This is a genomic window from Streptomyces sp. NPDC030995 (assembly GCF_055571215.1).
The window spans coordinates 1-55,165 of the sequence record NZ_JBVIFS010000035.1; the positions used below are offsets into that span (position 1 = coordinate 1).

Here is a 55,165-nt window from a genome sequence, read left to right on the forward strand (position 1 = left end):
ACCCTGTGGGAGAGTAGGACGCCGCCGAACAATCATTGTGGGAAAGCCCCGCACCAGCCCTTATGGGTTCGGTGCGGGGCTTTTCTGCGTTCAGGCGCAATTGCTTCCGAAGTGTTGGAGTTAGGCGACGGTGAGTCGGAAGCCCGCGTGCCATTCGGTCGGGCAGGGGAGTTTGTCGGCCGCGGCCTCGATCTCCGTGTCCCGGTAGCTGGGGTCCAGTACGAGAGCGGCCACATCGCGATCGAGCAGGACCGGGGTGTGGACCTGTGCCTCGATGTAGTCGTCGAGGCGTCCTGGTCGTCGGCCTCCGCCAGGGGGACGAGGGACATGCGGGCCGCGACGCCGAAGGATTCGGGCTCGAGATAGCTGTCCGGTTAGCAGAAAGTGGTCCGGGGGAGGGCTTCTGGGGTGAGGCGGAAGTGGGCCGAGCCGAAGCGGGGAGCCGCGCCGGCGGGATTGTGGCGGAAGTTCAAGGCGCCGTAGACCGGGCGGGATTCGGGTGGGGCTTCGTCGTACGCGCCGCCGAATATTCGGCTCTCCCACTGCCAGCGTGCGCCACCGCGGTGGGCGGTGAGGCTGCCGGTGCCGGTGCCCGTGACGAACTGCGAGCGGTACGCGCCGTCTTCGGCCAGGGCCGTGAGGATCGGGCGGTCGCCGCAGACGCGGTCCGGGTGGAAGTTGAGGGTCACCGCCAGGGCCGGGTCCATGGGTGGGCCGAAGGAGCGTGCGGCGACGTGGCGCAGTGCCTCGACGTGCGGGTTCGGTGAATTCACGGGTGAAGTCTGCCTGTTCAACTCGTAGGATCGCGCCCATGAACGAGTTCCAGCATGTGATACGTCCGGTGCGCGGCGACGAGTGGGAGCAGGTCAAGGCGCTGCGGATCGCTGCGCTCCAGGATCCGGCCGCGCCGGTGGCCTTCCTGGAGACCGTCGAGCAGGCGGAGGCCCACCCCGATGAGTTCTGGCAGGGGCGGGCCCAGGGCGCGTCGCACGGGCGGTCGGCCCGGCAGTTCGTCGCCGTGGCTCCCGGCGGGCAGTGGGACGGGACGGTGACCGTGCTCGTCGAGGAGGGCGGGACCACCGACTTCTTCGACCAGGAGATCGAGCAGACGCAGGGGCATGCGGTCGGGGTGTTCGTGCGGACCGAGCAGCGGGGGACCGGGCTGACCGAGGCCCTGTTCGCGGCCGCGCTGGAGTGGGCCTGGTCGTTGGAGGAGCCCACGCTGGAACGCGTACGGCTGTTCGTGCACGAGGACAACGCGCGGGCCGGTGCCTTCTACCGGCGGTTCGGGTTCGTGCCGAGCGGCTCGATCGTGTCCAAGCCCGGGGACCCGACGGCGAAGGAACTGGAGTACGTCTTCCCCCGGCCTTAGGTCCGGCCCTAGCGGGATTCGTGCGGGGCCGGGTCGAAGGTGGACTCCGGCCAGCGGGCGCGGGCCTGTTCGCGGCTGCGGCACAGGGCCAGCAGGGGGAGCGAGTCGTCCTGGAGCAGCTCGGGAAGCCGGGGGATCGGGGCGACAGCCGCGATGTCCTCCAGGACCAGCGCGAGTGGTGGGTCGAGCCGACCGTGGGATGACCGTACGGCCATGCGGCGGCCGTGCTCGACCACGTGAGAGGCGAGTGCGGTCAGCAAGGGCATCGCACCCGGGTGGGTACGGGGGTCCTCCAGAGGTTCACCCACCACGTAGAGGGTGCCCCCTTCGGCGGCGAACGATGCGAGTGCGAGCGAATCCGTTCGGTTCGGGTTGCAGGCTTCGCGGATGTGGATCGAGGTCAGGCAGGAGAGGGCGCGGGCCGTCAGGCTCTGGGCGAGCTCGCGCCGTTCAGGGTGGGCGGTGAGGGCGCTCTCCAGCTCGCCGGCCGCGCCGGGGGCGGCCTGAGGGTGGGTGCGCAGGATGCGGACGGGGTCCTGGGCGCCGTTGCCCTGGGCCCAGCGGTGGAGTTGCTTGAACGGGCGGTCGTCGACGGCCGCGGCCTGGAGCCAGCTGCGCAGGAGCGTTTCCGCCGTGTCGGCGACGGCCGCGTCGAGGCGGGCCTGGGGGCGTACGGGGGCGAGCAGGGCGGTCGCGCGGGCGGCGGCGGTGTCCCGGTCGGCGCAGCCCTCGGCCGGGTTCCAGTGCATGCGGGCCGGGGTGTCGCACAGGTGGGAGGGGTCGTAGAGGAGCACCGGGCCGAGTTTGGCGCGGGCGTCCTTGGTCTCGGCCCAGAGGGCGGGGGAGGAGGTCACGATCAGTGCTGCTCCCTCCGTCTCGCTGATGCGGTGTGCTGCGGCGCGGAGGCGGTCGGTCGGGCTGGCGTAGGCCATGCGCGGCTGTGGGGCGGTGGTAGGGGGCGCCGGCCAGGCTTCGGTGCTGGGGCTCCGCCCCAGACCCCGCGCCTCAAACGCCGGCGGGGCTGGATTGGCCGGCGGGGCTGGATTGGCCGCCTGGTGCTGGGCAGGTGCCGGTGCCCGCGCCGGTGCCGGGTGTGGGTCGGCCTGCGGTACGGGGTCCAGGGCGGCCTGTTTGGCCAGGGCGCGGCGGGACTTGGTGCGGGCGATCACGCCGATCGCGAAGACGGTGAGCACGAACATCACCAGGAGCTGGCTGATGAACAGGCCCCAGAACAGGCCCCAGCCCGAGAGGGCGGACGGGGCGGTGTCCGGCCAGGCGGCGGCGATGTCGTGCGGCTCTGTTATCAGGGCGCGGACGGCCTCCGGAGTCCGGGTGAAGGTGACCGTGTCGGGCCAGGCGCCCTTCGCGAAGACGGCCGCCAGGCCGGTGGCCGACCAGACGAGTACGGCGAGGCCGAGGAGGAAGGCCAGCAGGCCGACCAGCAGGCCGTCGGGGATGCCGCCGCCGCTCGCGGGGGTCTCCGTAGGTCGTGCGTCGTGCATGGTCAGGCCACCGTGGTCGCGGAACCGGGGCCGCTGCTGCGGCGGCGTTCGATGGCCAGGGCGCGTTCCTCCGCCTCCAGTTCGGCGGCCAGCATGTCGTCGTGGAGGCGGGCGGGGGCCGAGGACTCGGTCATGGCGCGGTCGGTGAAGACCAGGGGCCGTTCGGCTTCGGTGATGAGGTGTTTGACCACCTGGACGTTGCCGTTGACGTCCCAGACCGCGATGCCGGGGGTCAGGGTCGGGATGATCTCGACCGCCCAGCGGGGGAGGCCGAGGACGCGGCCCGTGGCGCGGGCCTCGTCCGCCTTCTGGGCGTAGATGGTGCGGGTGGAGGCCATTTTGAGGATGGCCGCGGCCTCGCGGGCGGCCGCGCCGTCGACGACGTCGGAGAGGTGGTGGACGACGGCGACGAAGGACAGGCCGAGGCGGCGGCCGAACTTGAGCAGGCGCTGGAACAGCTGGGCCACGAAGGGGCTGTTGATGATGTGCCAGGCCTCTTCGACCAGGAAGATCCGCTTCTTGCGGTCGGGGCGGATCCAGGTGTGTTCCAGCCACACGCCGACGATCGCCATGAGGATGGGCATGGCGATGGAGTTGCGGTCGATGTGGGAGAGGTCGAAGACGATCAGGGGCGCGTCGAGGTCGATGCCGACGGTGGTGGGGCCGTCGAACATGCCGCGCAGGTCGCCGTCGACGAGGCGGTCGATGACGAGGGCGACGTCGAGGCCCCAGGCCCGGACATCGTCTATGTCGACGTTCATGGCGAGGGCCGATTCGGCTTCGGGGTGGCGCAGTTGCTCGACGATGTCGGTGAGGACGGGCTGGCGGTCGCGGATGGTGTCGACGACGTAGGCGTGCGCGACCTTGAGCGCGAAGCCGGCGCGCTCGTCGAGGCCGTGGCCCATGGCGACCTCGATGATGGTCCGGAGCAGCGCGAGCTGGCCGGTCGTGGTGATCGCCGGGTCGAGCGGGTTGAGGCGGATGCCGTCGTCGTTGGCGGCGATCGGATCCAGGCGGATGGGGGTTATTCCCAGCTGCTGGGCGATCAGGTTCCATTCGCCGACGCCGTCTTCGCCCTGGGCGTCGAGGACGACGACCTGGCGGTCCTTGAAGCGGAGCTGGCGCAGGACGTACGTCTTCTCCAGGGCGGACTTGCCGTTGCCGGATTCGCCGAGGACCAGCCAGTGGGGGGCCGGGAGCTGCTGGCCGTAGAGCTGGAAGGGGTCGTAGATGTAGCCCTTGCCGCTGTAGACCTCGCGGCCGATGATGACGCCGGAGTCGCCGAGTCCGGGGGCGGCGGTGGGCAGGTAGACGGCCTGCGCCTGCCCGGTGGAGGTGCGTACGGGCAGGCGCGTGGTCTCGACTTTGCCGAAGAGGAAGCTGGTGAAGGCGTCCGTCAGGGCGGACATGGGATCTCGCATGGGCGGCACTTCCCTCCAGCTAGCGTCGGATGCCGGTGGCGAACGGCAAGGTGTTGACGAAGGCGCGGTGGTGCTCGCGGTCGCACCATTCCAGCTTCAGGTAGGACTTGCCGGCGGAGGCGCGGATGGTGCGCTTGTCGCGGGCGAGGGCCTCCGGTGAACGCGAGGACACCGTGATGTACCCGACCAGGTTGACTCCCGCCGCACCGCTGGCGAGATCTTCACCTCTTTGGTCGAGGCGGCCGTGGGCGGCGATGTCGCGGGGGTCGACGGTGCGGTTCATCTTGGCGGCGCGGCTCGCGTCGGCCTCGTCGTTGGTCTTCTCGGTGAGCATGCGCTCGATGGCCACCTCGGTGGGCTCCAGGTCCATGGTGACGGCGACGGTACGGATCACGTCCGGGGTGTGGACGAGGAGCGGGGCGAGGAAGTTGACGCCGACCGGGGTCATCGGCCACTCCTTCACCCAGGCGGTGGCGTGGCACCAGGGGGCGCGGGTGGAGGACTCGCGGGTCTTGGCCTGGAGGAAGGTGGGCTCCACGGCGTCGAGCTCGGCGGGCCAGGCGTTGCGCTTGGTCATGGCCTGGATGTGGTCGATGGGGTGGTCCGGGTCGTACATGGAGTGCACGAGGGAGGAGAGGCGGCCCTGGCCCAGCGGCTGGCGGACGCGGATGTCGGCCTCGGCGAGGCGGGCGCAGATGTCGGTGAGCTCGCGGGCCATCACGATGGCGAGGCCCGCGTCGCGGTCGAGCTTGCGGCCCTTGTGGGGGGTGGCGGCGCGGGCGATGGTGTGGGCCTCGGCGGAGAGTTCGCGCGTGTAGTGCATGCAGGCGACGAGGTACGCGCGGTGCTGCTCGGAGGAGGTGGACACCATCGACTGGAGCTGGTCGTAGGACTCGCGCAGCCAGCCGGGGGCCTGGGTGTCGCCGCGCTGGGCCACGTCCTTGGCGTGCGCGTCCGGGTCGGCGGGCAGGGTGCGGGCGAGCATCTGGAGGCGGGTGACGAAGCCGTCGCCGTTGGCCACGTGCTTGAGCAGGGTGCCGAAGCGGTCGACGAGGGCTTCCTGGTCCTCGCTGTCGCGCAGGCCGACGCCGGGGCCCTCGATCTCGATGGCGGCGGTGACGGTGCGGCGGTCCGCGTGGAGGAGCACGGCGATCTCGTCGGGGCCGAAGGGGGCGGCGAGCCAGCTGATGCGGCCGATGCCGGGGGGCGGGCCGACCTCGACCTCGCGGCCGTCGGAGCCGCGGATGCCGGCTTCCATGGCGCCCGAGCGGTACGTCGTACCGCGCCGCAGGGTCCGCTTGTAACTGCGGCTGATCTCGAACCAGCGGTAGAAGGTGCGGCCCTTGTACGGGACGTACACGGCGGCGAGCGCGAGCATGGGGAAACCGGCGAGGCTGACGATGCGCAGGGTGAGGTCGGGGACGAGCAGTCCGCTCATCATGCCGAAGAACGCCCCGGCGATGATCAGGGCGATCTCGCCGGTCTCGCGGTTCTTGCCGACGATCGCGTTCGGCCGGGCCCGGCCGATGAGATACGTGCGGCGGGGCGCGACCGGGTGCAGCTGGTGGGACTGGGTCGTCAACGCCCGTCACCTCCTGTGTTCCTCGTACTCGAACTCGTGCTCGTGCGGGGCGGGGGTGCGGCGGAGGGGACGGATCCGCCGCCGGACCCGCCGCCGGAGGGGCGGCTGCTGTGGGCGGCCACGCCTCCGGAGATGGGGTTGGCGGGGCGGGGCGCGCTGTTGCCGCCGCCGTCGCCTCCGCGGTGGGCGCCGCGGCTGCTGTGGGTCTTGATGCCCTGCGAGACGAGGGAGGCCGGGGAGCTGATGACGGCGGCCGCCTGGGCGCCGTCGGTGGCCTTGCTGCGGTTGGAGCGGGCGGAGGCGATCTCGTCGCCGAAGCCGGGGACGAAGCGGTAGATCATCGCGGAGGCGAAGATCGCCAGGAGGATGATGGCGAGGCCGGTGACGACGGCGGAGAACGCGTTCGGGCCCTTTTCGCCGGTCAGGGCACCGGCGAGGCCGAGGACGATGACGATGACCGGCTTCACGAGGATGACGGCGATCATGATGCCGGCCCAGCGGCGGACGTGGCCCCAGAGGTTGCGGTCCACGAGCCCGGAGTAGACGACGACGCCGAGGAGGGCGCCGACGTAGAGGAGGGCGGCCCGGATGAACAGCTCCAGGAAGAGCACGCCGGCGGCGAGGACGGTGACGAGGGCGACGACGATCAGCATGATCGGGCCGCCGCCGATGTCGTCGCCCTTCTTGAGGGCTTCGGAGAAGGAGCCGAAGAAGACGTCGGTCTGGCTGCCGGTGGCGGAGGCGATGACCTCGGTGACGCCGTCGGTGGCGGAGACGACGGTGTAGAGGACGAGGGGGGTGAAGGCGGAGGCGAGGACGGTGAGCCAGAGGAAGCCGATGGCTTCGGACATGGCGGTGGTGAAGGGGACGCCGCGGACGGCTCGCTTGGCGACGGCGAAGAGCCAGAGGACGAGCGTGAGGATGGTGGAGGCGGCGAAGACGACGGAGTACTGCTTGAGGAAGGTCGGGTTGGTGAAGTCGACTTCGGCCGGGCCCTTGACTGCTTCGCTGAGCTTGGTGACGATCCAGGCGGCGGCGTCGGCGCAGCCCTTCGCCAGGGAGGCGAGCGGGTTGAGGGCGTCTCCGCCATCGCTGGGTGCCAGCCCGGTCCTTGGGGTGCCCCCGGACGTGCCCGTGCCACTCTCGCAGTACTGCTTGGAGGGGCCGTCGAGCAGGGCGCAGGGGTCGTTGCTGGCCTGCGGGGTGGGCGTGGGAGTGGGTGCGGGGGCCGCGTAGGCGCGGGTCGAGAGCGCCACGACGGCCAGGTGGGCGGAGGCGATCACGCCCAGCCGGGCGGGGAGCCGGAGGCTAGCGGGCATACGTGAATCCTCCGAATTCCTTGATGGCCTTGCTCATGTCGTCGGACGTCGACACGGGGACATCACCGGGAACCGGGGCGGGCCCGTCCTGCTGGGTGTCATCGACGACCTTCCAGTTCTCGCCGATCCAGCTCAGTTCGAAGGTCCAGGTCTTCCAGAGGGTCCGGACCGGATCGGTGGACTTGGCGCCGGACATGCCGATCAGGCCCGTGTACCAGACGGCGATCTTCGCGCTGGTCGGGCTGTAGCTCTCGACGCGGGTGCCGATCGGGACGGTACGGGTGACGAAGGTGCTGCCTTGCGGGGGGTTGCCGTTCGCGTCGAGGCCGAGCTTCGCCAGGAAGTCGGTGGAGTACGCCTCGTCCTGAGGGCCCTTCAGGCCGGCCGCCACACTTGGCGTGTAGATCCCGTCGACGAGGGCGTGGCGGGAGTTCTTCTTGAACATGCCGTCGGACCCGAGCGCGACCGCGTAGTTGGCGGCGGCCGACTGGGCGCCCTGCTCGTCGTGGGTGAAGCCTCTGGGGATGCCGGCGGCTTTGCCCGTGACGGGGGTGGTGCCCGTGGCCGTCGTGGAGGTGGCGGCCGGGGCGTTGTCCGCGGGTTTGTTTTCCGGGGTGTCGGGGGCCTGGTTCGCGAACGCGATGGCGGCGATGAGGAGGACCACCACGCCGACCACCGTGATCAGGCTGCGGGTGGGGCGGGGGGTGCGGCGGGTGGGGCCGTACGGGTCGGCGGGGGAGTCCGGGAGGCGGGTGCGGGTCTGGCCCGTGCCGCCGACCTCGCCGTGGCCGCCGCCGTACTGGTCGTCGTTGCTCATTCCGTGTCGGCCCCCTCCGCGTCGTACGACGGTAGCGCTGGTTCCCGCGTAGGCGCGGTGTGGTGAGTCCTCATCAGGTACGGCCGCGGTGGCCCGGCTAGACGGCCATTCCGTAGACGATGGTGAAGAGGGTGCCGAGGGAGCCGATGATGAAGACTCCGGTCAGCCCGGCCACGATCAGGCCCTTGCCCTGCTCCGCGCTGAACGTGTCGCGCAGGGCCGTCGCGCCGATGCGCTGTTTGGCCGCGCCCCAGATGGCGATGCCCAGGCAGAGGAGGATCGCCACGGCCATGACCACTTCGATCATGACCTTCGCTTCGTTGCCGAGACTGCCGAAAGGCCCCCAGTTCGGGGCGATTCCGCCGATGATGGTGGTGATGTCGCCCTTTTCGGCTGCCAGGATCATGTAACTCACCGCCCCTGCATGGGTAGTTCCGAAGGCCCCGGCCCGACGGCAGGGGTTACGCACTATCTTCGCTGATGAAACCGCCGCCGTCGTCGACTTGACGGGTCTCTTTACCCGATCTCGCGGCCCGCGCCCTGCCTGCGCGCTCTGACCAGCAAGAATGTGCGGTCACTCTGTGTATCACGGAGGGTGACGCCGGGCAATGATTGTCGTCTCGGCGTACGGGGGGTGGGGTGAGGGGCCGCCGTTCGGAGTAGCGGGGGCGCGTGGCGTTGGTCCGACTCGCCGATATATGTCCGATATTCAGTCAGTCGGTCGGCCAGTTGGTCGGTGAGTGAGTGGTCGGTCCGGCCGTGCGCGTGAGGGGCGTTGTCAGTGGGGTCCGGCAGGCTGGGTGGCATGACGACGACTCCGTGGACCCTTGCCGATATCGAGGCGGCCATCCGGGCGGGATGGTCGGCCGAGACCTCCGAGCCCGCGGGCATCTCGGGGATCTCCTGGACGGCCGAGAATCCGGCCTGGGGGCAGTGCGACATCACCGCCGTCGTGGTGCAGGACATCGTGGGCGGGGAGCTGGTGCTCGGAGAGGTGTTCGTCGACGGCCGGCAGGAGGGGTACCACTGGTGGAACCTGCTGCCCGGGGGGATACGGATCGACCTGACGCGGGAGCAGTTCCGGCGGGGCGAGACGGTGACGCCGGGCAGGGTCGTGAAGCGGCCGCCCGGGCGGCTGTCGAGGCGCTGGGAGGAGTACCAGCTGCTGCGGCAGCGGGTCATCGACAAGCTGGGGCCGTTGCCGGGATTGGTGCGGGTGCCGGACGGGCGGATGCCGGGCGGGCGGAAGCTGGCGTACACGGACTTCGGGGGACCGGGGGCGCCGCTGCTCGCGCTGCACGGGCACTTCGGGGAGGGGGCGGCCTTCGCGGACCTGGCGCGGGAGGTCGGTCCGGCGTGGCGGGTGATCGCCCTGGATCAGCGGGGGCACGGGGATTCCGACCGGGCGGGGGAGTACACGCGGGAGGGGTACGTCGCGGACGCGGCGGCCGTACTGGAGCACCTTGGGCTGGGTCCGGCGGTGGTGCTGGGGCATTCGCTGGGCGGGGTCAATGCGTACCAGCTCGCGGCGCGGCGGCCCGATCTGGTGCGGGCGGTGGTGGTCGAGGACATCGGGGCGGTGGTCGAGGACGACCTGTCCTTCACGCGGCAGTGGCCGAGGCGGGCCGCGACGCGGGCCGGGTTCCTGGCGGGGGTGGGGAGTGCGGCGCCGCATCTGGCGGGGTCCCTGCGGGAGTATGCGGACGGGTGGGGGACCGCGTTCGAGGTGGAGGACATGGTGGAGTCCCAGCGGGGGCTGAACGGGGACCACTGGGGGGACTGGCTGGAGGTGCGGAGGCCGACGCTGCTGGTGCGGGGGGATCGGAGCGGGGTGCTGTCGGCGGAGCATGCGCGGGAGATGACCGTGCGGAGGGCGGGGGTGCGGTTGGTTGAGTTGCCGGCGGGGCATGCGGTGCGGGTGGGGGATCCGGAGGGGTTTTTCGCCGCCGTGCGGGGGTTTTTGGCGCGGGTGTGAGGGTCCGGTCCCCGGGGGTGGTGGGGGCGGGGTGGGCGGAGCGGGTGCGGCGCCGTTGCTGGGGCTCCGCCCCCGACCCCGCGCCTCAAACGCCGGCGGGGCTGGACTTGGCCGGCGGGGCTGGAAGAGCGGGGCTCTGCCCCGGACCCCGCGCCTCAAACGCCGGCGGGGCTGGATTGTGCGGCGGTGGTGAAAGAGCGGGGCTCCGCCCCGGGCCCCGCGCCTCAAACGCCGGCGAGGCTGGACTTGGCCGGTGGGGCTGGACTTGGCCGGTGGGGGCTGGGTTGTGCCGCGGTGTGGGTTAGGTCCAGTGGGTGGGGAGGGTGAGGGTGGGGGGGATTTGGGTGGTGGGGGCGCCCTGGGCTGCGTTGAGTTGGGGCTGGGTGAGGAAGATGGCGCCTCGGAGGTCCGCGCCGCGGAGGTTGGCGTCGCGGAGGTCCGCGCCGATCAGGTCGGCCGTGCGCAGGTCGGCGTTGCTGAGATCGGCGGCGATCAGGTAGGCGCCGCGGAGGTTCGCGCCGCGGAGGTTGGCGGCGGAGAGGCGGGCGCCCATCAGGTCGGCGCCGCGGTGGTTCTTCTTGCGGCCCGGCACCTTGGCCCGTACGAGCTCGCTGGTTTTCAGGAGCAGGGTGTTGATCTCCTGGCGGAGGGTGGCCACGTCCAGGTCCGCCAGGGCGGCCGCGTCGGCGCGCGTCCACTTCTCCGTGTCGGCCAGGGCGCGGCGGAGCTGCGGGTGGACCGCGGAGGCGTCCGGGAGGGTCAGGGCCTCGCTGATGTAGAAGAGCAGCTCGTGCAGCTGCCGCATCACCGGGAAGACGTCGAACATCGGGCGGGTGGTGTCGGGGTGGGTCCGCCAGTCGCGGCCGCCGAAGGTGACCTGGGAGACCTGCTGGCCCGCGCCGAAGCAGTCGAAGACGGTGCAGCCCTGGAAGCCCTTGTCGCGCAGCCGGGTGTGGATTCCGCAGCGGAAGTCCTGCTGGAGGTTCTTGCAGGGGGTTCCGGCGGGCTTGTTCACGGCGAAGTCGTTGGACTTGGCGAAGGGGAGGGCCACACAGCAGAGCGCGAAGCAGTTCGCGCAGTCGGCTTGGAGGACGGGCAGCGCGGCAGGGGTGGCAGGGGCCGCAGGGGTGGCGGGGGTGGCGGGGGTGGCAGGGGTACTCGGCACTTGTCCATTGTTACCCGTCGGTGGAGGTCAGTCGTATCTCGAGGCCGCGGGCGCAGCAGTGCGGCGTCCTCGGCGGGGCGGTGGAGGGGCATTTCGTAGGTATGGGCAGGCGTGGGCAATCGCCGGACGGTAAGTGGGTTGATCCGGGAGGGGGGTGCGGTGAGCATCGGCCCATGACAGAAGTGATCGCAGTCGCCGTTATTACTCTCCTCGCCGTGATCAGTCCCGGCGCCGACTTCGCCATGGTGGTCCGCAACAGCTACCTCTACGGGCGGCCCACCGGGCTGTTCGCCGCCGCCGGGGTCGCGGCCGGCGTGCTGGTCCACGTCTCGTACACGATGCTCGGGGTCGGTCTGCTGATCGCCTCCTCCACCGCGCTGTTCACCGCGATCAAGCTGGCGGGTGCGGCCTATCTGGTGTGGATCGGGATACGGACCTTCCGGGCGCGGGCCGAGGTGACCGTGGACCTGGAGTCGAAGCCGGGGCTGACCGGGCCGGGGGCGATGCGGTCGGGGTTCCTGACCAATGTGCTCAACCCGAAGACCACGCTGTTCGTCGTCTCGACCTTCACGCAGGTGGTCGACCCGGGCACGCCGGTGTGGCAGCAGGCCGGCTACGGGCTGTTCATGTCGGTGGCGCACCTGGGCTGGTTCGGGGCGGTGGCGCTGTTCTTCTCGGACTCCCGGCTGCGCGACCGGATGCTGAAGGCGCAGAAGACGCTGAACCGGGCCATCGGGTCGGTGCTCGTGGGGCTGGGGGTGGGGCTGGGGTTCGCCCGCTGAGCTGCCGGCGCGGGGCTGGTATCGCCGGTTACCTGTCGGTAGCGTGCGGGGTATGGGCGCTGTCGAGGGGTTCTTCGAACGAGTTGATGCCGGGCGGTTCACCGCCACCGAGTACACGCGCGGCCCCTGGGACCCGGGCTCCCAGCACGCCGGGCCGCCGGCCGCGCTGCTCGGGCGGGCCGTCGAGGAGCGGCCGGGTGCGCGCGCGGACATGCGGATCGCCCGGATCACGTACGAGATCCTGCGCCCGGTGCCGATCGGCGCGCTGGAGATCACCACCAGCGTGGTCCGGGCCGGGCGCAGCACCGAGGTGGTCGAGGCCGCCCTCGCCCCGGCGGGGGCCGCGCCCGTGATGCTGGCGCGGGCCCTGCGGATCAGGGTCGCGGAGGAGGCCGTGCCGGCCGTGGCTCCGGGGCCGCAGCTGCCGCCGCCCGGGGAGGTGGAGGTGACGCCGTTCTTCCCGGTGCCGTGGGAGCAGGGCTACCACTCGGCCATGGAGACCCGGTTCACGGAGGGCGCGTTCGTCGAGCTGGGGCCCGGCACCTGCTGGATGCGGATGAAGGTGCCGCTCGTCGCCGGGGAGGAGACCAGGCCGCTGGACCGGGTGCTGATCGCCGCCGACTCGGGCAACGGCATCAGCTCGGTGATGGACTTCGGACGCTACGTCTTCATCAACAGCGACCTGACCGTCCATCTGCACCGCCATCCGGTGGGCGAATGGGCCTGCGTGGAAGCCCGTACGAGCGTGGACGCGGCCGGGATCGGGCTGGCCGACGCGCAGCTGCACGACGAGAAGGGGCCCATCGGGCGCAGTGCGCAGAGCCTCTTCGTCGCTCCCCGGACCTAGGCCGTCTCTTTCGGATCTTGCCGGTACGGGCCCGCCGGCCCGTACCGCGGGCGTCAACCCACCTTCGTCGCACGGAAGTCGGTGTGGCAGGCTCGGTCGGATGGAGGCGCTCAGCACGACCGACCCGGCCCACATCGGGGCCCACGCACTGCTCACCCGGCTCGGCGCCGGCGGAATGGGGCAGGTGTACCTCGGGCGTTCGCCCGGCGGGCGCCTGGTGGCCGTCAAGGTGATCCGGGACGAGATCACCGGCCACCCGGAGGCGCTGGCGCGCTTTCGCCGGGAGGCCGAGACGGTGCGTGCGGTGCGGTCGGCGTACACGGCGAACCTGATCGACGCCTCGCTGGCGGCGCCCCCGTTCTGGATCGCGACCGAGTACGTGGCCGGTCCGACTCTCGCTCATGCCGTCGGGGAGCGCGGTGCGTTGCCCGCCGCCACCTGCCGCCGGCTGGGCGCGGCGCTCGCGGAGGGCCTGGCGAGCGTCCACGCGTACGGGGTCACGCACCGGGACCTCAAGCCGCAGAACGTGATCCTGGGCGCGCAGGGTCCCCAGCTCATCGACTTCGGCATCGCGCGCGGGGTGGGTGACACGGCCCTCACCCAGGACGGGCAGGCGCCGGGCACTCCGGGGTACACCGCGCCCGAGGTGCTGCTGGGCGGGGAGGCGGGGGCGGCCGCGGACGTCTTCGCGCTCGGGGCGACGCTCGCGTACGCGGCGACCGGGCGGCCGCCGTTCGGTACGGGCGTGGCGGCGACGGTGGGCTACCGCGCGGTGCACGAGCCGATCGACGTGGCCGGGGTGGAGCCGGATCTGGCGGCGCTGATCGGGGCCTGCGTGGCGAAGGATCCGGCGGCCCGGCCGGCTCCGGCCGAGGTCATCAGCCGGTGCGGGGTGCGGGACGCGCTGGTGGACGACCCGGTGTACGTCGGGCTGGGGGCGCTCGGGGAGCCGGTGCCCGTGCACGAGATGCGGACCGAGGGGCCCGGGTACCCGTACGTCCCCACGCAGCAGGCACAGCAGGCACAGCAGGCACAGCCGGCGCGCTGGTCGGGGCTGCGGCCCGGGGCCCGGGCCGGCGCCGGGGTGGCCGTGGCGGTGGCGCTCGCCCTGGCGGCGTGGAAGCTGATCCCGTTCGACGGGAGCGGGAGCGGGAGCGGGAGCGGGGGCGCGAGCGGGGGCGAGGCCGCCGCGGGCGGTGCCACGCGTACGCCGCCCGCGGCGGCGCCCGGCGGGCAGACGCCCGGAGCCACCGCCCCCAACGGCGGCGCCAAGCCGCCGGCCGAGTACATCGAGAGCAACCGGATCTCGCGCTATCTGTGGACGGCCTCCCCCGATCCGGCCAAGGCCGCCGAGGGGGTCGGCCAGTGCAACCAGCCCGCCGAGGTGAAGGCGCCGGGCGCCGACTTCCAGTACGCGGTGTCGACCACCGGCCCCGGTGCGGCGCCGGGCAAGTCCGTGCGCATCAGCATGCGGATCAAGTACGCGGAGATGGCGCAGTCCGCGCCGGATCCGTACTACGTGTCCGTGGCGGTCAAGTCCCCGCACGACATCTCGCCGGACACCGGCAAGCCCTTCCCCATGGACAACAGGGCCGTCGGTTACACCAGCAAGCCCGCCGACATCTACACCCACTGGAAGTCGGGCGGCGACGTGACGCTGACGTATCCGGACGACTTCACCCTGCACGGCGCGGGCAGGACCTGGCCCGCCGTGCCCCTCGGCAACGACCCGGGGGACTGGACGGTTGTCTTCTACCACGTCGAGGATGACCCTACGAAGTACGACAGCATCGCCTGCACCGGCTTCCAAGTGGGGTAGTAGGACATGCGACACGGCCGAATCGCACGTTGAAGTGACGTGGATGGGGGAGGGTTGACGGGTGCGCAGATTCTGGATGGCCGGCGGGATCGGGATCGGGCTGTGTCTGACCTTCGTGGCCCTGCTCGTCGTGGGGACGTACTCGGCCGCCGCGGGCCTGGTGGGGGCGTCGGGCGCGGGCGGCCGCGCCGTGGGCCTGACCAAGGGGGCGGTGCCCGCCAAATACCAGGCGCTGGTGGAGAAGTGGGGCAGCCTCTGCCCGTCCATCAGCCCGCCGCTGCTCGCCGCTCAGCTGTACTCCGAGAGCGGCTGGAACCCGAGCGCCGTGAGCCCGGCGGACGCGCGCGGCATCGCGCAGTTCATCCCGGGTACGTGGGCGGGCCACGGCATCGACGGGGACGGCGACGGGGACCGGGACATCTGGGACCCGAATGACGCGATCCCCTCGGCCGCTTCCTACGACTGCGAGCTGGCCCGGGACGTGGCGAGCGTGCGCGGGGACGCGACGTCGAACATGCTGGCCGCGTACAACGCGGGTGCCTACGCGGTCATCAAGTACGGGGGTGTGCCGCCGTACAAGGAGACCCAGGGCTACGTGAAGGCCATCACGACCCTGGCGAAGAGCTTCGAGCGGCCCGTGGGGCGGGTGGCGCCCTCGCAACAGGCCGCCGGGGCCATCTACTTCGCGCAGAAGCAGCTCGGCACGCCGTACCTGTGGGGCGGCAACGGAACGCCCGACCAGGACGGGCGGTTCGACTGCTCGGGGCTGACCAAGGCCGCGTACGAGACGGTGGGGATCCAGCTGCCGCGGGTCGCGAACGACCAGTACAACGCCGGGCCGCATCCTTCGCGCGATCAACTGCTGCCCGGTGACCTGGTGTTCTTCTCCGATGATCTGACGAACTCTCGGGAGATCCGGCACGTCGGGCTCTACGTGGGCGGCGGATACATGATCAACGCCCCGTACACCGGCGCCGTGATCCGCTTCGACAAGATCGACACGCCTGACTACTTCGGTGCGACGCGCGTGACCAAGGATGGTGCGGAGGCTCTTCCGGAGCGCTCCGCGCCTGGTCGGACGCCGTAGCAACTCTCCGTGAAGCAAAGGCCCTGAGCTGCGACGACGTGTCACTCTTCGATAACGTTGGAGTGATCATTCGGTGGAGAGTGGAACGTAGTTGCCAGAACGGGCGTTCCATGAACGCGGGGGTTGATCAAGTGGGGGGCGAAGGGGCGCACACAGGGGTGCGCCCGCAGGGGATCCACGGCAAGGGCAAGGGGCCGCATCACCATGGCTGGACTCACAACAGGTGGGCCGAACGTGGATGTCAGCCTGCTCTACCACGTCAACGGACATGCCCGGCAAGCCCCGGGTTGGCTGGACCGGGCCGTGAGCCTGGCCGGTGAGTACGGGATCCTGCTGGCCCTGGTGCTCCTGGTCCTGTGGTGCTGGCGCGGTGCCCGCCGGCAGGACGAGGCCGCGGCCGTCGAGTCCTTCGCCGCGCTGGTGTGGGCGCCGCTGGCCGCCGGGCTGGCCCTGCTCGTGAATGTGCCGCTGCGTGAATTCGTCGGCCGGCCGCGGCCGTTCCGCCAGCACGAGGGCCTCCAGGTGCTCGATCCCGGCTTCGGCGCGGAGATCGGCAACGCCGAGTTCTCCTTCGTCAGCGGCCACACCACCCTCGCGATGGCCCTGGGCGTGGGCCTGTTCATCGCGAACCGGAAGTTCGGGCTCCTGGGGATCGGGCTGGCCCTCGCCGAGGGCTTTTGCCGCGTGTACATGGGCGTCCACTACCCGACCGACGTGATCGGCGGCCTCGCGCTCGGCACCGCCGTCGTGCTGGTGCTCGCGCCGCTCGCGATGGCCCTGCTCACCCCGGCGGTGCGGGCGGTGGCGGCCTCCCGGCGCTTCGGGCGCCTCGTACGGGCCAAGGGCCGGGCGCTGCCCCGGCCGGTCGGCCTCCCGCAGGCACAGACCCCGCCCGCGGGGCAGCGTACGCACGAGAGCGACCTCGCCGCCTAGTGCGGTCACAGCACTAGGAAGTGTCCTGCCCGGGCGTACGGGGCTCACGTCTGCGCGTACGAGTCCCATACGGCGAGCAGTACGGCCGCCAGTAGGCACAGCCCCGCCGCCCCGAAGCACACGCGGACCGCCGGCGGGCGGGGGCGCGGCGTCACGGGCTGCCGCCGTCGGTGTCTCCCTCGCGGCGGTACCGGGAGCGCAGCCACAATCCGGTGGCCACGGCCGCGGTGGAGGTGAGCCCGATGGCCAGGGCCACGTCGGCCGGGCTGTCCGCCGAGCCCAAGGGTCTGGCCCAGGCCGCGGCGGCCGGGGCGGACACGATGAGCAGGGCCCAGAGGAGGGCCGCGACGCGGGTTGCGGATCCTGGCATGAGTCAAGGGCATCCGCTGCGGCGCGCCCCGGCCAGCCGGGCCGTCCGAACGGGCTAGTGCTGTGGCCGGAAAGGTTTGCCGGGGCGCGGCGTCCGGTGCGGGGCATCGCAAGGCGGAGGGCCGCGGCTCGTACTGGACGTACCGGCACGGTCCGACAACGCGGCGAGGTGCCGTGCCGGGGGCCGTGTCCCGGTGAACCTTTCCGGTCACAGCACTAGGCAAGATCCGGAAGGGCCGGCGCGCACCCGCGCCCGGCTACCCCGCCGGGTGGCGGGTGGCGTCCTTGCGGGCCAGGTCGCGGGAGCGGCGGGCCGGGCCGGTCCAGCCGCAAGTGCACACGGCCAGGCAGAAGGATCCTCTGTCGGCGGTGGACGTGGAGTGGCCGGCGGCGGGCGGATGTGGGTCGGCTCCCGGCCGCGGGAGTGGCACGGCGGCAAGCGGAGGGACCGAGGTCGCGTCGGTGTGCGGTTCCACGGCTCAACGGTACCCGGGGGGACAGCGGTCGGGGACCCCGCGGCCCGTGACGGGAAACCCCGGACCTCGTTAACCGGAGCGGGTGGGGGCCTCGGGCAAACAGCGGTCATGCGTTGGGGGTTGGCAGGCGATGGTGGTTCACCAGCACAAGCGTCGGCGCGGACGTGCGGGTGAGGCGGTGCTCCTCGCCGGCGTCACCCTGGCGGTCACCGCGATGAGCGGATGCGCGGGCGGCGGCGGCAGCGACGACCGGCCTCCGGCGGACGCGGCGGCGGTGGTCCGCGGGGCCGCCGACGCACTGGCGAAGACGGGGAGCGCCCGGGCCCGTACGGCCATGGAGATGGCCACGGGCGGCACCCGGGTCACGATCCGCGGCGAGGGCGGGGTCGACTTCAAGAACCGGATGGGCCAGCTCTTGGTGATGCTCCCCGCCGACGTGAAGGGCAAGGCCGAGCACCGGCCCATCACCGAGCTGCTCGTGCCGGGCGCGCTCTACATGAAGAACCGCGGTGCGGGCGTCCCCGCCGACAAGTGGGTGCGGATCGACACGACGGCCCTCGCCGACGGGAACCTGGTCACGGGCGGGGCCACCGATCCGCTGATCGCGGCCGAGCTGCTGCGCGGGGCGCTGGAGGTGACGTACGTCGGGGAGACCGAGGTGGCGGGCACCAAGGTGCGGCACTACCGGGGGACGACCGACATCGGGCGGGCCGCGGGGAGTGCCTCACCGGAGCTGCGGGGGGCGCTGGAGGCGGCGGCGAAAGGGTTCAGCACGGACTCGGTGCCGTTCGATGCCTACCTGGACGAGGAGGGGCGGTTGCGGAAGGTCCGGCACCGGTTCACCTACGTCAACAATGGCGTGATCGATGTCTCGTCGACCACGCTGCTGTACGGGTTCGGGACGCCGGTAACCGTCGTATTGCCCGCAAGCGGGGACATTTACGCGGGGAAGATCGCCGAGTAGTGGGGCGGGTGGGGCGATCGGGCCATGGGCTGGTATCCGGAAATGGTCCATCCGTGTCATGCGGCGGGAGGCGTTGCCTCCCTACGCTGAGGAGTCGGGCGCCGGCGAGTGCCGGTGGCCGGTGGCCGGTGGCAGATTGAGGTGGCACGCGTGACTCCCGCAGGCGGTACGACGGTGCAGGACCACGTGGCTCTCGCCGAGATCGAGCTGTGCGGTGAGCTGATCATCGCGGCTTCGGCCGCGGCGGAGGAGCGGCTCAGCCAGGACCGGATCGACGAGGTGCTGATGGGCATCTGGGCCGGCTGACGCGCCGTGTCCTGGGGCTCTGCCCCAGACCCCGCGCCTCAAACGCCGGCGGGGCTGGGTCAGGTGCGCAGGAGGCGGGCGATGGCCTTCGTGGCCTCCTCGACCTTGGCGTCGATCTCGGTGCCGCCCTTGACCGCGGCGTCGGCGACGCAGTGGCGCAGGTGTTCCTCCAGGAGCTGGAGCGCGAAGGACTGGAGCGCCTTCGTGCTCGCCGAGACCTGGGTGAGTATGTCGATGCAGTAGACGTCCTCGTCGACGAGCCGCTGGAGGCCGCGGATCTGGCCCTCGATCCGGCGCAGCCGCTTGAGGTGCTCGTCCTTCTGGTGGTGGTAGCCGTGGACGGCTCCGCCGTCGTGGGAACCCTCCGCCTCGATGGTCGTCATACGTCCTCCCGTGCTCCGGAACGAAGGGTGCATACCCCTCATGGGTATAGGGTACTGGGCCCCGGCCGAAGGGGCAGGGGTCCGTGGTCCTCACTCTGCCTGATGGAGGACACTGGGGAACCGCCGGTTAGCCGTGGCCGGGGGATGCGCCTAGCATCAGCCTGACCGAATCCAATGCACCCCGAGGACCTCACGTGCGATTTCGTCTGACCCCCAGGGAGACGAGCTTCTACGACATGTTCGCCGCATCCGCGGACAACATCGTCACGGGCTCCAAGCTCCTGATGGAACTGCTCGGAGCGGACTCCTCCGCCCGGGCCGAGATCGCGGAGCGGATGCGGGCAGCGGAGCACGCCGGAGACGACGCGACCCACGCGATCTTCCACCAGCTGAACTCCTCCTTCATCACGCCGTTCGACCGCGAGGACATCTACAAGCTCGCCTCGTCGCTCGACGACATCATGGACTTCATGGAGGAGGCCGTCGATCTCGTCGTCCTCTACAACGTGGAGGAGCTCCCCAAGGGTGTCGAGCAGCAGATCGAGGTACTGGCGCGCGCGGCCGAGCTGACCGCCGAGGCCATGCCGCACCTGCGGACGATGGACAACCTCACCGAGTACTGGATCGAGGTCAACCGTCTTGAGAACCAGGCCGACCAGATCCACCGCAAGCTGCTCGCGCAGCTCTTCAACGGCAAGTACGACGCCATCGAGGTGCTGAAGCTCAAGCAGATCGTCGACGTGCTCGAAGAGGCGGCCGACGCGTTCGAGCACGTTGCGAACACGGTGGAGACCATCGCGGTCAAGGAGTCCTGAACCTCGTGGACACCTTCGCTCTGGTCGTGACCATCGGTGTCGCGCTCGGCTTTACCTATACGAATGGTTTTCACGACTCCGCGAACGCGATCGCGACCTCCGTCTCGACGCGGGCACTGACGCCGCGCGCGGCGCTGGCCATGGCCGCCGTCATGAACCTCGCCGGTGCCTTCCTGGGCAGCGGGGTGGCCAAGACGGTCAGCAAGGGCCTGATCGAGACGCCCCACGGCAACCGGGGCATGTGGATCCTCTTCGCGGCGCTGGTCGGCGCGATCGTCTGGAACCTGATCACCTGGTACTTCGGCCTGCCCTCGTCCTCCTCGCACGCCCTGTTCGGCGGCATGGTGGGCGCGGCGCTGGCCGGCGGCATCGACGTCCTGTGGGACGGCGTGGTCGAGAAGGTCGTCATCCCGATGTTCGTCTCGCCGGTCGTCGGTCTGGTCGCCGGTTACCTGGTGATGGTGGTCATCCTGTGGATGTTCCGCCGGGCCAACCCGCACAAGGCGAAGCGCGGCTTCCGTATCGCGCAGACGGTCTCGGCGGCCGCGATGGCCCTCGGTCACGGCCTCCAGGACGCCCAGAAGACAATGGGCATCGTGGTGATGGCGCTGGTCATCGCCGATGTGCAGGCCGCCGATGCCGCGATCCCGATCTGGGTCAAGATCGTGTGCGCCGTGATGCTGTCGCTGGGTACGTACGCGGGTGGCTGGCGCATCATGCGTACGCTCGGCCGCAAGATCATCGAGCTGGACCCGCCGCAGGGCTTCGCGGCCGAGACCACCGGTGCCTCGATCATGTTCGGCTCGGCGTTCCTCTTCCACGCGCCGATCTCCACCACCCACGTGATCACCTCGGCGATCATGGGTGTGGGCGCGACCAAGCGGGTGAACGCGGTCCGCTGGGGCGTGGCCAAGAACATCATCCTGGGCTGGTTCATCACGATGCCGGCCGCGGCCCTGGTCGCCGCGGTGAGCTTCTGGATCGTGAACCTGGCGTTCGTCTAGCCGGAGCCGGCCTCCTGCTGGGGGTCCGGGGGTCATCCCCCGGGCGATGCAGTATCACGATGCCGGCCGTGGCCCTGGTCGCCGCGGTGAGCTTCTGGACCGTGAACCTGGCGTTCGTCTAGGCAGGTACGAAAGCGGGCCGGCTCCCCCCACCCAGGGGGAGCCGGCCCTTTTTCTTTCTTCCGCCGTGCGGTGGCACCGCCATGCAGCACCGCAGGACGTGTGGGTCACGCGGCGGAGCCGCGTGATGTCTCGTCCGGTTTAGCCGAAGCGGCCCGAGATGTAGTCCTCGGTCGCCTGCACGGACGGGTTCGAGAAGATCCGGTCCGTGTCGTCGAGCTCGATGAGCTTGCCGGGCTGGCCGACCGCGGAGAGGTTGAAGAAGGCGGTGCGGTCCGAGACGCGGGCCGCCTGCTGCATGTTGTGCGTCACGATGACGATCGTGAAGCGCTCCTTGAGCTCGCCGATCAGGTCCTCGATCGCGAGGGTGGAGATCGGGTCGAGCGCCGAGCAGGGCTCGTCCATGAGCAGGACCTGGGGCTCGACCGCGATGGCGCGGGCGATGCACAGACGCTGCTGCTGGCCGCCGGAGAGGCCGGAGCCGGGCTTGTTCAGGCGGTCCTTGACCTCGTTCCAGAGGTTGGCGCCCTGGAGGGACTTCTCCACGATGTCCGTGAGCTCGGACTTCTTGAAGCTGCCGTTCAGCCGCAGGCCCGCCGCCACGTTGTCGAAGATCGACATGGTGGGGAAGGGGTTCGGACGCTGGAAGACCATGCCGACCGTGCGGCGGACCGCGACGGGGTCCACGCCGGCGCCGTACAGGTTCTCGTCGTCCAGGAGCACCTTGCCCTCGACGCGGCCGCCGGGGGTGACCTCGTGCATGCGGTTCAGGGTGCGCAGGAAGGTGGACTTGCCGCAGCCGGACGGGCCGATGAAGGCGGTCACGGAGCGGGGCTCCACGGTCATCGAGATGTCATCGATGGCCTTGTGGTTGCCGTAGAAGGCGGACAGTCCGCTGACGTCGATTCGCTTCGCCATGAGGGGTCACTTCGCTTTCTGTAGTCGCGTCAGCGACCGGTCTTCGGGGCCTTCCAGCGGGCTATGCCGCGGGCCACCAGATTGAGGATCATGACGAAGGCGATCAGGACGAGGGCTGCGGCCCATGCCCGGTCGTAGGAGGCTTCACTGCCGACCTTGTACTGCTCCCAGATGTAGAGGGGGAGCGAGGACTGGGCGCCTTCGAAGGGGTTGCCGTTGATCAGCTGGGAGCCGAAGACCAGCAGCATGATCGGCGCGGTCTCACCGGTGATGCGGGCGACGGCCAGCATCACACCGGTGGAGATCCCGCCGATGGCGGTGGGGAGCACGACCTTGAGGATCATGCGCCACTTCGGCACACCGAGGGCCAGTGCGGCCTCGCGCAGCTCGTTCGGGACGAGCTTGAGCATCTCCTCGGTGGAGCGGACCACGACGGGCATCATCAGGATCGACAGGGCCATGGAGCCGGCGAAGCCGGAGGGGCCGAAGCCGAGCATCAGGTTCCAGGTCGTCAGGATGAACAGACCCGCGACGATGGAGGGGATGCCGGTCATGACGTCGACGAAGAAGGTCACGGCCTTGGCGAGCGAGCCCCGGCCGTACTCGACCAGGTAGACGGCGGTCAGCAGGCCGATGGGCGCCGCGATCAGGGTGGCCAGGCCGACCTGCTCGATGGTGCCGAGCAGGGCGTGGTAGACGCCGCCGCCCTGGTCGAAGCTGGTCACGCCGTTCATGGAGTGGCCGAGGAAGTTCCCGTCGAGGAGCTTCGCGCCACGGCTGACCGTGGTCCACATCAGCGAGAACAGCGGGATGACCGCGAGGACGAAGCAGACCCACACGACGGAGGTCGCGACGCGGTCCTTGGCCTGGCGGCGGTTCTCGATCACCGCGCTGGCGGTGTACGTGATGCCGACGAACAGCAGGGCTGCGAGGAGACCCCACTGGATCTTGCTGTGGAGGTCGAAGACGAGGCCGATGCCGCTGCCGAGGGCGGTCGAGAGGACCGCGATGCCGGCCGGGGCCCAGCGGGGCAGGCCGCCACGGGTGAGGCTGGCGGGGGCGGCGGACTTGCGGGCCCGCACGGGCCGCTGGTCCTGGAGTGCGTGGCTCATCAGGCGTTCGCCCCCGAGAAGTCCTTGCGGCGAGCGATGATCAGGCGAGCTGCACCGTTGACCAGCAGGGTGAGCAGGAAGAGGACCAGACCCGAGGCGATCAGCGCGTCCCGGCCGAACTCGTTGGCCTCGTCGAACTTCGCGGCGATGTTCTGCGCGAAGGTGCCGCCGCCCGGGTTCAGGACGTGGAACGAGATCAGGAAGCTCGGGGAGAGGACGGTCGCGACGGCCATGGTCTCGCCGAGGGCCCGGCCGAGGCCGAGCATCGAGGCGGAGATGACGCCGGAGCGGCCGAAGGGCAGCACCGACATCCGGATGACCTCCCAGCGGGTCGCGCCGAGGGCCAGGGCGGCCTCCTCGTTCATGCGCGGGACCTGGAGGAAGACCTCGCGGCTGACGCTGGTCACGATCGGCAGGATCATGATCGCGAGCAGGATGCCGACGGTGAAGAGCGAGCGGGCGACGCCGACCTGGGTCTTCTCGAAGACGTACGTCCAGCCCAGGTACTCGTCCAGCCAGAGGTTCAGGCCGTTCAGCTGCGGGACGAGGAAGAGCGCGCCCCAGATGCCGTAGATGATCGACGGCACGGCGGCCAGCAGGTCGACCACGTACGCGAGGGGCGCGGCCAGCTTGCGCGGCGCGTAGTGCGAGATGAAGAGGGCGATGCCGACAGCGATCGGAACCGCGATGGCCATCGCGATGATCGAGCTGACGACGGTGCCGAAGAGCAGGACGGCGATGCCGAAGACGGGCGGGTTGGCCGACGCGTTCCAGTCGAAGGTGGTGAGGAAGTTCCCCTCGTTCTTCGACAGGGCGATCGAGGCACGGTAGGTCAGGAAGGCGGCGATCGACGCCATGATGACCAGGAGCAGGATGCCGGATCCCTTGGAGAGCCCGGCGAAGATCTTGTCACCGGCGCGGCCGGTGGACCTTTCGCTCTTGGCGACAGGCGGAGCCGTGTCTATCTGGGTGGGTGTGGTGGAAGCCATGGTCTTTCCGGTCTGTGTGGGGGGCAGGCCCCCTGGCGGCGGTGCACCGGATTTCCCCCGGGTGGAGGGGAAGGGTCCCCGGGTGTCGGCTGCCCGGACGGGGGCGGCCGACACCTCGGGGGTCAGGATTTAGCCGAGGGTCTTGATGATGTCGCGGACCTTGGCGTTGATTTCGGCCGGAATCGGCGCGTAGCCGTTCTCGCCGAGGACCTTCTGGCCCGCGTCGGAGGCGGCGTAGTTCAGGAAGGACTTCACCGTCGGGAGCGTCTCGGCCTTGTTGCCCTTGTCGCAGACGACCTCGTACGTGACCAGGACGAGCGGGTAGGCGCCCTCGGCCTTGGTGGCGTAGTCGAGCTTCAGGGCCAGGTCGGAGCCGGTGCCGGAGATCTTGGCGGCGGCGATGGCCTTGGAGGCGTTCTCACCGGTGGCCTTGACCGGGGCGGCGGCGCCCGTGTTCAGGTCGACCGTCCTGATGCTCTGCGAGCTGGCGAAGGAGAGCTCGAAGTAGCCGATCGCACCGTCGACCTGCTTGACCTGGGCGGCGACCTGGGAGGAGCCGGAGGCGGACTGGCCGCCCGGGGCGGCCCACTTCTTCGCGGCCTCGTACGGCCAGGCGTCGGGCGCGGTGGCCTTGAGGTACTTGGTGACGTTCTCGGTGGTGCCCGAGTCGTCGGAGCGGTGGAAGGCCTGGATGGCGGTGGAGGGAAGCGTGACGCCCGGGTTCAGCTTCTTGATCGCCTCGTCGTCCCACTTCTTGATCTTGTCGTTGAAGATGTTGGCGACCGTGGCGGCGTCGAGGTTCAGCTTGTCCACGCCGGCGACGTTGAAGCCGAGGGCGATCGGGCCGCCGACCATCGGCAGGTCGATGGCCTGGCCACCGGTGCAGATCTTCTTCGACTCCTCGACCTGCTCCGGCTTCAGCGCCGAGTCGGAGCCGGCGAAACCGACGGTGCCCTGGTTGAAGGCGACGATGCCCTCACCGGAGGAGGAGGACTTGTAGTTCACCTCGACGCCGGAGCAGGCGGCCATGTAGTTCTTGATCCACAGCTCGACCGCGTTCTTCTGCGCGGAAGAGCCCGAGGCCAGGAGCTTGCCCTTGGCGTCGTCGCACTTGATGTCGCCGGCGGCGGCCGCGGAGGGCTTCGCCGTGCCGTCGGCGGTCTTCGTGTTGTCGTCCGAGCCGCACGCCGTGAGGACCAGGGCGCCGGACACGACGAGCGCCCCGAGGGCGGAGGCACGAAGCATGTTCTTGCGCTGAAGCTTCACTTTCGGGTGTTCCTTCCAGAAGCCGCCGGCCGCTTTCTGTATCGGGGCGGCGTGCGAAGAGGACTACGTCGTTTGCCGGGGAGGCCGCTCGTTCTGTCCGGCGACTCGCTCCGTGCACCACCGAAACTAGGCAGAACAGGTGAAGCAGCCGACCGGGGAGAGTGAACGGACGGTGAACCGTGGCGGACGACCCGGTGCGCTGCGACCGGTACGCCCACAGGCGTCATCATCCGTTATCCGGCCGTTACCGCGGTGTGACCGCGGGCTCGGGAAGCCAGATCTCCTGGAAGGCGCAGCGGGCCGCCTCGACCTCGTGGCGCTGGTCGGCGTGCAGGACGCCCAGGGCGTACGCCGTCGCCGGGGCGATGCGCGGGGTGCGGGCCGCCGTCGCCGAGGCCGCGGCCGCCTCGGCCGCGTCGCGGTGGCGGTCCAGGGCCCCGCCCGCGGCCGCCGGGCGGGTCACGTCCTCGCCGAGCGCCTCCTGGGCGTAGCGGTGGACCCGCAGGAGGCGGCGCACCTCGTGCCAGAGCCCGTCGTGGTCCGCGTTGTACGGGCTCGGCGCCGCCGCGCTGCCGCCGGTCGGCGGCAGCGCCGAGACCGCCGCCGACAGTCGGGTTTCGGCCACCGCTGCCAGCGGGACCAGGACCTCCGACACCCGCCCCCGGGCCGCGACCGCGTCCAGCGGGACCTCGGACGCCAGCACCGCCACCGCGTCCGCCACCGCGTGGAATCGGGCGGAGCCGAGCGCCTGGAGCGTGGCCGAGTGGGCGCGCGTACGGGCCAGGGTCAGCTGCCGCTCCAGCAGGGCGCCGGCCCGCGCCGAGCCCACCGTCAGCGCGCCGGCCGTGCCGCGCGGCGCCGGGAGCTCCGGGGACCCCGCCAGCCGGTGCAGCGCGTCCATCAGCCGGGCCAGCCGGGCGGCGTACGCGTGCTCGTCGGCCAGCGTCGAGGACAGCCACACCAGCTCGGTGCGCAGCCCGTCGGCCCAGGAGGACTCGGTCACCACCCGGAAGGTGGCCAGGGATCCGCTGATGCGGCGCGCAGCCCCCCGCAGGCTGCGCGCCGCGTCGCTGCCTTCGGCGGCGTCGGCCCCGCTCTCCTCGTGCAGGCGCAGGCCGCGCAGGAAAGCGGTGGCCTGGGAACGCAGGTACGCGCCGAGCACGTCACCTGCGTCCGCCGTCGCCGTAATCGGGTCATGGTTTGGCTGAGCCACGCCGGCGCCTCCGGGCGTCTATGAGCATCTCCTGTACGTGCCGCAGCGGCTGGCCTTCCGCGTCCGTGCTGTGCCGGGTCCACTCGCCGTCCGGGCCCAGGTGCCAGGAGGACGTGAGGTCGGACATTCCGGTTTCCAGCATCCGGTCCAGTGCCGCGCGGTGGGCCGGGTCGGCGACCCTGACCAGTGCCTCGATACGGCGGTCGAGGTTGCGGTGCATCATGTCGGCGCTGCCGATCCACACCTCGGGCTCGCCGCCGTTGCCGAAGGCGAAGACCCGGGAGTGTTCGAGGAAGCGGCCGAGGATCGAGCGGACCCGGATGTTCTCCGAGAACCCGGGGACCCCGGGGCGCACGGCGCAGATGCCGCGCACCCAGATGTCGACGGGCACGCCCGCCTGGGCGGCCCGGTAGAGCGAGTCGATGAGGGCCTCGTCGACGATCGAGTTCATCTTCAGGCGCACGTACGCGGGGCGGCCGGCCCGGTGGTGGTCGGCCTCCTTGTCGATGCGCGCGATCAGCCCGTCGCGCAGCGAGCGGGGCGCCACGATCAGCCGGCGGTAGGTCTCGCGGCGGGAGTAGCCGGAGAGCCGGTTGAAGAGGTCGGAGAGGTCCGCGCCGACCTGCGGGTCCGCGGTGAGCAGGCCGAGGTCCTCGTAGAGCCTGGCCGTCTTGGGGTGGTAGTTGCCGGTGCCCACGTGCGCGTAGCGGCGCAGTTGGTCGCCCTCCTGGCGGACGACGAGGGAGAGCTTGCAGTGGGTCTTGAGGCCGACGAGCCCGTACACGACGTGGCAGCCGGACTCCTCCAGCTTGCGCGCCCACTTGATGTTGGCCTGCTCGTCGAAGCGGGCCTTGATCTCGACGAGTACGAGGACCTGCTTGCCGGACTCGGCGGCGTCGATCAGGGCGTCCACGATCGGGGAGTCGCCGGAGGTGCGGTAGAGCGTCTGCTTGATGGCGAGGACGTCCGGGTCGGCCGCGGCCTGTTCCAGGAACCGCTGCACCGACGTGGAGAAGGAGTCGTACGGGTGGTGCAGCAGCACGTCCCGCTCGCGCAGGGCGGCGAAGATGTCGGGCGCGTGCGCGGACTCGACCTCGGCGAGGTCCCGGTGGGTGCCGGCGACGAACTTCGGGTACTTCAGCTCGGGCCGGTCCAGGGACGCGATGCCGAAGAGCGCCGTCAGGTCGAGCGGCCCGGGCAGCGGGTACACCTCGGAGGCGTTGACGTTCAGCTCCTGCACGAGGAGGTCCAGTACGCCCGGGTCGATGGACTCCTCGACCTCCAGGCGCACGGGCGGGCCGAAGCGGCGCCGCATGAGCTCCTTCTCCAGGGCCTGGAGGAGGTTCTCGGCGTCGTCCTCCTCCACCTCCAGGTCCTCGTTGCGGGTCACGCGGAACATGTGGTGCGCGAGCACCTCCATGCCGGGGAACAGCTCCTCCAGGTGCGCGGCGATGACGTCCTCCAGAGGGACGTAGCGCTGCGGGGAGGCCTCCAGGAAGCGGGAGAGGATCGGCGGGACCTTGACCCGGGCGAAGTGGCGGTGGCCGCTGGCCGGGTTGCGTACGACGACGGCCAGGTTGAGCGAGAGGCCGGAGATGTACGGGAAGGGGTGCGCGGGGTCCACGGCCAGCGGGGTCAGCACCGGGAAGATCTGGTTCCGGAACAGCGTGAAGAGGCGGGCCTGCTCCTTCTCGGTGAGGTCGGGCCAGCGGATCAGGTGGACGCCCTCCTCGGCGAGGGCCGGGGCGATGTCCTGCTGGAAGCAGGCGGCGTGCCGGGCCATGAGCTCGCGCGAGCGGGTCCAGATGAGGTCCAGCACCTCGCGGGGCTGGAGGCCGGAGGCCGAACGGGTGGCGACACCGGTCGCGATACGCCGTTTGAGGCCGGCCACGCGGACCATGAAGAACTCGTCGAGGTTGCTCGCGAAGATCGCCAGGAAGTTGGCGCGCTCCAGGAGCGGGGTCGTCGGGTCCTCGGCCAGCTCCAGCACCCGCTCGTTGAAGGCCAGCCAGCTGCGTTCCCGGTCGAGGAAGCGTCCCGGGGGGAGCTCGCCGCCGTCCTTGTCGTCGTACACGTCCAGGTCGGCGTCGAGGTCGGGCTCGAGGTCGACGTGGGGGCGGTGGGCGGCGATGGAGCCTATGCGGGGCGTCTGGGCGGCCGCCTGGCCGTTTGCCTCGGCCTCGGCCTTGGCCTGTGCCTTTGCCTGGGCCTTCGCCTCGGCCTTTGTCTGGGCCGATGCCTGGGCGGCGGCGGACGTGTGAGACGGGTGCTGGGCGGGGACCTCGGTGGGGCCTGCGCTGGGCTGGTGGCTCATGACTCCATTCTTCCGCGCACGCGGGAGGACAGGCGCGTCGGAAGTGTCGGCCGTCAGTCGGAGTCGGGGCTGCATTCAGCGACAGTCGCAAGGCCGTCTGAATGCCCGGTTAATGGCGTGTGGCTTCCCGGCTCTGCCTGGGGCACGAGTCGTGGGGGCAGCGCGGCGCCGTGGCCGGGGGCGCTGCCCCCGGACCCCCGCGCCTCAAACGCCGGCGGGGCTGGATTTGCCCGGCGGGGCTGAATCGTGCCCGGCCGGAACGGTCAGCTTTCCGTGCGGTACATCAGGTCCACCTCGTGGGTGGTGAAGCCGAGGCCCTCGTATACGGAGAGGGCCGCCGGGTTGTCGGCGTCCACGTAGAGCATGGCCGTCGGGAGGCCCTGGGCCGCCAGGTGGCGCAGGCCGATCGCGGTGAGGGCCTTGCCGAGGCCGCCGCCCTGGGCGCCCGGGCGGACGCCGAGGACGTAGACCTCGCCCAGCTGCTCCGCCGCGTGGACCTTCGTCCAGTGGTAGCCGATGAGCTCCCCGCCGCGCTCCGCGAGGAAGAAGCCCTTGGCGTCGAACCAGGGCTGCGCGATCCGGTCGTTGAGGTCCCGCTGGGTCAGCGAGCCCTGCTCGGGGTGGTGGGCGAAGGCGGCCGCGTTCGCCGCGAGCCAGGCCTCGTCGTCGGTGCCGGGCACGAAGGTCCGTACGGTCACGCCGGCCGGGAGCACCGGTTCCGGCAGCGGGTCGCCCTCGGCCAGCGGCCGGCGGAGCTGGCGCAGCTCGCGGAAGAGGGTCAGGCCGAGTACCTGCGCCAGGTGCCGGGCGGCCGATTTGCCGCCGTGGGCCCAGACCCGCAGCCGCTTGCCGGAGGCGGCCAGCAGGGCCATCCCCATCGCCCGCCCGTGCCCGCGTCCCCGCAGGGCCGGGTGTACGACGAGCTCGGCGGCCGGTGCCTCCACCGGGTCGGTGTCCTCCAGTTGCCCGTACGCGGCGAGCCGGCCGCCCTCGGTGAGCAGGAAGTGCCGGATCCCCTCGCGCGGCCCGCCGCGCAGCTGGAGCCGGCCCTGCTCGGACACGGCGGTGGTGCCGTCCGTACGGGCCGCGTCCTCGATCAGGTCGATGACGGCGTCGGCCTGTTCTTCCGTCAGCTCGTCGAGGGTCTGAATCTGCCGTCCTGGCTCCAGGGCCGCTGCTGCGTCAGTCATGGCATGAGCCTACGACTGTGAGGGGTGTCGGGAGGAGTCCGGCCGTGGCGGATGTCTCCTGTCCTTAACCAGCTCGATACCGGTTACCCCTGTCGTGCTACGCGCGTTGACAATAGGCTTCCCCGGACCTCCCAAGCAGTATCGCTGTCCACAAAGGGGACTAAATGTCAGCGACGCCACAACGGCACCGCCGAACCCGCCGGTTGACCTTCGCCGCCCTCGCCGTCACGGCCGGGGCCGGGGCGATGGTCGCCGCCGCACTGCCGGCCGGAGCCGCGAGTGGTGGCGGTGCGGCCAAGGGCCGGACCGTCGATGTACAGATGCTGTCGTTCAACGACTTCCACGGCACGCTGGAGCCCCCGCAGGGCTCTTCCGGCAGCGTGAGCGAACGTCAGGCCGACGGCACCACCAAAGCCATACCCGCGGGCGGGGTCGAGTACCTCGCGACCAGCCTGCGCGAGGCCCGCAAGGGCCACGAGTACTCCGTCACCGCCGCCGCCGGTGACATGATCGGCGGCAGCCCGATGCTGTCCGGCATCTTCCACGACGAGCCGACCGTCGAGGCGCTGAACAAGCTCAAGCTGGACGTGTCCAGCGTCGGCAACCACGAGTTCGACGAGGGCAAGACCGAGCTGCGCCGCATGGTGTACGGCGGCTGCCACCCGGTCGAGGGCTGCTTCGAGTACGGAAAGGAGTTCACGGGCACCGAGTTCAAGTACCTCGCCGCGAACGTCACCGACGAGAAGACCAAGCGTCCGCTGATGTCGCCCACCTTCATCTGGAAGAAGGGCGACGTGAAGATCGGCTTCATCGGCGTCACCCTGGAGGGCACTCCGGACGTCGTGACCGCCGAGGGCGTCAAGGGCCTGAAGTTCGGCGACGAGGTCGAGACGATCAACAAGTACGCCGCCGAGCTGAACAAGCAGGGCGTGAAGTCGATCGTCGCGCTGATCCACGAGGGCGGTCTGCCCGCGAGCGGCGCGTACAACTACGACTGCGACGTCCCGGGCGCCGGCGCCGGCATCTCGGGCGCGATCGTGGACATCGCCAAGAACGTGGACCCGAAGGTCGACGCGCTGGTGACCGGCCACACGCACCAGGCGTACTCGTGCAACATCCCCGACCCGGCGGGCAACCCGCGTACGGTCACCTCGGCCGCCTCCTACGGCCGCCTGTTCACGGACACCACCCTCACCTACGACCGGCAGTCCAAGGACATCGTCCGTACGCCGGCCGCCTCGCCCAAGCCGGTCAACAAGGTCGTCACCCGGGACCAGCCCAAGGCCCCGGACATGACCGAGCTGGTCGACCGCTGGAAGGCCCTCGCGGCCCCGATCGCGAACCGCCCGCAGGGCTTCATCGCGGCCGACATCCCGGGCCGCGGCTCGGAGGCGCCCGAGAAGCCGCTCGGTGACCTGATCGCCGACGCGCAGCTGGAGGCGCTGGCGCCGGCCGACAAGGGCGGCGCGCAGCTGGCCATCATGAACCCGGGCGGCATCCGTGCCGACCTGGCCTACAAGGCCGCGGGTGACGAGGGCGACGGTGTGGTGACGTACGGCGAGTCCTACACGGTCCAGCCGTTCAACAACATGATGAACATCGTGGACCTGACCGGCGCGCAGCTGATCACCGCGCTGCAGCAGCAGGTCTCCGGCCCGGTCAACGGGGTGAGCCCGAAGATCCTTCAGGTGTCGAAGGGCTTCACGTACACCCTGGACATGACGAAGACCGGTGCGGACCGCATCGTCGTGGACTCGGTGAAGCTGAACGGCGCGGCGATCGACCCCGCCAAGACCTACCGGGTCGCGATGAACGAGTTCCTCGCGGGCGGCGGTGACGGCTTCACCGTCCTGAAGGAGCACAAGAACAAGCTGGTGGGCGCGTCCGACCTGGACTGCTTCAACGCCTACCTGATGAAGTCGACGGCGGCGGCCCCGATCGCCCCGCCGGCGGCGGACCGCATCACCGTCGTCAAGTAGTACGCCAGTACCCCTGTGAGGGGCGGGGGGGCGGTCGGCCCGCCGCCCCTTCGGCGTTCTCAGAGCGTGGCGAGGAACTTCGCGACGGCCCCGTAGAAGCCCTCGGGGTCCTGGAACGGCACGAAGTGGTCGCCGTCCAGGGGCGCGTACGAGGTCCCCGGGCGCCGGGAGACCATGGCGTCGGCCACCTCCTGCGTGAGCGCCTCGCTGCGGATGCCGTGGACGAGCAGCGCCGGGCAGTCGCTCGCGAGCCAGGTGTCCCAGTGGTCGCCGCGGCAGCCTTCGATCGAGTCGAGCTGGTCCTGCGGGTGGAACGGCAGGCGCCAGCCCGTCCCGTCGGGGAGCGGGCGCAGCGCCTGCGCGACGAACCGGGCGCCCACCGGTCCGGCCGCGGCCAGCAGTTCCTCGGTGGTGGGCGCGGTGTAGCGCAGGCCGCGCAGGAAGGCGAACCAGTCGGACTCCGCGGGGTGGATCTGCACGGTGGCGTCCACGTCGATGAGCGCGGCGACCCGGTGGGGGTGGGCGGCGGCCAGGTGGTAGGCGTTGAGCCCGCCGAGGCTGTAGCCGAGGACGACCACGGGGGCCTCGATGCCGAGGTGGTCGAGCAGGGCGACGGCGTCGGCGACGTATCCCTCGCGGCTGTAGTCGGGGGCCCGGTCGGAGTCGCCGTGGCCGCGCTGGTCGGGGGCGATGACCCGCCAGTCCTCGCCGAGGGCCTCGGCGAGTCCGGTGAAGGCGGCCCCTTCGGACATGCCTCCGTGCAGGGCGAGCAGCGGGCGGCCCGCGCCCCCGAAGTCCCGGTAGGACAGGGTGCGGTCGTCGATCTTCAGCTCGTGGCGCATGGAGGTTCCTCCCGTAAGTCCCGTGGATCTTCCGATGGCTGAAGCCTGCCAGGATTTGGGCAGGTGCGCAATACGATCGTGTAGGGCGCTTGCCCAAAATCCTGCGCGGATACGATCCCGGCATGGGAAATCGCGAGGACCTGCTGGCCGGAGCGCGCCGCTGCCTGGAGGAGAAGGGCTATCTGCGCACGACGGTGCGCGACATCGCCACCGCCGCGCAGGTAAGCATGGCCGCCATCGGCTACCACTTCGGGTCCCGCGAGGCGCTGCTCAACCAGGCGCTCTTCGCCGCCATGGACGAGTGGGCCGCGGGCTCCGGGCGGCTCACCGGGCAGGGGGACACCGCCGAGGCGCGGTACGCCGACACCTGGGACCGCAAGATCCGGGACTTCGGCGACATGCGCTGGCTGTGGCTCGCCAACGTCGAGGCCTTCGTGCACGCCCAGTCCTCGCCCGAGCTCCTCGCGACCCTGGCCGAGGGCCAGCGCAGGTCCCGGCGCATGGTGGCCGCGCAACTGCGCGGGGTGCCCGAGGACGCGGTCGCCGAGGAGGACGTACGAGCCCTCGGGTCGCTGCACATCGCGCTGCTGACCGGGGTGATGGTGCAGTCCCTGACCGACCCGGAGCAGGCGCCGAGCGGGCGGGAACTCGCCGAAGGGCTGCGCCGCATGGCGGATTTGCTGGAGGCTTAGGCCGGTTCCGCGGGGGGCCGGTGCCCTCCCGGGCCGGGTTGGGCTTGCCGGGCTCTGCCCGGACCCGCGCCTCAAACGCCGGCGGGGCTGGATTTTGGCTGGGGCCGTCCGTCGGCGCGCGCGGGGGGGCCGGCCCAGCCGGGGCCGGGCGCGCGCCGGGGCGTCTCCTCGGGCGCCGAACGTGGCGAGGGGTCGGGGAGTGCGGCGGTGTTGTGTTCGGCGCCCTGCGGGGACGCCCCGGCACACACCCGACCCCGTCGCAACCAGCCGGCCGCGCGGGCGGCGGTGCTACCCATGGGTAGTGGAATTGACGTGGGCACGCCATAATTCGGCCACCACTGGGTCGGCAAAGGGGCGGGCATGGGCATGGGCGTGGGAATGGACCGGCGGGCGTTTCTGGTCGGAGCAATGGCTACGGGCGTTGCGGTCGGACTCGGCGCATCACCCGCCGCGGCCACGGCACTCGGCACGCAGGACTGGATGGCGGGCCTGTCCGATTCCACCGCGCTGCAGCGGATGACCATCCCCGGCACGCACGACTCCGGCGCCCGCCAGGGCGGGCTCTACGTCGCCTGCCAGAACACCTCGATCGCCGAACAGCTCGACTCGGGCATCCGCTTCCTCGACGTCCGCTGCCGGGTGACGGGCGGCTCCTTCGCCATCCACCACGGGTCCTTCTACCAGAACCTGATGTTCGGGGACGTCCTCGTCGCCTGCTGGAACTTCCTGGCCGCGCACCCCTCCGAGACCGTCCTGATGCGGCTCAAGCAGGAGTACTCGACGGACAGCGACGCCACCTTCCGCGCCGTCTTCGACGACTACCTCGACAACCGCGGCTGGCGCCCGCTGTTCCGGATCTCCGACACCCTGCCCTCGCTCGGGCAGGCCCGCGGGAAGGTGGTCCTGCTCGCCGACAACGGCGGTCTGCCGGGCCTGCGCTACGGCGACGGCAACGTCTTCGACATCCAGGACGACTACAACGCCGAGCCCTTCGCCAAGCGCGGCAAGATCGAGAACCACTTCCGCAAGGCCGTCCAGCAGCCCGGCAAGCTCTTCGTGAACTACACCAGCACCTCGGCGTACATGCCGCCCCGCTGGAACTCCGACCGGCTCAACCCGCAGGTGCACGCCTTTGTCGACGGCGGGGAGCTGGCCGGCCGGACCGGGCTGGGGATCGTCCCGATGGACTTCCCGAACACCCGCTCCGGCCTGGTCGCCTCACTGCTGCGGCACAACCCCGTCTGACGGCAGCTCCGGCGGCGGGGCCGGCGCCCCCGGGATGCGGAGCACCGCCTCCGTGCCCGGGCCGCCGTCGGCCGCCGCCCGCAGCTCGGCGCTGCCGCCCGCGCGGGCCGCCGTACGGGCCACGATCGACAGGCCCAGGCCGCTGCCGGGCAGGGCGCGGGCCGACGGGGAGCGCCAGAACCGCTCGAAGACGTGCGGCAGGTCGTCGGCCGGGATGCCGGGGCCGTGGTCCCGTACGGTCAGCTCGCCCGCCCGGAGCGTCACCGCGACCGCGCCGCCCGGCGGGCTGAACTTCACCGCGTTGTCCAGGACGTTGACCACGGCCCGCTCCAGGGCCGCCGCCTCGCCCCGTACGTACCAGGGCGACAGGTCGGAGCTGAAGGACAGCTCGGGACCGCGCAGCCGGGCCCGGGACAGCGCAGCCCCGGCGATCTCGTGCAGGGCCACCACCTGGAGCGGGCTGCCGCCCCCGGCGTCCGGCCGGGACAGCTCCTGGAGGTCCCCGATGAGCGCGGCGAGCTCCGTCATCTGCGCCTTGACCGAGGCCAGCAGCTCCCGCCGGTCGTCGGGCGGGATGGCCCGGCCGGTCTCCTCGCTGCGCGCCAGCAGCTCGATGTTGGTGCGCAGCGAGGTGAGCGGGGTGCGCAGCTCGTGCCCGGCGTCCGCGATCAGCTGGGCCTGGCGCTCCTGGGAGGAGGCGAGGGCCGCCGTCATCGAGTTGAAGGACCGCGAAAGGCGGGCGATCTCGTCGTCGCCCTCGTCGGGGATGCGGACGGTGAGGTCCTCGGTACGGGCGATGTGCTCGACGGCGTCGGTGAGTTCGTCGACGGGCTGAAGTCCCGCACGGGCCACCCACAGGCCGGCCGCGCCCGCGCCGACGACTCCGATCCCCGAGACGAGGAGCAGCACCCAGGCCAGGGTGGACAGGGGCTTGTCGATGTCCGCGAGCGGTTTGGCCACGGTCAGCGCGGCGGGCTGCCGGTCCACCAGGGCGGGCTGGGTGTAGACGCGGACCGGGGTGCCGTCGGAGGTGGTCGAGTCGTAGAGGACGGCCCCGCGCCGGCGCTGGGCGACCTCCAAGTCGATCTTGGTGACCTCCAGCGTGTTCTTGCCGTCGACCCAGCAGTGCCTGCCGTCCGCCAGCACGATCTGCACCTGCGCGCTGAGGTTGTTCGCGGGCCGGTCCGGCAGGGCGCCGCCGCTGATGCAGCCGATCGTCCCGTACACCTGGTTGGCCTGGCCCTCCGCGTTGGTGGCGCGCAGCGTACGGTCCAGCTGGTCGCGCAGCTGGGTGCGCACCATCACCCAGGACACGGCGGCGACGGCGGCCACGGCCAGCGCCACCGCCACCGTGACCAGCAGCGCCAGGCGGGAGCGCAACGGCAGCGCGCGGAATCTGGCCGCCGGGCCCATTCGGCTCACTCGGGCCCGCTCTCGCCGGCGCGCAGGACGTAGCCCACCCCGCGCACGGTGTGGACCACGCGCGGCTCGCCGCCCGCCTCGGTCTTGCGGCGCAGGTACATCACGTACACGTCCAGGGAGTTGGAGCTGGGCTCGAAGTCGAAGCCCCAGACGGTCTTGAGGATCTGCTCGCGGGTCAGGACCTGGCGCGGGTGCGCGAGGAACATCTCCAGCAGCGTGAACTCGGTACGGGTCAGCTCCACCGGGCGCCCGGCCCGGGTGACCTCGCGCGTCGCGAGGTCCATGCGCAGGTCGCCGAAGGTCAGGGCGTCCTCGTGGCCGCCCTCGCCGCCGGTCTGCGGGGCGGCGTAGGAGCTGCGGCGCAGCAGGGCGCGGACCCGGGCGAAGAGCTCGTCGAGCTCGAACGGCTTGACGAGGTAGTCGTCGGCGCCCGCGTCGAGGCCGGTGACGCGGTCGCCGACGGTGTCGCGGGCGGTGAGCATCAGGACGGGCGTGACGCTGCCGGCGGCGCGCAGCCGGCGGGCGGCCGTCAGCCCGTCCATCCGGGGCATCTGGATGTCCAGGACGATCAGGTCGGGGGAGTACGAGGCCGCCTTGTCGAGGGCGTCGAGCCCGTCGACGGCGGTCTGCACGGCGTACCCCTCGAAGGCGAGGCTGCGGCGCAGGGCCTCGCGGACGGCCGGCTCGTCGTCGACGACGAGGATCCGCGCTTCGCCTTCGGCGCCCATGCCGGTGGTTGCAGACATGGTTGGTCCCCCTGGGTGGTGGTCTTCGGTGCGGGCGGGCGTCTCCCAGCCTCGCACGACGGGCTAATAGGAAGTGCCGTAGCCGTTGGTGGTGAAGCTGCCGGTGTCGGAGCCGGCGGAGCCCGTGCCGCCGGGGCCGCCCTTGCGGAGGGAGGGCAGGTCGGCCTTGATCGTGTTGACCGGGATGGCGAAGCCGAGGCCGACGCTGCCGGCGCTGGAGCTGTCCTTGGAGGGGGAGTAGATCGCGGAGGGCATGCCCACGATCTCGCCGTTCATGTTGAAGAGGGCGCCGCCGGAGTTGCCGGGGTTGAGGGAGGCGTCCGTCTGGATGGCCTTGTACGAGGTGGTGTTCGAGCCGGGGTTGCCGTTGAACTGCCGGCCCTCGAAGGAGAACGGCCAGCCGCCGCCGTCCTGCTGCTGGCGCTGCGGGGACTGCTGCTCCGACTTCGGCACGTTCACCTCGCGGTTCAGCGCGGAGACGATGCCGCTGGTGACCGTGCCGGTGAGGCGGTCGGGGGAGCCGATGGCGACGACCTGGTCGCCGACCTTGACCTTGTCGGAGTCGCCGAGCTTGGCGGGCGTGAGCCCGCTCGCGCCCTGGAGCTTGATCAGGGCGAGGTCCTTGTCGGGGTCGGTGCCGACGATCTTGGCCTTGTACTTCTTGCCGTCGCTCATCGTCACCTCGATCTCGGAGGCGCCGTTCACGACGTGGTTGTTGGTGACGATCTCGCCGTCGGCGGTGACGACGATGCCGGAGCCGGTGCCCTGGCCGGATGCGGTGGCGGTGTCGATGCGGACGACCGAGGGGCCGGCCTGCTCGGCGACGCCGGAGACGGTGCCGATGTTGGACTGCGAGACGTTGGTGCCGTTGAAGGCGCCGCCGACCGTGCCGTTCTGGTGGCCCATCAGCTGCTGGACGGCGGCCGCGGTGCCGCCGCCGATCACGGCCGCGGCGAGCGCGACGGCCGCCAGCAGCGCGACGGGCTTCTTGGCGCGGCGAGCGGGGGCGGCGGCATGGGCGGGGCCGCCCTGGCCGTTCGAGCCGCCGTCCCGACCGCCCGCGCCGTCGGCGGCCGGGACCGTCTCGCCCTGGATCACCGGCGGCTGGTGGGCCTCGTGCCAGCCGGGCGCGGCGGGCGGGTGCGCGGGCGGCGGCGGGTACGAGGCGTCCGCGGCGTCCTGGGCCAGCCGGTCACGTCCCCGCTGCCAGTCCTCGCCGAAGGGCGCGGGCTGGGCCGGGCGGTTCTGGGGGTACTCGCCTTCGCGGCGGAAGCTCTCGGTCATGGCTCCGACTCTGGGTGCCGATCATGAGAGCTTCCTGAGTCTGGCCTGAGAAGCCCGACAGAACCGCGTATGCCCGATATAAGGCCGCTTCCGTCGACCCCCTCCCTCCGCTATCTTGAACGTGTTCAGATGAACGTGTTCAAATCTGGGGCGGGTAGGGGCGAGGGCATGGGCGGGGACGTACGTCAGAGGGTGGCCGACGGGCCGTGGGCATGGGCCGTGGCCGCCGCCCTGGCGGCCGCCACGATGGCGCTCGTCGGGTTCGGGGCGGGCGGCCCCGTGGCGCTGTGCCTTCTCCTCGGTCTGGCGGCCCTGGTCGCCACACCGCTCCTGCTGCGCCGCCGGCCGAAGGCCTTCGTCGTGGTCTGCATCGTCATGGGGGCGGTGATGCTGCCCCTGGGCCTGCTCTTCGCCCTGTTCGGCGTGCTGCTGTTCCTCCCGCCGGGCCCGCTGCTGATCGTCGCGGCCTACGCCGACGGCCGTAACCGGCCGGACGACCGGTGGGTGATCCTGGCCGTCGCGACGTCGGTGGCCGCGACGCTGGCCTTCATGGCGCTGTGACGGGACTTCCCCCCGTACCGCCCGACAAGATCCGAAAGAGAAGGCCTAGCGGCAGCCGCAGGACCGGCGGATCACCAGGGCCGACGGGAACTGCTTGAGCCGTTCGCGGCGGGAGCCGGCCACGCGCAGGGAGTCGTCCAGGACGAGGTCCACCGCCGCGCGGGCCATCGCCGGGCGGTCCGAGGCGATGGTGGTCAGGGGCGGGTCCGTGAGGGCCGCCTCCTTGACGTCGTCGAAGCCGGCCACGGCCAGTTCCCCGGGCACGTCGATACGCAGCTCCCGCGCGGCGCGCAGGACGCCGATGGCCTGGTCGTCCGTGGCGCAGAAGATCGCCGTCGGGCGGTCGGGCCGGGCCAGGACCTCCAGAGCGACCTTGTACGCGTCGTAGCGGTTGTACGGGGCCTCGATGAGCCGGCCCTCGGTCGAGCGGCCGGACTCCTGCATGGCCCGGCGCCAGCCCTCGACGTGGTCGGCCACCGGGTCGCCGACCGACGGGGTGTTCTCGACCCCGCCGATGCAGGCGACGTACTCGTGACCGTGTTCGAGCAGGTGCCGGGTCGCGAGCTGGGCGCCGCCGATGTCGTCCGTGATGACGGCGACGTCGTCGATGGCCTCCGGGCGCTCGTGCAGCAGTACGACCCGTGCGTCCCAGGCCTCGATCTCCGTGGCGGCGCGCTCGCTCATGCCCTGGCTGACCAGGATCAGACCCGAGACGCGCATGCCGAGGAAGGCCCGCAGGTAGTGGACCTCGCGCTCGTCGCGGTAGTCGGAGTTGCCGACCAGCACCATCTTCCCGCGCTCGGCGGCGGCCTGTTCGACCGCGTGCGCCATCTCCGCGAAGAACGGCTGCCGGGCATCCGGGACGATCATGCCTATGAGGTCGGTTCGCCGTGAGGCCATCGCCTGGGCGACCCGGTCCGGGCGGTAGCCCAGCTCCTTGATAGCGGCGAGGACACGCTCGCGCGTGGCCGGGGCAACCGGCCGGGGTCCGTTGTTGATGACATAGCTCACGACGGCGGTAGAGGTACCCGCAAGTCGCGCCACATCATCCCGCGTCACCTTGGCCACACGCGGGAGTCTACGCGGGGTGACCTACCTCTGGGCAGGGCGTACGGGGGAGTGGATGCTCACAGGGTCTTCGGCCGACCGGGTGACGACCGCGGCGGCCTGCGCGGCTGCCTGGGCCGCGGCCTGCCGGTCCGCCTGGGCCGCGGCCTCCGCCGCCGCCCGCTCGACCTTCTCCGGGGTCACGAAGCGGTAGCCGACGTTACGGACCGTGCCGATCAGCGACTCGTGCTCGGGGCCGAGCTTGGCGCGCAGCCGCCGTACGTGCACGTCGACCGTCCGGGTGCCGCCGAAGTAGTCGTAGCCCCAGACCTCCTGGAGCAGCTGGGCGCGGGTGAAGACCCGGCCCGGGTGCTGCGCGAGGTACTTGAGCAGCTCGAACTCCTTGAAGGTGAGGTCCAGCACCCGCCCCTTGAGCTTGGCGGAGTACGTCGCCTCGTCCACCGAAAGATCGCCGTTGCGGATCTCCATCGGGGAGTCGTCCGAGCCGAGCTGCTGGCGGCCGGTGGCCAGCCGCAGCCGCGCCTCGACCTCGGCGGGACCGGCGGTGTCCAGGAGGACGTCGTCGATCCCCCAGTCGGCGGTGACGGCCGCGAGGCCGCCCTCGGTGACGACCAGGATCAGCGGGCAGCCGGGCCCGGTGGAGCGCAGGAGCTGGCACAGCGACCGCACCTGCGGCAGGTCGCGGCGGCCGTCGACGAGGATCACGTCGGCGCCCGGGGTGTCCACGAGGGCAGGGCCCTCGGCCGGGGCCACCCGGACGTTGTGCAGCAGCAGGCCGAGTGCGGGCAGCACCTCGGTCGAGGGCTGCAGCGCGTTGGTGAGCAACAGGAGAGAGCTCACGACCGACCACCTGCCCGGGTCGGACGGTGGTGCACGGTTCGCTGGTCCATCACGTCGGTTCCTCCTCGGTCCCGTCGAGGACGTGCGTGGTACTGCTTCGTACGGTGTCGCCGGCGCCCTGTGCGGTCCCCGCGCCCTGGGGTCCGCATGGATACCACTGTTCTCGGTTCGTTCAACGTGCTGAAAGCACAAAAGGACCCGGGGGCAACGTTGCCCGGATCCTCTCGCCAGCAGAATAGCCCACCCGCCCTTTCCCGGCCGAGGCCTCTACGGCTTCCACTTCTGTGGTTCGTGCCACGCCCGCGGCACGCGCATGCCCGCTTTCACCGGATTGCACGCCGGGACGGGCGGTGGGAGGGGCCATCATGGAGGCCGACGGTAGAGAGCCGACGATAGGAGCTGCAGTGGCAACCGGAACCATCCGCTACTGGGCGGCGGCCAAGGCCGCGGCCAAGACGGCGGAGGAGCCGTACTCGGCGCGCACCCTGGCCGAGGCGCTCGACGCCGTGCGGGAACGCCACCCCGGGGAGCTGACCCGGGTCCTGCTGCGCTGCTCCTTCCTGGTGAATGACGAGCCTGTGGGCAAGCGCCCGCATGATTCCGTCCTGCTGACCGAGGGGGGCACCGTCGAGGTGCTCCCGCCGTTCGCGGGCGGGTGAGCGGGAGCCGATGAGCACGCCTGAGGAACAGCAGCAGTACGCGCAGCAACAGCAGCAGGATCCGTACGGGACCCAGACCTGGCAGTCCGACACCTGGGACACCACCCATCAGCCGGTGCACCCGCCGCTGGGCGCGGTGCCGGGGCAGCCGGTGGCGCCCGAGGGCTGGTTCCGCGACGAGCCTCCGGCTCCGGTCAGCGGTGCGGGTGCGGGTGCGGGTGCGCCTGCGGCTCCGGCCGGCGGTCCGGGTGTGCCTTGGCCGGGCGGCTCCGACTCGTACGCTGCCCAGGCCCCGGCCGCGGCCTCCGCCGAGGAGAACGCCGCGTACCTGCCGCCGTACCCCGGTCCGGCGGCGCAGCAGCAGGCCCAGGCCCCGGCCGAAGTCCGGCAGCCCGCCGTGCCCGAGGGCTGGTTCCGGGACGAGGTCCAGGCTCCGGCTCCCGCCCCGGCCCAGGACTGGTCGCAGGGTGCCGGGATGCCGGCCGCGGCCGCCGAGACGGCCTACCTCCCGCCCTACCCCGGCCCGGAACAGCAGGGTGCGGCGCCGTACTCCGGCCGCCACGCGGCCGCTTCGGCTCCGGCTCAGGCTTCCGCCGAGGAGACCGCGTACCTGCCGCCGTATCCCGGCCCTGCGCAGCAGCAGGCAGCCGTGCCCGAGGGCTGGTTCCGGGACGAGGTTCCGGCCCCGGCCCCGGCCCCGGCCCCGGTTCCGGCCCAGGACTGGCCCCGGGGTCCCGGCCCCGCGCAGCAGTCGGCCCCGGCCGAGGAGACCGCCTACCTTCCGCCGGTGCCCGGCCCCGGGCAGCAGACCGCGGTGCCGCCACGCGGCCGCCACGCGGCCGCCCAGGCTTCGGCTCCCGCCTCCGCCGAGGAGACCGCGTACCTGCCGCCGTATCCCGGCCCTGCGCAGCAGCAGACCGCCGTGCCCGAGGGCTGGTTCCGGGACGAGGTCCCGGCCCCGGCCCCGGCTGCTGCCGAGGAGACCGCCTACCTCCCGCCCTACCAGCCGGAGGCGGCCGCCGAGCAGACGGCCTACCTCCCGCCCCAGGCGGCCGCCCCCGCCCCGGCGGCCACGCCGGACGCGGCGGCGGCAGCGGCCGAGGCCGAGGTCGAGGTCGAGGTGACGTCCTGGTCCCCGCCCACCCTCGCCGGCAACACCCTGCGCGCCGTCGACCCGGCCCAGGCCCGCGCCGAGGGCCGGTCGCCGATCATCGACCCCGGCCCGCAGCCGGCCATACTGACCGCCGCCCTCGGGCTGCTGCTCGCCGTGGCCGCCGCCCTCGGGCAGCTCGCCCTGCTCGTGCCGCTGATCGCCCTCCAGGGGCTCACCGCGGCCGGCTGGTTCCGCCTCAACGGCATGTGGCCGGCCCGCCAGGGCATCGCCCTCGCCTTCGTCGGAGCGGTCGTCGCCGACGGCGCGGTGCTCGCGGTGGACCGTACGTACGGCCCCGGCGCGATCATCGGCACCCTCGGAGCCTGGGTGCTGCTCACCCTCGTCCTCCAGCTGCGCAGCCAGGCGGACCCCGACGAGCGGATGTACGGCCTGATGGCCTCGGTGGCCTCGGCCGCCCTCGCCATCGTCTGCGCGGGCTACCTGGCGGCCGGTTCCGCCGCCGTCACGGTCGGCGCGGCCGCCGTCGCGGTCGCCGTCTTCGCCCGGGCGCTGCCGCTGCCCACCGTCCCCTCGGTCGGCGTCTCGCTGGCCGCGGCCGCCGGCGCCGGCATCGCGGTCGGCGGGCTGACCTCCGTCGGGGTGGGCGGGGCGCTGCTCGGCCTCGCGGCCGGGGTGTGCGCGCTGATCGGACTGCGCGTGGCGGCGTACGACTACCCGTCGAAGTTCGTGCACATGACGGCCGGTGTCGCGCTGCCGCTCGCGGCCGCCGCTCCCGCCGTGTACCTGATCGGCCGGGTGGTGGGCTGATCCCTGCCCGACAAGGGGCATGGTCAACTAGAACGCACGTACCGACTAGCAGGGGGAGGGCACGTGCGTGCTCTGCGCATCGTTGTGATCATCGGAGTGGTGCTGGGGGCCGTGTTCGCGGGCTTGGACCGCTTGGCGGTCACTTACGTGGAGGGCCGGCTGGCCGACCGGATCCAGGCCCGGCAGGGCCTGGCCGGCAGCTCGGAGCTGGAGATCCACGGATTCCCCTTCCTGACCCAGGCGTTCAGCCATGACCTGGACCGCGTCGACCTGAAGCTCCGGGGCGTCGAGGTCATGGCGGACGGCCGCAAGACGCGCCTCTCGGAGCTCGACGCGAGCTTCCACAGCGTGAAGTTGGACGGGGACTACGGCGGCGGCACCGCCAAGCGGGCCGAGGGCACCGGCCTCATCACGTACGCGGACCTGACCGCGGCCTCGCAGACCGGCGCGACCCTCTCCTACGGCGGGGCGCCGGGCAAGGTGCGGGTCACCGCGGCGGTGGACGTCATGGGCAAGACCCTGACGCGCGACGTGGTGTCGACCATCACCCTCGTGGACGCGCCGGACGGAAAGGGCGGCAAGCTCGTCCGGGTGCGCGCGGACGAGGTGCCGGGCGAGGGCATACCCGGGGTCGAGAAGCTGATCCGCAGGAAGACCGACTTCGACCGCAGTCTCGACGGCGGTATGCCGGCCGGGCTCCAGCTCTCCTCCCTGACCTCGGACGAGACCGGTGTGCACCTCACTCTGGGCGGTTCGAACGTGGTGGTGGCCGGATCGTGAGACGGGGCGGTCCGATCCGCAGAAGGGCGGGCCGTACGGCGGGTCCCAGGGGCGGCGCGGCGGCCGTCCGGGAGACTCGTATCCCAGTATTCGGACGATCCTGTCTCGGAATATGACACACCGGTGACAGGGCGGCTGATTCGTCCCTACGATCCATGGCTATGAAGCATCAGCAGGCGGACCTCACGAAGCGACGGGCAGTAGACCTGTGTCGCGTCGCCGCCATGCTCTGTCGATCCATGTGACCTGCGAGCGCATCCGCTCCATCAGCCCGGACGACGGCCCCACGGCCCTTCCCGCGTGACCGCACCTGCCTCCCGAACCCCTGACGCCTCCCCGTTCAGGATCTCGAGCGCACCCCTAGGCACGCAGCAACGCAGCACCACCAGCACCGCCCCGCCGCACACTGCCCCGGAGGAGAACACCATGAGCCGCAGCGACGTCCTCGTAGACGCCGACTGGGTCGAGGCCCACCTGAACGACGCGAACGTCGTCATCGTCGAGGTGGACGAGGACACGTCCGCGTACGACAAGAACCACATCACCAACGCCGTCCGGATCGACTGGAAGAGCGACCTCCAGGACCCGGTCCGCCGCGACTTCGTGGACCAGGAGGGCTTCGAGAAGCTCCTCTCCGCCAAGGGCATCTCCAACGACGACACCGTCGTCCTCTACGGCGGCAACAACAACTGGTTCGCGTCCTACGCCTACTGGTACTTCAAGCTCTACGGTCACCAGGACGTGAAGCTCCTCGACGGCGGCCGCAAGAAGTGGGAGCTCGACTCCCGCGACCTGGTCGACGGCAAGGACGTCCCGAACCGCCCGGCCACCCAGTACAAGGCCAAGGCCCAGGACACCTCCATCCGCGCCTTCCGCGACGACGTCGTGGCCGCGATCGGCTCCCTGAACCTGGTCGACGTCCGTTCGCCCGACGAGTTCTCCGGCAAGCTGCTCGCCCCGGCGCACCTCCCGCAGGAGCAGTCGCAGCGCCCCGGCCACGTGCCGAGCGCCCGCAACATCCCGTGGTCGAAGAACGCCAACGACGACGGCACCTTCAAGTCGGACGACGAGCTGACCGCCCTCTACGAGGCCGAGCAGGTCGACCTGGCGAAGGACACCATCGCCTACTGCCGCATCGGTGAGCGCTCCGCGCTCACGTGGTTCGTGCTGCACGAGCTCCTGGGCCAGGAGAACGTCAAGAACTACGACGGCTCGTGGACCGAGTACGGCTCGCTCGTGGGCGTGCCGATCGAGCTCGGCCCCAACAAGTAATCCGGGCACGCGACGCCCCGTGGTACGACCTCTCTAGGACAGGACAGAGAACATGTGTGGAGCACAGATCGGCGGGCCCGACCTCGCCACGCTGAAGCCCGGTGAGACCGCGATCCAGGGTCAGGTGACCAAGGACGGCGAGCCCATCAGCGGTTACGTGCGGCTGCTGGACTCAACCGGCGAGTTCACGGCCGAGGTCCCGACCTCGGCTACCGGCCAGTTCCGCTTCTACGCCGCCACCGGCTCCTGGACGCTGCGGGCGCTCGTCCCGGGTGCCCAGGCGGACCGTGCCGTCGTGGTCGCCGAGGCCGGCGGCGTGACGGACGTGGCGATCGCGGTCTGAGCACCGCCCGTGTGATCGCCTGATTGATCGGCCGAAGGGCCGCACCCCCGGGGGTTGGACGCCACTGGATCGGGGTGCGGCCCTTCGTGCCGTCGCGGGCCCTTCGCGCGGCGGGCCCGCGGTCCTACCCTGAAGGCATGTACGCCCGGCGCCGACGCGTCTACTTCCTGCTCATGGGCGGATGCCTGTTCCTCTTCGTCTCCGCCTGGACCTTCGTGCGCCTGCTGTCGGTGGAGGCGGCGGTGGCCATGTGCGTGGTCGCCATGGTCATCCCGCCGGTCGCCGCGATCATCGCCAACCGGCGCGGGCCGGACGACCGCTGGTGGGACGACCCCTCGGGCGATCCGAAGTCCGACGAGTGGTGGGACGAACTGGACGGAAAACGGCGCCGCGAGGACTGAAACCCCGTGAGATAAGAATGTAATAAGCATTCATACAACTGCTTCCCCCCGGGGCGGGTCATGGGTACGCGCGGGTAATCGATCTGCGCTCTCCAGTCCTGCGGGGGGACTCCTTTGGAACACGAACAGACCATCCCTGAGCAGCGGAAAGAGGAGGAGACCGCACCGGAGTTGGACACTCCGGACCTGGTCCCCACCGCTGCTGCCACGGCTGACACGGACGCCGCCGTCGCCACGGCCGAGGCGCCGCGCCGCCGCCGGGGACGTACGACGCTCCTGATCGCGGGCATGGCCGTACTCGGCGTGCTCGCCGGGGCCGTCACCGGCTACGCGGTCCAGTACCACCGCGAGCCGACCGAGCTGCCGCCGCTGGCCCAGCAGCACCTGGTGTCGCCGAAGGCGCTCGCGCCGAACGACACCACCACGAACAAGACGATCAACGCCAACCGCTGGCACAAGACCGACGACGACCTCGGCAAGCTGCTGATCGAGGCGCCGGGCGGGGCCAAGGTCAACGGCGCGGGCTACGACTCGCTCGACGCCTTCTCGGTGGCCTTCGAGGAGCCGGAGATCGGCTTCACGCACCTCGCGAACAGCCGCGTACGGCGCATGGCGTCGACGAGCTGGATGGACGGCGAGCACGTCTTCGTCCAGGTCAACCTGATCCAGTTCAACGAGCGCGCCGACGCGGACGACTACCAGAAGGACCAGTCGCGCTACATGCCGCAGAAGAAGTACGCGGGCAACGAGGGCGTGGACATCCCCGGCATCTCGGGGGAGCTCGGGCACGTGTGGGTGCACTCGGAGATGGACGAGAAGCCGGGGTACTACCCGGTCCGCGAGGCGCGGGCGATCGCCCGCCGCGGCGACATCGTCCTGGAGATCTTCTACGCCGAGAACCGGGGCAAGGTCTCCGAGAGCGACGTCATCGACCTGGCCAAGCGACAGCTGGAGCGACTGTGAGCGAGCCGCAGAACGAGACGAACCCGGCTCCGGCCCCGGCCCCGGCTCCCGAGGCCCCGGTGGCTCCCGAAGCCCCGGTGGCTCCCGAAGCCGCAGTGGCCCCGGCGGCCCCGGCGGCCCCGGAAGCCCCCGCTGCCCCCGCCGCTCCGGTCGAGGCCGGGCCGTGGGCGGCTCCCGCCCCGGTGAAGCCCGCGCGCCCGGTCGACCGCAAGAAGGTCGCCCTCATCGCGGCCGGCGTGGCCGCGGCCCTCCTCGTGGCCGGTGGCGCATGGGGCGCCGTCGCGATCGGGGACGCGGACCGGACCTCGCCCACCCGCTACTGGTCCGCCGGCGGCGAGCACCCCGCGAATCCCGAGACGCCGGCTCCCGTGCCGCCGAACGACCTGTCGGGCAAGCTGCTGCCGGTGCCGACCACCTTCACCCTCGGCCCCGACCTCGCCGCCGACGGCAACAACTTCTTCGTTTCCGGCGAGAGCGCCGTCGAGGGCTTCAAGGGCTCCCTCAAGGGTCTGTCCAGCACCGAGCGCAAGAAGCGCGACGAGGCGCTGGCCGAGCTGAAGCTCAAGGGGCTGGCCGGGCGCAGCTACAGCAAGGGCGGCGGCCAGATGGTGCTGGAGGTCCGCATCATGCAGGCCGACCCGCAGGCCCTCGGCAAGTTCTCCGAGGTCTCCAAGAAGGTCCTCGACTTCATCGGTGACGGCCGTGACGCACCGAAGGTGGACGGCTTCCCGGACGCCAAGTGCTCGCTCCTCGCCATCGGGGAGGAGAAGAAGGAGAAGATCGACTCGCTCAGCTGCGTGGCGGTCCAGGGCGATGTGATGGTCGACTTCCGCGCGTACGGGCCCAAGCCCTTCTCCAGCTCCGACGCAGCGGCGTTCTTCAAGAACCAGCTGACCCACCTGAAGTCTCCCGGGGAGTCCGTGTGACCGAGCAGAACACCACCGAGGCGGACAACTCGGCCCCGCCGGCGTTTGAGGCGCGGGGTCTGGGGCAGAGCCCCGGCAGCGGCGTCGCACCCGCGCAGCCGGAGGCCGCCGAGGCTCCCGAGTCCGCCGAAGCGCCGCAGGCCCCCGCGCCCGCCCCCGCGCCCAAGGACCGCCGCAAGCTGTTCGCCGCCCTGCGCTGGACCGCCGCCGTCGCCGTCTTCGCCGTCGCCGGCACGGGTGTCGCGTACGGGATCATGCAGCCCGAGCGCACCGACGTCCCCGGGCTGTCCACGAAGGACGACGGCCGCTGGGTCTTCCCGGCGCTGGCCAAGCCCACGCTGCCGGCCGGCGCCGCCCAGCCCTTCGCCCCGGACAACAAGGACGGCATCCACTTCGCGGCCGCCGCACAGCTCCTCCTCCCGGCCCCGAAGGGGTCCACGCAGGACCCCGCGCTGAAGCTGGAGAAGGACCAGATGGTGTCCACGGACACCTTCCTGGAGGAGTACGACCCCGCCGCCCGCGAGGAGCTGAAGCAGGGCTTCGTCGACGACGGGCTGCGTCAGATCGTGGCCCGCGGCTGGGTGATGCCGGACGGCACCCGCACCCGGATCTACCTGCTGCGCTTCCACTCCTCCGGCTTCGCGGACGCCTTCGAGGGCTGCGGCCTCACCATGAAGCTGAACGGCGTCAACGGGCTGGAGGCGGACCCCGCCTGGACCCGGGTCAGGGACAGCCAGCCCGCACCGGACATCCGCGGCACGACCCTCTTCGCGGAGGCCGGCGCCCCCGGTGACGAGCAGGTCAAGGCCGGGTGCGCCCGGGTGGGTGACCTCCAGGCCGTCGTCCTCCAGACCCGCAAGGGCGAGGTGGCCACCGTCCCCTTCCACCAGACGGTGATCCTCCAGGACCAGCTGCTGCGCTGATCCGCGGGCCGACCGCGGCCGGGCCGCCGTGCCCGGCCGCTGTGCCCGGCCGCAGGGCCGGCGGGTGGTACGGCCCACCTCACACAGTGCGCCGGTCCCCGGGCCAGTAGGCTTGGGGACCGGCCCGTACCCCCCGAACGAATTCCGAGGAGCACCCCGTGCTTGAGGCAGTCTTCACCTCCCTGCTGGTCCTGGTCTGCGTCGGCGTGATGGCCTTCACCGGCCTGGCCGTCAAGAAGCTGTACCAGGGTCAGCGCTGAGCTTGCGCTCAGCAGACCGCCCCGGAACCCCTCCCACAGATCGCCTGAGCAGCCATTCATGATCCAGATTCCGTCCGACCTGAACCCGGGCCTCGTCCCCCTCGCCTTCCTCCTCGGCAACTGGGAGGGCGCGGGCGTTTTCGACTTCCCGGGTGAGGAGAAGTGCAACTTCGGCCAGGAGGTCGTCTTCAGCCACGACGGCCGGGACTTCCTGGAGTACTCCTCCCACACCTGGGTCCTCGACGCCGAGGGCAAGAAGGTGCGGCCGCTGGAGTCCGAGTCGGGTTACTGGCGCATCGACAGCCAGCGCAGGGTCGAGATCGTCATGGTCCGCGACCAGGGCGTCGTCGAGATCTGGTACGGCGATCTCGCCGACCAGAAGCCCCAGATCGACCTGGTCACCGACGCGGTGGCGCGTACCGCCGCGGCCCGCCCGCACAGCGGTGGCAGGCGGCTCTACGGCTACGTGAAGAGCGACCTCATGTGGGTCGGCGAGAAGGCCACCCCGGACGTCGAGCTCCGTCCGTACATGTCGGCCCAGCTCAAGAAGGTCGTCACGCCCGAGGAGGTCGCCGAGATGGCGCGCAACCTCCCGGACATGCCGGACGACGGCATCGCCTTCTTCCGCTGACCGGTCCACAGGCTGTGCACGAAGGGGATCGCGGGCGAGCCGCCCGCGGTCCCCTTCTCGCGCTTAGACTGGGCGGGTGGTGAGCACCGAGAGCACCGAAGGCACCGACTGGAAGACCGACCTGCGGCAGCGCGGCTACCGGCTGACACCGCAGCGCCAGCTTGTGCTGGAAGCGGTCGACGCACTGGAGCACGCCACCCCGGACGAGATCCTCGCGCAGGTGCGCAAGACGGCCTCCGGGGTCAACATCTCCACGGTCTACCGCACCCTTGAGCTCCTGGAGGAGCTCAAGCTGGTCTCCCACGCCCACCTCGGGCACGGGGCCCCCACCTACCACCTCGCCGACCGGCACCACCACATCCACCTGGTGTGCCGCGACTGCGAGGAGGTCATCGAGGCGGACGTGGACATCGCCGCCGAGTTCACGGCCAAGCTGCGGACCACTTTCGGCTTCGAGACCGACATGAAGCACTTCGCGATCTTCGGACAGTGCGCGAAGTGCGCCGCCGAACACCGTGCCGGTCAGCCGTAGGGCCTGGCCCTTTCCCGGCCGGGTCGTAGGCTTGGTCCCATGACCAGCAGCCCTTTGCTCCATCTCCCCGGCGCCGTGCAGGCCGAAGGCCGTGACGAGGGCGTCGCCGCCCACTACGGCGAGTTGTACGGCGAACAGCGCGCCCTCGCGGACGGGCGCGGCTTCGTCGACCTCTCGCACCGCGGAGTCGTCACCGTCTCCGGACCGGAGCGGCTGAGCTGGCTGCACCTGCTGATCACCCAGCACGTCACCGAGCTGCCGGCCGGGCAGGCCACCGAGGCCCTGATCCTCTCCGCCAACGGCCACATCGAGCACGCGCTGTACCTCGTCGACGACGGCGAGACCACGTGGGTGCACGTGGAGCCCGGCACCCAGGGGGAGTTGATCGCCTACCTGGAGGCCATGAAGTTCTTCTACCGCGTCGAAGTCGCCGACCGCACCGAGGAGTTCGCGGTCGTGCACCTGCCGGCCGGCTCCATCGCCGAGGTCGCCAAGGAGCTCGTCGTACGGGAGACCGCGCACGGCCGTGACGTCTTCCTGCCCCGCGCCGAGCTGGAAGCCTTCGCCGCCTCGCACGGCCCGGCCGCGGGCCTCCTCGCCTACGAGGCCCTGCGCGTGGAGGCGCACCGGCCGCGGCTCGGCCTGGAGACCGACCACCGGACCATCCCGCACGAGCTGGGGTGGATCGGCACCGCCGTGCACCTCCAGAAGGGCTGCTACCGCGGCCAGGAGACGGTGGCCCGCGTGCACAACCTGGGCAAGCCCCCGCGCCGCCTGGTCTTCCTGCACCTGGACGGCTCCGAGGTGCTGCTCCCGGCGCACGGCGCGCCCGTCCGGCTCGCCGCCGACGGGGAGGAGGGCCGCCAGCTGGGCTTCGTCACCACCGCCGTCCGCCACCACGAGCTGGGCCCGATCGCCCTCGCGCTGGTCAAGCGGAACGTGCCGGTCGACGCGCCGCTGCTGGCCGGCAAGACGGCCGCCGCGCAAGAGGTCGTCGTAGCGCCGTAACCGCCGCGCGCCCCATGTGGCCGCGCGCTATATGTCGATGACGATGGTGAACGGGCCGTGGTTGGTCAGCGAGACCCGCATGTCCGCGCCGAACCGGCCCGTCTCCACCGTCGCGCCCAGCTCGCGCAGCTGCGCCACGACCTCGTCCACCAGCGGCTCGGCCACCGGGCCGGGCGCCGCCGCGTTCCACGTGGGGCGGCGGCCCTTGCGGGCGTCCCCGTACAGCGTGAACTGGGAGATCACCAGCAGCGGGGCGTTCACGTCGCTGCAGGACTTCTCGCCCTCCAGGATCCGCACCGACCAGAGCTTGCGCGCCAGCAGCGCCGCCTTCTCCGGGGTGTCGTCGTGGGTCACCCCCACCAGGACGCACAGCCCCTCGCCGACGATCTCTCCCACGGTCTCGCCGCCCACGGCGACGCTCGCGCCGTCCACCCTCTGCACCACTGCTCGCATACCACCTGTGTACCAGGCTTGCATCCGTCCGGGGCCGATCGGGTGGAGTGGGACTGCATGGGGGCCACGGAGAGTGGCACGATGCACGCAGGCGGTGCGGGTGCGCCGCACCGGTCGAGGGGACGGACTTCGTTCGTATGAATCATTCTGGTACCTCCGTACCTGCATCACCCGCTTCCGTCGCAGCTGCCGCGGTACGACCGCCCGCGCAGCGCACGGCCGAGACGCGCGAGGCGGTGACGCCGACCACCGCGCTCGGACTGCCGGAGCTGCGCGCGCTGCGCCGTGACGCGCAGCGCGACGAGGCCGATCTGAGCTACGTACGCAGACTGCTCCAGGGCCGCATTGACATCCTGCGCGCCGAACTCGCCCGGCGGACCGATCCCGAGGCGCCGGTGGTGGACCGGCTCTCGGTGATCCTCGCCGACGCCCCCTCCAGCCGCAGTGCCTCCGCCCGGCACGTCACGCTCGGCACCCCGCAGAGCGAGGAGTACCGGCTGCTGGCGGCGGAGATGCTGGCCGACGTGGAGCTCTCGGACCTGGGCGCCCGCACCGACGGCGAGCTGCACGACGGGATGGGGCGGCTGGTGCGCTACGAGCAGCAGGTCTCGGGGCGCCGGCAGCAGCTCCAGCGCACGGTGGACGACTGCACCGCGGAGATCACCCGGCGCTACCGGGAGGGCGAGGCGCAGGTGGACGACCTGCTGGCCTGAGCGGGCGCCGGGGAGGGAAGCCGGCCCGGCGAAATTCGGGCGACGGGCGCCGGGCGGACGATTAGCGTGGCTCGCTATGAGTGCTGACGTCCGGCCGATCGCCGAATCCGAACTCCCCGACTGGCTGCGAACCGTGAACACCGGTTTCCTGACCGCCGCCAGAGCGACCGAGTCCGACGTAGCCCAGTGGGCCAAGTACAACGAGCTCGCCCGCATCCAGGGCGCGTTCGACACCGACACCGGCCGTTGCGTGGCGGCCTTCCGCTCCTTCGCGCAGGAGCTGACCGTGCCCGGCGGGGCGGCCGTCCCGGCCACCGCGATCTCCAGCGTCGGCGTGCTGCCCACGCATCGCCGCCAGGGCCTGCTGACCCGGATGATGGCCGCCGAGTTCACCGCGGCCGAGGCGCGCGGCGACGTGCTGGCGACGCTGATCGCCGCCGAGTACCGGATCTACGGGCGGTACGGGTTCGGGCCCGCCGCCTCCGTCTCGGAATGGGAGATCGACGTACCGCGCACCGGACTGGACCTGCGGCAGTCCGCGCCCGCGGACGGCGGGCGGATCGACATGGTGGACGAGGCCGAGGTCCGGCGGATCGGCCCGGAGCTGCACGCGCGGCTGCGTGCGGTCACGCCCGGCATGGTGAGCCGGTACGAGCGCTGGTGGAACACGGTGACCGGCCTGGATGAGGTCTCGTACCGCCCGCACAGGCCGAAGTTCCACGCCGTGTACCGGACGGCGGCGGGGGAGGTGGCCGGGCTGGCCCTCTACATGGCCGACGACCACTGGACGGACGCGAAGGTTCCGCAGAACACCGTGCAGGTCAGGGACTTGCTGGCGGCCACCCCTCAGGCGCAGCGGGCGCTGTGGCAGTTCCTGTGCTCCATCGACTGGGTGCTCAAGGTCCGCACGGGCTACCGGGCCCCCGACGACCTCGTCCCCCACCTGCTGCCCGACCCACGCTCGGCCCGGGTGGTCACCGGCGCGGACTTCCTGTGGGTGCGGGTGCTGGACGTCGTACGGGCGCTGCGCGCGCGGACGTACGAGGTGCCGGGGGTGCTCGTCCTGGAGGTGACGGACGCGGCGGGGCCGGCCGCGGGCCGCTACCGGCTGGACGCGGGCAGCGGCGAGTGCGCGCGGACGCAGGAGCCGGCGGACCTGCGGCTGGACGTGTCCGCGCTGGGTTCCCTGTACCTCGGCGACGAGTCGGCGGTGCGGCTGGCCGCGCTCGGGCGGGTGGCCGAGGAGCGGCCGGGGGCGGTCGCGCTGGCGGACGCGGTGTTCCGTACCGCGCGCCGCCCGTGGTGCCCGGACGTCTTCTGAGGCCGCTTCCGTTCCGTCACATTCGTCGGCTCCGTGTGGTCAGTGAGACAACAGGGGCGGACGGACGGTTGGACGGATGGACGGGCGAGGGGAGCCAGGGCGATGGCGAGTGGCACGGGCGACGGGGAGTACCTCGCGGCGCGGTTCGAGGAGCACCGCGGGCAACTGCGCGCGGTGGCCCTGCGGATGCTCGGCTCGGACGCCGCGGCGGAGGACGCCGTCCAGGAGGCCCGCCGGCTCCTGGAGCGCACGGACGCCGGCGAACCGCACGGCCTGGGCGACTGGCTGACCGGAGTCGTCGCCCGGGTCTGCCTGGACCGGCTGAGGGCGCGCAACGGCGTGCCCGCGGTGCCCGCGGTGCCCTTGGTGCAGGCGGAGCAGGACGGGCTGCTCGCGGACTCGGTCGGGCTCGCGCTGCTCGTCGTACTGGACCAACTGGCGCCCGCCGAGCGGATGTCGTTCGTCCTGCACGACCTGTTCGGGATGCCGTTCGAGGAGATCGGGCCGATCGTGGAGCGCAGTCCGGAGGCGGCCCGGCAGCTGGCGATCCGGGCCCGGCGGCGGGTGCGGGGCGGGGCGCCGGAGCCGGAGGCCGACCCCTTCCGGCAGCGGGACATGGGTTTCACCGTGGGCGACGACCGTATCGTCGCCATGGACATCCTCGCGGATCCGGCCCGGCTGGACGGCTTGGACGTCACGCTCTTTCACGAATGAGGACTGAGGTTTTTGACGCATTCAATGTCACTGGTGGAAGCCCTGCGCGCGGCGGGCTGCGTCTTCGCGGAGGAAGAGGCGGAGCTGCTGAACGGGGCCGCTCGGGACGACGCCCACCTGGCCGAGCTGCTGGCCCGCCGGGTGGGCGGTGAACCGCTCGAACACGTGGTGGGCTGGGCGGAGTTCTGCGGACTGCGCATGGAGGTGGGCGCGGGGGCCTTCGTGCCGCGCCGGCGCACCGAGTTCCTGGTCGAGGAGGCGGTGGCGCTGGCCCGGCCCGGCGCGGTGGTGCTCGACCTGTGCTGCGGAGTCGGCGCCCTGGGCGCGGCGGTGGCGGCCCGCCTCCCGGGCGGGGCGGAGCTGCACGCGGCGGACATCGACCCGGCCGCGCTGGCGTACGCGCGGCGCAACGTGGCCCCGTACGGCGGCAGCGTGTGGGAGGGCGACCTGTACGAGCCGCTCCCCGCCTCCCTCCGGGGCCGGGTGGACGTGCTGGTGGTCAACGCCCCGTACGTGCCCACGGAGGAGATCGACCTGATGCCGTCGGAGGCGCGGGACCACGAGCCGCTGGTCTCCCTGGACGGCGGGCGGGACGGCCTGGACATC

The 55,165-nt window shown here is 71.5% G+C and carries 56 protein-coding genes and 1 pseudogene (1 of these 57 cut by a window edge); 32 read left to right on the plus strand and 25 right to left on the minus strand.

The features are described 5' to 3' along the window. Nucleotides 1-126 precede the first annotated feature (126 nt). Nucleotides 127-707 (minus strand): annotated as a pseudogene (locus ACZ45T_RS33000) (DUF3626 domain-containing protein); the annotation flags it as partial. A 104-nt stretch (nucleotides 708-811) separates the two neighbouring features. Between ACZ45T_RS33000 and ACZ45T_RS33005 the strand changes: the two are divergent. Then, nucleotides 812-1,372 carry a GNAT family N-acetyltransferase gene (locus ACZ45T_RS33005; RefSeq protein WP_468447819.1) on the plus strand — a complete coding sequence of 187 codons (561 nt, stop codon included), beginning with the start codon at nucleotides 812-814 and terminating at the stop codon, nucleotides 1,370-1,372. An 8-nt stretch (nucleotides 1,373-1,380) separates the two neighbouring features. On the opposite strand, the gene ACZ45T_RS33010 is transcribed toward ACZ45T_RS33005, so the two are convergent. From ACZ45T_RS33010 to ACZ45T_RS33035, 6 genes are all read right to left on the minus strand, one after another. Continuing rightward, nucleotides 1,381-2,874, minus strand: a complete 1,494-nt coding sequence (locus ACZ45T_RS33010) for a P-loop NTPase family protein (protein ID WP_468447820.1) — start codon at nucleotides 2,872-2,874, stop codon at nucleotides 1,381-1,383. Between the two features lie 2 nt (nucleotides 2,875-2,876). After that, the gene (locus ACZ45T_RS33015; RefSeq protein ID WP_468447821.1) at nucleotides 2,877-4,295 is read right to left on the minus strand and encodes an ATP-binding protein; all 1,419 of its coding nucleotides are present in this window, start codon (nucleotides 4,293-4,295) and stop codon (nucleotides 2,877-2,879) included. 19 nt (nucleotides 4,296-4,314) lie between these two features. Next, entirely contained in the window at nucleotides 4,315-5,877 is a 1,563-nt protein-coding gene (locus ACZ45T_RS33020; protein ID WP_468447822.1) for an SCO6880 family protein, read from the minus strand. Further along, a complete protein-coding gene (locus tag ACZ45T_RS33025; protein ID WP_468447823.1) occupies nucleotides 5,874-7,196 on the minus strand; it encodes a hypothetical protein in 1,323 nt (440 codons plus the stop codon). Before ACZ45T_RS33025 ends, ACZ45T_RS33020 begins: the two co-directional genes overlap by 4 nt. Further along, a complete protein-coding gene (locus ACZ45T_RS33030) occupies nucleotides 7,186-8,013 on the minus strand; it encodes a hypothetical protein (RefSeq protein ID WP_468447824.1) in 828 nt (275 codons plus the stop codon). Before ACZ45T_RS33030 ends, ACZ45T_RS33025 begins: the two co-directional genes overlap by 11 nt. A gap of 97 nt (nucleotides 8,014-8,110) precedes the next feature. After that, complete coding sequence (locus ACZ45T_RS33035; protein WP_008742356.1) at nucleotides 8,111-8,419, minus strand: hypothetical protein; 309 nt, start codon at nucleotides 8,417-8,419, stop codon at nucleotides 8,111-8,113. A gap of 399 nt (nucleotides 8,420-8,818) precedes the next feature. Here ACZ45T_RS33035 and ACZ45T_RS33040 point away from each other — a divergent pair, with 399 nt between their 5' ends. Continuing rightward, nucleotides 8,819-9,988 carry an alpha/beta fold hydrolase gene (locus tag ACZ45T_RS33040; protein ID WP_468447825.1) on the plus strand — a complete coding sequence of 390 codons (1,170 nt, stop codon included), beginning with the start codon at nucleotides 8,819-8,821 and terminating at the stop codon, nucleotides 9,986-9,988. Nucleotides 9,989-10,289: 301 nt separating this feature from the next. On the opposite strand, the gene ACZ45T_RS33045 is transcribed toward ACZ45T_RS33040, so the two are convergent. Next, a complete protein-coding gene (locus tag ACZ45T_RS33045; protein ID WP_468447873.1) occupies nucleotides 10,290-11,087 on the minus strand; it encodes a pentapeptide repeat-containing protein in 798 nt (265 codons plus the stop codon). A 239-nt stretch (nucleotides 11,088-11,326) separates the two neighbouring features. On the opposite strand from ACZ45T_RS33045, the gene ACZ45T_RS33050 reads away from it, so the two are divergent. From ACZ45T_RS33050 to ACZ45T_RS33070, 5 genes are all read left to right on the plus strand, one after another. Next, complete coding sequence (locus tag ACZ45T_RS33050; protein ID WP_468447826.1) at nucleotides 11,327-11,935, plus strand: LysE family translocator; 609 nt, start codon at nucleotides 11,327-11,329, stop codon at nucleotides 11,933-11,935. A 52-nt stretch (nucleotides 11,936-11,987) separates the two neighbouring features. Next, nucleotides 11,988-12,782, plus strand: a complete 795-nt coding sequence (locus ACZ45T_RS33055; protein WP_468447827.1) for a thioesterase family protein — start codon at nucleotides 11,988-11,990, stop codon at nucleotides 12,780-12,782. 100 nt (nucleotides 12,783-12,882) lie between these two features. Next, complete coding sequence (locus tag ACZ45T_RS33060) at nucleotides 12,883-14,601, plus strand: serine/threonine-protein kinase (RefSeq protein WP_468447828.1); 1,719 nt, start codon at nucleotides 12,883-12,885, stop codon at nucleotides 14,599-14,601. 76 nt (nucleotides 14,602-14,677) lie between these two features. After that, nucleotides 14,678-15,688, plus strand: a complete 1,011-nt coding sequence (locus ACZ45T_RS33065) for a C40 family peptidase (RefSeq protein WP_468447874.1) — start codon at nucleotides 14,678-14,680, stop codon at nucleotides 15,686-15,688. A gap of 204 nt (nucleotides 15,689-15,892) precedes the next feature. After that, a complete protein-coding gene (locus ACZ45T_RS33070) occupies nucleotides 15,893-16,621 on the plus strand; it encodes a phosphatase PAP2 family protein (protein ID WP_468447829.1) in 729 nt (242 codons plus the stop codon). A 151-nt stretch (nucleotides 16,622-16,772) separates the two neighbouring features. Here the strand turns inward: ACZ45T_RS33070 and ACZ45T_RS33075 are convergent, their stop codons facing one another. Together ACZ45T_RS33075 and ACZ45T_RS33080 are read right to left on the minus strand one after the other, a co-directional pair. Continuing rightward, nucleotides 16,773-16,991 (minus strand): hypothetical protein, encoded by a 219-nt coding sequence (locus ACZ45T_RS33075; RefSeq protein WP_468447830.1) that lies wholly within the window; start codon nucleotides 16,989-16,991, stop codon nucleotides 16,773-16,775. Between the two features lie 256 nt (nucleotides 16,992-17,247). Further along, complete coding sequence (locus ACZ45T_RS33080; RefSeq protein WP_468447831.1) at nucleotides 17,248-17,466, minus strand: hypothetical protein; 219 nt, start codon at nucleotides 17,464-17,466, stop codon at nucleotides 17,248-17,250. Nucleotides 17,467-17,596: 130 nt separating this feature from the next. Here ACZ45T_RS33080 and ACZ45T_RS33085 point away from each other — a divergent pair, with 130 nt between their 5' ends. Next, complete coding sequence (locus ACZ45T_RS33085; protein ID WP_468447832.1) at nucleotides 17,597-18,430, plus strand: SCO4651 family lipoprotein; 834 nt, start codon at nucleotides 17,597-17,599, stop codon at nucleotides 18,428-18,430. Between the two features lie 150 nt (nucleotides 18,431-18,580). Beyond that, nucleotides 18,581-18,736: a hypothetical protein gene (locus ACZ45T_RS33090; protein ID WP_360894414.1), complete on the plus strand. Its 156-nt coding sequence runs from the start codon at nucleotides 18,581-18,583 to the stop codon at nucleotides 18,734-18,736. A 59-nt stretch (nucleotides 18,737-18,795) separates the two neighbouring features. Here ACZ45T_RS33090 and ACZ45T_RS33095 read toward each other — a convergent pair whose 3' ends face one another. After that, a complete protein-coding gene (locus tag ACZ45T_RS33095; RefSeq protein ID WP_362598499.1) occupies nucleotides 18,796-19,119 on the minus strand; it encodes a metal-sensitive transcriptional regulator in 324 nt (107 codons plus the stop codon). Between the two features lie 194 nt (nucleotides 19,120-19,313). On the opposite strand from ACZ45T_RS33095, the gene ACZ45T_RS33100 reads away from it, so the two are divergent. Beyond that, nucleotides 19,314-19,934 (plus strand): DUF47 domain-containing protein, encoded by a 621-nt coding sequence (locus tag ACZ45T_RS33100; protein WP_243631357.1) that lies wholly within the window; start codon nucleotides 19,314-19,316, stop codon nucleotides 19,932-19,934. Between the two features lie 5 nt (nucleotides 19,935-19,939). After that, a complete protein-coding gene (locus ACZ45T_RS33105; RefSeq protein ID WP_468447833.1) occupies nucleotides 19,940-20,938 on the plus strand; it encodes an inorganic phosphate transporter in 999 nt (332 codons plus the stop codon). A gap of 261 nt (nucleotides 20,939-21,199) precedes the next feature. Here the strand turns inward: ACZ45T_RS33105 and pstB are convergent, their stop codons facing one another. From pstB to mshD, 7 genes are all read right to left on the minus strand, one after another. Beyond that, nucleotides 21,200-21,976 (minus strand): phosphate ABC transporter ATP-binding protein PstB, encoded by a 777-nt coding sequence (gene pstB / locus ACZ45T_RS33110; protein WP_468447834.1) that lies wholly within the window; start codon nucleotides 21,974-21,976, stop codon nucleotides 21,200-21,202. A 29-nt stretch (nucleotides 21,977-22,005) separates the two neighbouring features. Then, nucleotides 22,006-23,088 (minus strand): phosphate ABC transporter permease PstA, encoded by a 1,083-nt coding sequence (gene pstA, locus ACZ45T_RS33115; protein WP_468447835.1) that lies wholly within the window; start codon nucleotides 23,086-23,088, stop codon nucleotides 22,006-22,008. Further along, nucleotides 23,088-24,077 carry a phosphate ABC transporter permease subunit PstC gene (gene pstC / locus ACZ45T_RS33120; protein ID WP_468447836.1) on the minus strand — a complete coding sequence of 330 codons (990 nt, stop codon included), beginning with the start codon at nucleotides 24,075-24,077 and terminating at the stop codon, nucleotides 23,088-23,090. The genes pstA and pstC overlap by 1 nt, the downstream gene beginning before the upstream one ends. Nucleotides 24,078-24,206: 129 nt before the next feature. Continuing rightward, the gene (gene pstS, locus ACZ45T_RS33125) at nucleotides 24,207-25,343 is read right to left on the minus strand and encodes a phosphate ABC transporter substrate-binding protein PstS (protein WP_468447837.1); all 1,137 of its coding nucleotides are present in this window, start codon (nucleotides 25,341-25,343) and stop codon (nucleotides 24,207-24,209) included. Between the two features lie 244 nt (nucleotides 25,344-25,587). Further along, a complete protein-coding gene (locus ACZ45T_RS33130) occupies nucleotides 25,588-26,556 on the minus strand; it encodes a CHAD domain-containing protein (RefSeq protein ID WP_468447838.1) in 969 nt (322 codons plus the stop codon). Next, on the minus strand, nucleotides 26,537-28,870 hold the full coding sequence (locus ACZ45T_RS33135) for an RNA degradosome polyphosphate kinase (RefSeq protein WP_468447839.1): 2,334 nt from the start codon (nucleotides 28,868-28,870) through the stop codon (nucleotides 26,537-26,539). The genes ACZ45T_RS33130 and ACZ45T_RS33135 overlap by 20 nt, the downstream gene beginning before the upstream one ends. Before the next feature lie 263 nt (nucleotides 28,871-29,133). Continuing rightward, nucleotides 29,134-30,060, minus strand: a complete 927-nt coding sequence (mshD, locus tag ACZ45T_RS33140; RefSeq protein WP_468447840.1) for a mycothiol synthase — start codon at nucleotides 30,058-30,060, stop codon at nucleotides 29,134-29,136. A 164-nt stretch (nucleotides 30,061-30,224) separates the two neighbouring features. On the opposite strand from mshD, the gene ACZ45T_RS33145 reads away from it, so the two are divergent. Next, on the plus strand, nucleotides 30,225-32,039 hold the full coding sequence (locus ACZ45T_RS33145) for a bifunctional metallophosphatase/5'-nucleotidase (protein ID WP_468447841.1): 1,815 nt from the start codon (nucleotides 30,225-30,227) through the stop codon (nucleotides 32,037-32,039). 59 nt (nucleotides 32,040-32,098) lie between these two features. Here ACZ45T_RS33145 and ACZ45T_RS33150 read toward each other — a convergent pair whose 3' ends face one another. Continuing rightward, nucleotides 32,099-32,881: an alpha/beta fold hydrolase gene (locus ACZ45T_RS33150; RefSeq protein WP_468447842.1), complete on the minus strand. Its 783-nt coding sequence runs from the start codon at nucleotides 32,879-32,881 to the stop codon at nucleotides 32,099-32,101. Between the two features lie 122 nt (nucleotides 32,882-33,003). Here ACZ45T_RS33150 and ACZ45T_RS33155 point away from each other — a divergent pair, with 122 nt between their 5' ends. Next, the gene (locus ACZ45T_RS33155; RefSeq protein ID WP_468447843.1) at nucleotides 33,004-33,573 is read left to right on the plus strand and encodes a TetR/AcrR family transcriptional regulator; all 570 of its coding nucleotides are present in this window, start codon (nucleotides 33,004-33,006) and stop codon (nucleotides 33,571-33,573) included. A gap of 378 nt (nucleotides 33,574-33,951) precedes the next feature. Then, a complete protein-coding gene (locus ACZ45T_RS33160) occupies nucleotides 33,952-34,818 on the plus strand; it encodes a phosphatidylinositol-specific phospholipase C (protein WP_468447875.1) in 867 nt (288 codons plus the stop codon). On the opposite strand, the gene ACZ45T_RS33165 is transcribed toward ACZ45T_RS33160, so the two are convergent. From ACZ45T_RS33165 to ACZ45T_RS33175, 3 genes are all read right to left on the minus strand, one after another. Further along, nucleotides 34,792-36,231 carry a HAMP domain-containing sensor histidine kinase gene (locus tag ACZ45T_RS33165; protein ID WP_468447876.1) on the minus strand — a complete coding sequence of 480 codons (1,440 nt, stop codon included), beginning with the start codon at nucleotides 36,229-36,231 and terminating at the stop codon, nucleotides 34,792-34,794. The two genes, ACZ45T_RS33160 and ACZ45T_RS33165, sit on opposite strands and share 27 nt — an antisense overlap. Nucleotides 36,232-36,236: 5 nt before the next feature. Next, complete coding sequence (locus ACZ45T_RS33170) at nucleotides 36,237-36,968, minus strand: response regulator transcription factor (RefSeq protein ID WP_468447877.1); 732 nt, start codon at nucleotides 36,966-36,968, stop codon at nucleotides 36,237-36,239. Between the two features lie 81 nt (nucleotides 36,969-37,049). Further along, nucleotides 37,050-38,270, minus strand: coding sequence for a S1C family serine protease (locus tag ACZ45T_RS33175; protein ID WP_468447844.1), 1,221 nt, complete (start codon nucleotides 38,268-38,270; stop codon nucleotides 37,050-37,052). Nucleotides 38,271-38,399: 129 nt separating this feature from the next. Between ACZ45T_RS33175 and ACZ45T_RS33180 the strand changes: the two genes are divergently transcribed. Next, entirely contained in the window at nucleotides 38,400-38,831 is a 432-nt protein-coding gene (locus tag ACZ45T_RS33180; RefSeq protein ID WP_468447845.1) for a hypothetical protein, read from the plus strand. A 45-nt stretch (nucleotides 38,832-38,876) separates the two neighbouring features. On the opposite strand, the gene ACZ45T_RS33185 is transcribed toward ACZ45T_RS33180, so the two are convergent. Then, on the minus strand, nucleotides 38,877-39,899 hold the full coding sequence (locus ACZ45T_RS33185; RefSeq protein ID WP_468447846.1) for a LacI family DNA-binding transcriptional regulator: 1,023 nt from the start codon (nucleotides 39,897-39,899) through the stop codon (nucleotides 38,877-38,879). A gap of 24 nt (nucleotides 39,900-39,923) precedes the next feature. After that, nucleotides 39,924-40,739, minus strand: a complete 816-nt coding sequence (locus ACZ45T_RS33190; RefSeq protein ID WP_468447847.1) for a response regulator transcription factor — start codon at nucleotides 40,737-40,739, stop codon at nucleotides 39,924-39,926. A 404-nt stretch (nucleotides 40,740-41,143) separates the two neighbouring features. Here ACZ45T_RS33190 and ACZ45T_RS33195 point away from each other — a divergent pair, with 404 nt between their 5' ends. From ACZ45T_RS33195 to ygfZ, 13 genes are all read left to right on the plus strand, one after another. After that, nucleotides 41,144-41,398 (plus strand): MoaD/ThiS family protein, encoded by a 255-nt coding sequence (locus ACZ45T_RS33195; RefSeq protein ID WP_069921255.1) that lies wholly within the window; start codon nucleotides 41,144-41,146, stop codon nucleotides 41,396-41,398. Between the two features lie 475 nt (nucleotides 41,399-41,873). Next, complete coding sequence (locus tag ACZ45T_RS33200) at nucleotides 41,874-43,319, plus strand: hypothetical protein (protein WP_468447878.1); 1,446 nt, start codon at nucleotides 41,874-41,876, stop codon at nucleotides 43,317-43,319. A 63-nt stretch (nucleotides 43,320-43,382) separates the two neighbouring features. Further along, nucleotides 43,383-44,099: an LmeA family phospholipid-binding protein gene (locus ACZ45T_RS33205; RefSeq protein ID WP_468447848.1), complete on the plus strand. Its 717-nt coding sequence runs from the start codon at nucleotides 43,383-43,385 to the stop codon at nucleotides 44,097-44,099. 161 nt (nucleotides 44,100-44,260) lie between these two features. Then, entirely contained in the window at nucleotides 44,261-44,344 is an 84-nt protein-coding gene (locus ACZ45T_RS33210) for a putative leader peptide (RefSeq protein ID WP_350206375.1), read from the plus strand. A gap of 181 nt (nucleotides 44,345-44,525) precedes the next feature. Next, entirely contained in the window at nucleotides 44,526-45,371 is an 846-nt protein-coding gene (locus tag ACZ45T_RS33215) for a sulfurtransferase (RefSeq protein ID WP_079405364.1), read from the plus strand. Nucleotides 45,372-45,423: 52 nt separating this feature from the next. Next, nucleotides 45,424-45,714: a DUF1416 domain-containing protein gene (locus ACZ45T_RS33220; protein ID WP_007265476.1), complete on the plus strand. Its 291-nt coding sequence runs from the start codon at nucleotides 45,424-45,426 to the stop codon at nucleotides 45,712-45,714. Nucleotides 45,715-45,851: 137 nt separating this feature from the next. Then, nucleotides 45,852-46,115, plus strand: a complete 264-nt coding sequence (locus tag ACZ45T_RS33225) for a DUF3099 domain-containing protein (RefSeq protein ID WP_468447849.1) — start codon at nucleotides 45,852-45,854, stop codon at nucleotides 46,113-46,115. A gap of 114 nt (nucleotides 46,116-46,229) precedes the next feature. Beyond that, on the plus strand, nucleotides 46,230-47,078 hold the full coding sequence (locus ACZ45T_RS33230; RefSeq protein ID WP_468447850.1) for a hypothetical protein: 849 nt from the start codon (nucleotides 46,230-46,232) through the stop codon (nucleotides 47,076-47,078). After that, the gene (locus ACZ45T_RS33235; protein ID WP_468447851.1) at nucleotides 47,075-48,004 is read left to right on the plus strand and encodes a hypothetical protein; all 930 of its coding nucleotides are present in this window, start codon (nucleotides 47,075-47,077) and stop codon (nucleotides 48,002-48,004) included. Before ACZ45T_RS33230 ends, ACZ45T_RS33235 begins: the two co-directional genes overlap by 4 nt. Next, on the plus strand, nucleotides 48,001-48,927 hold the full coding sequence (locus tag ACZ45T_RS33240; RefSeq protein ID WP_468447852.1) for a hypothetical protein: 927 nt from the start codon (nucleotides 48,001-48,003) through the stop codon (nucleotides 48,925-48,927). Before ACZ45T_RS33235 ends, ACZ45T_RS33240 begins: the two co-directional genes overlap by 4 nt. Nucleotides 48,928-49,245: 318 nt before the next feature. Beyond that, complete coding sequence (locus ACZ45T_RS33245) at nucleotides 49,246-49,818, plus strand: heme-binding beta-barrel domain-containing protein (protein WP_468447853.1); 573 nt, start codon at nucleotides 49,246-49,248, stop codon at nucleotides 49,816-49,818. A gap of 76 nt (nucleotides 49,819-49,894) precedes the next feature. Further along, complete coding sequence (locus tag ACZ45T_RS33250) at nucleotides 49,895-50,350, plus strand: Fur family transcriptional regulator (protein ID WP_468447854.1); 456 nt, start codon at nucleotides 49,895-49,897, stop codon at nucleotides 50,348-50,350. Nucleotides 50,351-50,389: 39 nt separating this feature from the next. Next, nucleotides 50,390-51,358: a CAF17-like 4Fe-4S cluster assembly/insertion protein YgfZ gene (ygfZ, locus tag ACZ45T_RS33255; protein ID WP_468447855.1), complete on the plus strand. Its 969-nt coding sequence runs from the start codon at nucleotides 50,390-50,392 to the stop codon at nucleotides 51,356-51,358. Between the two features lie 27 nt (nucleotides 51,359-51,385). On the opposite strand, the gene dtd is transcribed toward ygfZ, so the two are convergent. Then, nucleotides 51,386-51,811 carry a D-aminoacyl-tRNA deacylase gene (dtd, locus tag ACZ45T_RS33260; protein ID WP_468447856.1) on the minus strand — a complete coding sequence of 142 codons (426 nt, stop codon included), beginning with the start codon at nucleotides 51,809-51,811 and terminating at the stop codon, nucleotides 51,386-51,388. 137 nt (nucleotides 51,812-51,948) lie between these two features. On the opposite strand from dtd, the gene ACZ45T_RS33265 reads away from it, so the two are divergent. From ACZ45T_RS33265 to ACZ45T_RS33280, 4 genes are all read left to right on the plus strand, one after another. Further along, a complete protein-coding gene (locus tag ACZ45T_RS33265; RefSeq protein WP_468447857.1) occupies nucleotides 51,949-52,524 on the plus strand; it encodes an RsiG family protein in 576 nt (191 codons plus the stop codon). A 76-nt stretch (nucleotides 52,525-52,600) separates the two neighbouring features. Further along, on the plus strand, nucleotides 52,601-53,845 hold the full coding sequence (locus tag ACZ45T_RS33270; protein ID WP_468447858.1) for a GNAT family N-acetyltransferase: 1,245 nt from the start codon (nucleotides 52,601-52,603) through the stop codon (nucleotides 53,843-53,845). Nucleotides 53,846-53,947: 102 nt separating this feature from the next. Further along, entirely contained in the window at nucleotides 53,948-54,559 is a 612-nt protein-coding gene (locus ACZ45T_RS33275) for a sigma factor (protein ID WP_468447859.1), read from the plus strand. A gap of 24 nt (nucleotides 54,560-54,583) precedes the next feature. Next, nucleotides 54,584-55,165: the 5' portion of a putative protein N(5)-glutamine methyltransferase gene (locus tag ACZ45T_RS33280; protein WP_468447860.1), read on the plus strand. 177 nt of this gene lie beyond the right edge of the window; the window shows 582 of its 759 coding nt (coding positions 1-582); its start codon is at nucleotides 54,584-54,586; the stop codon falls past the right edge of the window.

Coding starts and splice junctions, on each gene's coding strand:
- ACZ45T_RS33165 (WP_468447876.1), bottom strand. CDS start 36,231: ATGGGCCCGGCGGCCAGATTCCGCGCGCTGCCGTTGCGCTCCCGCCTG.
- ACZ45T_RS33265 (WP_468447857.1), top strand. CDS start 51,949: ATGAATCATTCTGGTACCTCCGTACCTGCATCACCCGCTTCCGTCGCA.
- ACZ45T_RS33245 (WP_468447853.1), top strand. CDS start 49,246: ATGATCCAGATTCCGTCCGACCTGAACCCGGGCCTCGTCCCCCTCGCC.
- ACZ45T_RS33040 (WP_468447825.1), top strand. CDS start 8,819: ATGACGACGACTCCGTGGACCCTTGCCGATATCGAGGCGGCCATCCGG.
- ACZ45T_RS33215 (WP_079405364.1), top strand. CDS start 44,526: ATGAGCCGCAGCGACGTCCTCGTAGACGCCGACTGGGTCGAGGCCCAC.
- ACZ45T_RS33145 (WP_468447841.1), top strand. CDS start 30,225: ATGTCAGCGACGCCACAACGGCACCGCCGAACCCGCCGGTTGACCTTC.
- pstB (WP_468447834.1), bottom strand. CDS start 21,976: ATGGCGAAGCGAATCGACGTCAGCGGACTGTCCGCCTTCTACGGCAAC.
- ACZ45T_RS33030 (WP_468447824.1), bottom strand. CDS start 8,013: ATGAGCAACGACGACCAGTACGGCGGCGGCCACGGCGAGGTCGGCGGC.
- ACZ45T_RS33210 (WP_350206375.1), top strand. CDS start 44,261: ATGAAGCATCAGCAGGCGGACCTCACGAAGCGACGGGCAGTAGACCTG.
- ACZ45T_RS33095 (WP_362598499.1), bottom strand. CDS start 19,119: ATGACGACCATCGAGGCGGAGGGTTCCCACGACGGCGGAGCCGTCCAC.
- ACZ45T_RS33005 (WP_468447819.1), top strand. CDS start 812: ATGAACGAGTTCCAGCATGTGATACGTCCGGTGCGCGGCGACGAGTGG.
- mshD (WP_468447840.1), bottom strand. CDS start 30,060: ATGACTGACGCAGCAGCGGCCCTGGAGCCAGGACGGCAGATTCAGACC.
- ACZ45T_RS33070 (WP_468447829.1), top strand. CDS start 15,893: ATGGCTGGACTCACAACAGGTGGGCCGAACGTGGATGTCAGCCTGCTC.
- ACZ45T_RS33025 (WP_468447823.1), bottom strand. CDS start 7,196: ATGCCCGCTAGCCTCCGGCTCCCCGCCCGGCTGGGCGTGATCGCCTCC.
- ACZ45T_RS33055 (WP_468447827.1), top strand. CDS start 11,988: ATGGGCGCTGTCGAGGGGTTCTTCGAACGAGTTGATGCCGGGCGGTTC.
- ACZ45T_RS33270 (WP_468447858.1), top strand. CDS start 52,601: ATGAGTGCTGACGTCCGGCCGATCGCCGAATCCGAACTCCCCGACTGG.
- ACZ45T_RS33155 (WP_468447843.1), top strand. CDS start 33,004: ATGGGAAATCGCGAGGACCTGCTGGCCGGAGCGCGCCGCTGCCTGGAG.
- ACZ45T_RS33175 (WP_468447844.1), bottom strand. CDS start 38,270: ATGACCGAGAGCTTCCGCCGCGAAGGCGAGTACCCCCAGAACCGCCCG.
- ACZ45T_RS33170 (WP_468447877.1), bottom strand. CDS start 36,968: ATGGGCGCCGAAGGCGAAGCGCGGATCCTCGTCGTCGACGACGAGCCG.
- ACZ45T_RS33150 (WP_468447842.1), bottom strand. CDS start 32,881: ATGCGCCACGAGCTGAAGATCGACGACCGCACCCTGTCCTACCGGGAC.
- ACZ45T_RS33050 (WP_468447826.1), top strand. CDS start 11,327: ATGACAGAAGTGATCGCAGTCGCCGTTATTACTCTCCTCGCCGTGATC.
- ACZ45T_RS33200 (WP_468447878.1), top strand. CDS start 41,874: ATGCCGGCCGCGGCCGCCGAGACGGCCTACCTCCCGCCCTACCCCGGC.
- dtd (WP_468447856.1), bottom strand. CDS start 51,811: ATGCGAGCAGTGGTGCAGAGGGTGGACGGCGCGAGCGTCGCCGTGGGC.
- ACZ45T_RS33180 (WP_468447845.1), top strand. CDS start 38,400: ATGAACGTGTTCAAATCTGGGGCGGGTAGGGGCGAGGGCATGGGCGGG.
- pstA (WP_468447835.1), bottom strand. CDS start 23,088: ATGAGCCACGCACTCCAGGACCAGCGGCCCGTGCGGGCCCGCAAGTCC.
- ACZ45T_RS33010 (WP_468447820.1), bottom strand. CDS start 2,874: ATGCACGACGCACGACCTACGGAGACCCCCGCGAGCGGCGGCGGCATC.
- ACZ45T_RS33060 (WP_468447828.1), top strand. CDS start 12,883: ATGGAGGCGCTCAGCACGACCGACCCGGCCCACATCGGGGCCCACGCA.
- ygfZ (WP_468447855.1), top strand. CDS start 50,390: ATGACCAGCAGCCCTTTGCTCCATCTCCCCGGCGCCGTGCAGGCCGAA.
- ACZ45T_RS33085 (WP_468447832.1), top strand. CDS start 17,597: ATGGTGGTTCACCAGCACAAGCGTCGGCGCGGACGTGCGGGTGAGGCG.
- ACZ45T_RS33015 (WP_468447821.1), bottom strand. CDS start 4,295: ATGCGAGATCCCATGTCCGCCCTGACGGACGCCTTCACCAGCTTCCTC.
- pstC (WP_468447836.1), bottom strand. CDS start 24,077: ATGGCTTCCACCACACCCACCCAGATAGACACGGCTCCGCCTGTCGCC.
- ACZ45T_RS33220 (WP_007265476.1), top strand. CDS start 45,424: ATGTGTGGAGCACAGATCGGCGGGCCCGACCTCGCCACGCTGAAGCCC.
- ACZ45T_RS33135 (WP_468447839.1), bottom strand. CDS start 28,870: ATGAGCCACCAGCCCAGCGCAGGCCCCACCGAGGTCCCCGCCCAGCAC.
- ACZ45T_RS33275 (WP_468447859.1), top strand. CDS start 53,948: ATGGCGAGTGGCACGGGCGACGGGGAGTACCTCGCGGCGCGGTTCGAG.
- ACZ45T_RS33225 (WP_468447849.1), top strand. CDS start 45,852: ATGTACGCCCGGCGCCGACGCGTCTACTTCCTGCTCATGGGCGGATGC.
- ACZ45T_RS33160 (WP_468447875.1), top strand. CDS start 33,952: ATGGACCGGCGGGCGTTTCTGGTCGGAGCAATGGCTACGGGCGTTGCG.
- ACZ45T_RS33065 (WP_468447874.1), top strand. CDS start 14,678: ATGGCCGGCGGGATCGGGATCGGGCTGTGTCTGACCTTCGTGGCCCTG.
- ACZ45T_RS33075 (WP_468447830.1), bottom strand. CDS start 16,991: ATGCCAGGATCCGCAACCCGCGTCGCGGCCCTCCTCTGGGCCCTGCTC.
- ACZ45T_RS33035 (WP_008742356.1), bottom strand. CDS start 8,419: ATGATCCTGGCAGCCGAAAAGGGCGACATCACCACCATCATCGGCGGA.